This is a genomic window from Hydrogenimonas cancrithermarum, assembly GCF_030296055.1.
Lineage (GTDB): Bacteria > Campylobacterota > Campylobacteria > Campylobacterales > Hydrogenimonadaceae > Hydrogenimonas > Hydrogenimonas cancrithermarum.
On record NZ_AP027370.1, the window covers coordinates 882,501 to 939,532 of the forward strand.

The 57,032-nt window shown below is 50.8% G+C and carries 62 protein-coding genes, 1 rRNA gene and 1 other RNA gene (2 of these 64 cut by a window edge); 12 read left to right on the forward strand and 52 right to left on the reverse strand.

Going from position 1 to position 57,032, the window contains the following annotated elements; all coding sequences use genetic code 11:
* The 8 genes from QUD54_RS04480 to metK form a co-directional block, all read right to left on the reverse strand.
* Window positions 1-1,228, reverse strand: a 16S ribosomal RNA gene (locus tag QUD54_RS04480); it reaches 301 nt to the left of the window's first position.
* A gap of 525 nt (window positions 1,229-1,753) precedes the next feature.
* Window positions 1,754-2,755 (reverse strand): beta-ketoacyl-ACP synthase III, encoded by a 1,002-nt coding sequence (locus QUD54_RS04485; RefSeq protein ID WP_286337760.1) that lies wholly within the window; start codon window positions 2,753-2,755, stop codon window positions 1,754-1,756.
* Between the two features lie 14 nt (window positions 2,756-2,769).
* Window positions 2,770-3,762, reverse strand: coding sequence for a phosphate acyltransferase PlsX (gene plsX, locus QUD54_RS04490; protein ID WP_286337761.1), 993 nt, complete (start codon window positions 3,760-3,762; stop codon window positions 2,770-2,772).
* Window positions 3,763-3,915, reverse strand: coding sequence for a 50S ribosomal protein L32 (gene rpmF, locus QUD54_RS04495; protein WP_286337762.1), 153 nt, complete (start codon window positions 3,913-3,915; stop codon window positions 3,763-3,765). It lies immediately after the preceding gene.
* Between the two features lie 21 nt (window positions 3,916-3,936).
* Window positions 3,937-4,308, reverse strand: a complete 372-nt coding sequence (locus QUD54_RS04500; RefSeq protein WP_286337763.1) for a YceD family protein — start codon at window positions 4,306-4,308, stop codon at window positions 3,937-3,939.
* An 8-nt stretch (window positions 4,309-4,316) separates the two neighbouring features.
* The gene (gene ndk, locus QUD54_RS04505) at window positions 4,317-4,730 is read right to left on the reverse strand and encodes a nucleoside-diphosphate kinase (protein ID WP_286337764.1); all 414 of its coding nucleotides are present in this window, start codon (window positions 4,728-4,730) and stop codon (window positions 4,317-4,319) included.
* A gap of 118 nt (window positions 4,731-4,848) precedes the next feature.
* A complete protein-coding gene (locus QUD54_RS04510) occupies window positions 4,849-5,133 on the reverse strand; it encodes a 4Fe-4S dicluster domain-containing protein (protein ID WP_286337765.1) in 285 nt (94 codons plus the stop codon).
* 73 nt (window positions 5,134-5,206) lie between these two features.
* Entirely contained in the window at window positions 5,207-6,364 is a 1,158-nt protein-coding gene (gene metK, locus QUD54_RS04515) for a methionine adenosyltransferase (protein ID WP_286337766.1), read from the reverse strand.
* A gap of 151 nt (window positions 6,365-6,515) precedes the next feature.
* On the opposite strand from metK, the gene QUD54_RS04520 reads away from it, so the two are divergent.
* Window positions 6,516-7,112: a peroxiredoxin gene (locus QUD54_RS04520; protein ID WP_286337767.1), complete on the forward strand. Its 597-nt coding sequence runs from the start codon at window positions 6,516-6,518 to the stop codon at window positions 7,110-7,112.
* A 53-nt stretch (window positions 7,113-7,165) separates the two neighbouring features.
* On the opposite strand, the gene dxs is transcribed toward QUD54_RS04520, so the two are convergent.
* The 17 genes from dxs to QUD54_RS04605 form a co-directional block, all read right to left on the reverse strand.
* Window positions 7,166-9,004, reverse strand: coding sequence for a 1-deoxy-D-xylulose-5-phosphate synthase (gene dxs, locus QUD54_RS04525; RefSeq protein WP_286338006.1), 1,839 nt, complete (start codon window positions 9,002-9,004; stop codon window positions 7,166-7,168).
* Between the two features lie 16 nt (window positions 9,005-9,020).
* Entirely contained in the window at window positions 9,021-9,821 is an 801-nt protein-coding gene (gene fliH / locus QUD54_RS04530; protein ID WP_286337768.1) for a flagellar assembly protein FliH, read from the reverse strand.
* Between the two features lies 1 nt (window position 9,822).
* Window positions 9,823-10,803, reverse strand: coding sequence for a flagellar motor switch protein FliG (fliG, locus tag QUD54_RS04535; protein ID WP_406600585.1), 981 nt, complete (start codon window positions 10,801-10,803; stop codon window positions 9,823-9,825).
* Between the two features lie 47 nt (window positions 10,804-10,850).
* Window positions 10,851-12,560, reverse strand: coding sequence for a flagellar basal-body MS-ring/collar protein FliF (gene fliF, locus QUD54_RS04540; protein ID WP_286337770.1), 1,710 nt, complete (start codon window positions 12,558-12,560; stop codon window positions 10,851-10,853).
* Complete coding sequence (hisC, locus tag QUD54_RS04545; RefSeq protein WP_286337771.1) at window positions 12,557-13,669, reverse strand: histidinol-phosphate transaminase; 1,113 nt, start codon at window positions 13,667-13,669, stop codon at window positions 12,557-12,559. Before hisC ends, fliF begins: the two co-directional genes overlap by 4 nt.
* Window positions 13,670-13,678: 9 nt before the next feature.
* Complete coding sequence (gene pheA / locus QUD54_RS04550; RefSeq protein ID WP_286337772.1) at window positions 13,679-14,740, reverse strand: prephenate dehydratase; 1,062 nt, start codon at window positions 14,738-14,740, stop codon at window positions 13,679-13,681.
* Window positions 14,737-15,516: an HAD-IIA family hydrolase gene (locus QUD54_RS04555; protein WP_286337773.1), complete on the reverse strand. Its 780-nt coding sequence runs from the start codon at window positions 15,514-15,516 to the stop codon at window positions 14,737-14,739. Before QUD54_RS04555 ends, pheA begins: the two co-directional genes overlap by 4 nt.
* A gap of 8 nt (window positions 15,517-15,524) precedes the next feature.
* Entirely contained in the window at window positions 15,525-16,727 is a 1,203-nt protein-coding gene (gene lysA / locus QUD54_RS04560) for a diaminopimelate decarboxylase (RefSeq protein WP_406600576.1), read from the reverse strand.
* A 74-nt stretch (window positions 16,728-16,801) separates the two neighbouring features.
* Window positions 16,802-17,863, reverse strand: coding sequence for an LptF/LptG family permease (locus QUD54_RS04565; RefSeq protein WP_286337774.1), 1,062 nt, complete (start codon window positions 17,861-17,863; stop codon window positions 16,802-16,804).
* Window positions 17,860-18,429, reverse strand: coding sequence for an aminoacyl-tRNA hydrolase (gene pth, locus QUD54_RS04570; protein ID WP_286337775.1), 570 nt, complete (start codon window positions 18,427-18,429; stop codon window positions 17,860-17,862). Before pth ends, QUD54_RS04565 begins: the two co-directional genes overlap by 4 nt.
* A gap of 5 nt (window positions 18,430-18,434) precedes the next feature.
* A complete protein-coding gene (locus QUD54_RS04575; protein ID WP_286337776.1) occupies window positions 18,435-18,971 on the reverse strand; it encodes a 50S ribosomal protein L25/general stress protein Ctc in 537 nt (178 codons plus the stop codon).
* Window positions 18,972-19,037: 66 nt separating this feature from the next.
* Window positions 19,038-20,231 (reverse strand): type IV pilus twitching motility protein PilT, encoded by a 1,194-nt coding sequence (locus QUD54_RS04580; protein ID WP_286337777.1) that lies wholly within the window; start codon window positions 20,229-20,231, stop codon window positions 19,038-19,040.
* Between the two features lie 6 nt (window positions 20,232-20,237).
* Complete coding sequence (locus QUD54_RS04585) at window positions 20,238-21,236, reverse strand: transaldolase (protein ID WP_286337778.1); 999 nt, start codon at window positions 21,234-21,236, stop codon at window positions 20,238-20,240.
* Window positions 21,230-21,955: a leucyl/phenylalanyl-tRNA--protein transferase gene (gene aat / locus QUD54_RS04590; RefSeq protein WP_286337779.1), complete on the reverse strand. Its 726-nt coding sequence runs from the start codon at window positions 21,953-21,955 to the stop codon at window positions 21,230-21,232. The genes QUD54_RS04585 and aat overlap by 7 nt, the downstream gene beginning before the upstream one ends.
* Window positions 21,948-24,134, reverse strand: coding sequence for an ATP-dependent Clp protease ATP-binding subunit ClpA (gene clpA, locus QUD54_RS04595; protein ID WP_286337780.1), 2,187 nt, complete (start codon window positions 24,132-24,134; stop codon window positions 21,948-21,950). Before clpA ends, aat begins: the two co-directional genes overlap by 8 nt.
* A gap of 152 nt (window positions 24,135-24,286) precedes the next feature.
* Window positions 24,287-24,586: an ATP-dependent Clp protease adaptor ClpS gene (locus tag QUD54_RS04600; protein ID WP_286337781.1), complete on the reverse strand. Its 300-nt coding sequence runs from the start codon at window positions 24,584-24,586 to the stop codon at window positions 24,287-24,289.
* A gap of 155 nt (window positions 24,587-24,741) precedes the next feature.
* Window positions 24,742-25,986, reverse strand: a complete 1,245-nt coding sequence (locus tag QUD54_RS04605; RefSeq protein WP_286337782.1) for a PLP-dependent transferase — start codon at window positions 25,984-25,986, stop codon at window positions 24,742-24,744.
* A 171-nt stretch (window positions 25,987-26,157) separates the two neighbouring features.
* On the opposite strand from QUD54_RS04605, the gene bioD reads away from it, so the two are divergent.
* A complete protein-coding gene (bioD, locus tag QUD54_RS04610; protein ID WP_286337783.1) occupies window positions 26,158-26,808 on the forward strand; it encodes a dethiobiotin synthase in 651 nt (216 codons plus the stop codon).
* On the opposite strand, the gene QUD54_RS04615 is transcribed toward bioD, so the two are convergent.
* From QUD54_RS04615 to QUD54_RS04645, 7 genes are all read right to left on the reverse strand, one after another.
* Window positions 26,792-27,283 carry a glycine zipper 2TM domain-containing protein gene (locus QUD54_RS04615; RefSeq protein ID WP_286337784.1) on the reverse strand — a complete coding sequence of 164 codons (492 nt, stop codon included), beginning with the start codon at window positions 27,281-27,283 and terminating at the stop codon, window positions 26,792-26,794. The genes bioD and QUD54_RS04615 overlap by 17 nt on opposite strands.
* A 79-nt stretch (window positions 27,284-27,362) precedes the next feature.
* Window positions 27,363-28,169, reverse strand: a complete 807-nt coding sequence (locus QUD54_RS04620; protein WP_286337785.1) for a porin family protein — start codon at window positions 28,167-28,169, stop codon at window positions 27,363-27,365.
* A gap of 55 nt (window positions 28,170-28,224) precedes the next feature.
* Entirely contained in the window at window positions 28,225-28,821 is a 597-nt protein-coding gene (locus tag QUD54_RS04625) for a hypothetical protein (protein WP_286337786.1), read from the reverse strand.
* An 80-nt stretch (window positions 28,822-28,901) separates the two neighbouring features.
* Window positions 28,902-29,963: a sensor histidine kinase gene (locus QUD54_RS04630; protein ID WP_286337787.1), complete on the reverse strand. Its 1,062-nt coding sequence runs from the start codon at window positions 29,961-29,963 to the stop codon at window positions 28,902-28,904.
* Window positions 29,944-30,582: a response regulator transcription factor gene (locus QUD54_RS04635; protein ID WP_286337788.1), complete on the reverse strand. Its 639-nt coding sequence runs from the start codon at window positions 30,580-30,582 to the stop codon at window positions 29,944-29,946. Before QUD54_RS04635 ends, QUD54_RS04630 begins: the two co-directional genes overlap by 20 nt.
* Complete coding sequence (locus QUD54_RS04640; RefSeq protein ID WP_286337789.1) at window positions 30,579-31,766, reverse strand: glutathionylspermidine synthase family protein; 1,188 nt, start codon at window positions 31,764-31,766, stop codon at window positions 30,579-30,581. The genes QUD54_RS04635 and QUD54_RS04640 overlap by 4 nt, the downstream gene beginning before the upstream one ends.
* 1 nt (window position 31,767) lies before the next feature.
* On the reverse strand, window positions 31,768-32,385 hold the full coding sequence (locus tag QUD54_RS04645; protein WP_286337790.1) for a UPF0323 family lipoprotein: 618 nt from the start codon (window positions 32,383-32,385) through the stop codon (window positions 31,768-31,770).
* Window positions 32,386-32,685: 300 nt separating this feature from the next.
* Between QUD54_RS04645 and QUD54_RS04650 the strand changes: the two genes are divergently transcribed.
* The 3 genes from QUD54_RS04650 (at window position 32,686) to QUD54_RS04660 (ending at window position 35,972) form a co-directional block, all read left to right on the forward strand.
* A complete protein-coding gene (locus QUD54_RS04650) occupies window positions 32,686-33,948 on the forward strand; it encodes a hypothetical protein (RefSeq protein WP_286337791.1) in 1,263 nt (420 codons plus the stop codon).
* Between the two features lie 217 nt (window positions 33,949-34,165).
* On the forward strand, window positions 34,166-35,047 hold the full coding sequence (locus QUD54_RS04655) for an aspartate carbamoyltransferase catalytic subunit (protein WP_286337792.1): 882 nt from the start codon (window positions 34,166-34,168) through the stop codon (window positions 35,045-35,047).
* A complete protein-coding gene (locus QUD54_RS04660) occupies window positions 35,040-35,972 on the forward strand; it encodes an aminodeoxychorismate synthase component I (RefSeq protein ID WP_286337793.1) in 933 nt (310 codons plus the stop codon). The genes QUD54_RS04655 and QUD54_RS04660 overlap by 8 nt, the downstream gene beginning before the upstream one ends.
* Before the next feature lie 175 nt (window positions 35,973-36,147).
* On the opposite strand, the gene upp is transcribed toward QUD54_RS04660, so the two are convergent.
* From upp to QUD54_RS04720, 12 genes are all read right to left on the reverse strand, one after another.
* On the reverse strand, window positions 36,148-36,771 hold the full coding sequence (gene upp, locus QUD54_RS04665) for a uracil phosphoribosyltransferase (protein ID WP_286337794.1): 624 nt from the start codon (window positions 36,769-36,771) through the stop codon (window positions 36,148-36,150).
* A 71-nt stretch (window positions 36,772-36,842) separates the two neighbouring features.
* Window positions 36,843-37,766 carry a DUF302 domain-containing protein gene (locus tag QUD54_RS04670; RefSeq protein ID WP_286337795.1) on the reverse strand — a complete coding sequence of 308 codons (924 nt, stop codon included), beginning with the start codon at window positions 37,764-37,766 and terminating at the stop codon, window positions 36,843-36,845.
* A 15-nt stretch (window positions 37,767-37,781) separates the two neighbouring features.
* On the reverse strand, window positions 37,782-38,213 hold the full coding sequence (locus tag QUD54_RS04675; RefSeq protein ID WP_286337796.1) for a DsrE family protein: 432 nt from the start codon (window positions 38,211-38,213) through the stop codon (window positions 37,782-37,784).
* Complete coding sequence (locus QUD54_RS04680) at window positions 38,210-38,986, reverse strand: thioredoxin fold domain-containing protein (RefSeq protein WP_286337797.1); 777 nt, start codon at window positions 38,984-38,986, stop codon at window positions 38,210-38,212. The genes QUD54_RS04675 and QUD54_RS04680 overlap by 4 nt, the downstream gene beginning before the upstream one ends.
* Window positions 38,983-39,891 (reverse strand): MBL fold metallo-hydrolase, encoded by a 909-nt coding sequence (locus QUD54_RS04685; RefSeq protein ID WP_286337798.1) that lies wholly within the window; start codon window positions 39,889-39,891, stop codon window positions 38,983-38,985. The genes QUD54_RS04680 and QUD54_RS04685 overlap by 4 nt, the downstream gene beginning before the upstream one ends.
* 12 nt (window positions 39,892-39,903) lie before the next feature.
* A complete protein-coding gene (locus tag QUD54_RS04690) occupies window positions 39,904-41,370 on the reverse strand; it encodes an OprD family outer membrane porin (RefSeq protein WP_286337799.1) in 1,467 nt (488 codons plus the stop codon).
* A 143-nt stretch (window positions 41,371-41,513) separates the two neighbouring features.
* Complete coding sequence (soxB, locus tag QUD54_RS04695; RefSeq protein WP_286337800.1) at window positions 41,514-43,274, reverse strand: thiosulfohydrolase SoxB; 1,761 nt, start codon at window positions 43,272-43,274, stop codon at window positions 41,514-41,516.
* A 9-nt stretch (window positions 43,275-43,283) separates the two neighbouring features.
* Entirely contained in the window at window positions 43,284-44,054 is a 771-nt protein-coding gene (soxA, locus tag QUD54_RS04700; protein ID WP_286337801.1) for a sulfur oxidation c-type cytochrome SoxA, read from the reverse strand.
* Between the two features lie 3 nt (window positions 44,055-44,057).
* Window positions 44,058-44,396 (reverse strand): thiosulfate oxidation carrier complex protein SoxZ, encoded by a 339-nt coding sequence (gene soxZ, locus QUD54_RS04705; RefSeq protein WP_286337802.1) that lies wholly within the window; start codon window positions 44,394-44,396, stop codon window positions 44,058-44,060.
* Window positions 44,397-44,416: 20 nt separating this feature from the next.
* The gene (gene soxY / locus QUD54_RS04710) at window positions 44,417-44,887 is read right to left on the reverse strand and encodes a thiosulfate oxidation carrier protein SoxY (protein WP_286337803.1); all 471 of its coding nucleotides are present in this window, start codon (window positions 44,885-44,887) and stop codon (window positions 44,417-44,419) included.
* Between the two features lie 11 nt (window positions 44,888-44,898).
* Window positions 44,899-45,459: a sulfur oxidation c-type cytochrome SoxX gene (soxX, locus tag QUD54_RS04715; RefSeq protein WP_286337804.1), complete on the reverse strand. Its 561-nt coding sequence runs from the start codon at window positions 45,457-45,459 to the stop codon at window positions 44,899-44,901.
* Window positions 45,460-45,661: 202 nt separating this feature from the next.
* A complete protein-coding gene (locus tag QUD54_RS04720) occupies window positions 45,662-45,901 on the reverse strand; it encodes a phospholipase A (RefSeq protein ID WP_286337805.1) in 240 nt (79 codons plus the stop codon).
* Between the two features lie 9 nt (window positions 45,902-45,910).
* Here QUD54_RS04720 and QUD54_RS04725 point away from each other — a divergent pair, with 9 nt between their 5' ends.
* The 3 genes from QUD54_RS04725 (at window position 45,911) to QUD54_RS04735 (ending at window position 48,105) form a co-directional block, all read left to right on the forward strand.
* Entirely contained in the window at window positions 45,911-46,180 is a 270-nt protein-coding gene (locus QUD54_RS04725; RefSeq protein WP_286337806.1) for an integrase core domain-containing protein, read from the forward strand.
* A gap of 180 nt (window positions 46,181-46,360) precedes the next feature.
* Complete coding sequence (locus QUD54_RS04730; RefSeq protein ID WP_286337807.1) at window positions 46,361-47,338, forward strand: hypothetical protein; 978 nt, start codon at window positions 46,361-46,363, stop codon at window positions 47,336-47,338.
* The gene (locus QUD54_RS04735; protein WP_286337808.1) at window positions 47,335-48,105 is read left to right on the forward strand and encodes a V-type ATP synthase subunit E family protein; all 771 of its coding nucleotides are present in this window, start codon (window positions 47,335-47,337) and stop codon (window positions 48,103-48,105) included. Before QUD54_RS04730 ends, QUD54_RS04735 begins: the two co-directional genes overlap by 4 nt.
* Window positions 48,106-48,467: 362 nt before the next feature.
* Here the strand turns inward: QUD54_RS04735 and QUD54_RS04740 are convergent, their stop codons facing one another.
* The 8 genes from QUD54_RS04740 to QUD54_RS04775 form a co-directional block, all read right to left on the reverse strand.
* Entirely contained in the window at window positions 48,468-49,619 is a 1,152-nt protein-coding gene (locus tag QUD54_RS04740; RefSeq protein WP_286337809.1) for a sensor histidine kinase, read from the reverse strand.
* The gene (locus tag QUD54_RS04745; RefSeq protein ID WP_286337810.1) at window positions 49,609-50,265 is read right to left on the reverse strand and encodes a response regulator transcription factor; all 657 of its coding nucleotides are present in this window, start codon (window positions 50,263-50,265) and stop codon (window positions 49,609-49,611) included. Before QUD54_RS04745 ends, QUD54_RS04740 begins: the two co-directional genes overlap by 11 nt.
* Window positions 50,262-51,374, reverse strand: coding sequence for a cache domain-containing protein (locus QUD54_RS04750; RefSeq protein ID WP_286337811.1), 1,113 nt, complete (start codon window positions 51,372-51,374; stop codon window positions 50,262-50,264). Before QUD54_RS04750 ends, QUD54_RS04745 begins: the two co-directional genes overlap by 4 nt.
* Before the next feature lie 57 nt (window positions 51,375-51,431).
* Window positions 51,432-51,833: a rhodanese-like domain-containing protein gene (locus QUD54_RS04755; RefSeq protein ID WP_286337812.1), complete on the reverse strand. Its 402-nt coding sequence runs from the start codon at window positions 51,831-51,833 to the stop codon at window positions 51,432-51,434.
* The gene (locus tag QUD54_RS04760; protein WP_286337813.1) at window positions 51,830-52,198 is read right to left on the reverse strand and encodes a VanZ family protein; all 369 of its coding nucleotides are present in this window, start codon (window positions 52,196-52,198) and stop codon (window positions 51,830-51,832) included. The genes QUD54_RS04755 and QUD54_RS04760 overlap by 4 nt, the downstream gene beginning before the upstream one ends.
* 28 nt (window positions 52,199-52,226) lie before the next feature.
* Window positions 52,227-52,597: a transfer-messenger RNA gene (gene ssrA, locus QUD54_RS04765) on the reverse strand.
* A 37-nt stretch (window positions 52,598-52,634) separates the two neighbouring features.
* Window positions 52,635-53,375 carry a tryptophan synthase subunit alpha gene (gene trpA / locus QUD54_RS04770; RefSeq protein WP_286337814.1) on the reverse strand — a complete coding sequence of 247 codons (741 nt, stop codon included), beginning with the start codon at window positions 53,373-53,375 and terminating at the stop codon, window positions 52,635-52,637.
* A gap of 6 nt (window positions 53,376-53,381) precedes the next feature.
* Window positions 53,382-53,774, reverse strand: a complete 393-nt coding sequence (locus tag QUD54_RS04775) for an Hpt domain-containing protein (RefSeq protein ID WP_286337815.1) — start codon at window positions 53,772-53,774, stop codon at window positions 53,382-53,384.
* 94 nt (window positions 53,775-53,868) lie between these two features.
* On the opposite strand from QUD54_RS04775, the gene panB reads away from it, so the two are divergent.
* The 4 genes from panB to QUD54_RS04795 all read left to right on the forward strand — a co-directional run.
* Window positions 53,869-54,663 carry a 3-methyl-2-oxobutanoate hydroxymethyltransferase gene (gene panB / locus QUD54_RS04780; protein ID WP_286337816.1) on the forward strand — a complete coding sequence of 265 codons (795 nt, stop codon included), beginning with the start codon at window positions 53,869-53,871 and terminating at the stop codon, window positions 54,661-54,663.
* 73 nt (window positions 54,664-54,736) lie between these two features.
* The gene (gene ruvB, locus QUD54_RS04785) at window positions 54,737-55,744 is read left to right on the forward strand and encodes a Holliday junction branch migration DNA helicase RuvB (protein ID WP_286337817.1); all 1,008 of its coding nucleotides are present in this window, start codon (window positions 54,737-54,739) and stop codon (window positions 55,742-55,744) included.
* Window positions 55,741-56,817, forward strand: a complete 1,077-nt coding sequence (locus tag QUD54_RS04790; protein WP_286337818.1) for an AI-2E family transporter — start codon at window positions 55,741-55,743, stop codon at window positions 56,815-56,817. The genes ruvB and QUD54_RS04790 overlap by 4 nt, the downstream gene beginning before the upstream one ends.
* Window positions 56,814-57,032, forward strand: the 5' end (the start) of a protein-coding gene (locus tag QUD54_RS04795; protein WP_286337819.1) for a TlpA family protein disulfide reductase. It continues 309 nt past the right edge of the window; 219 of the gene's 528 nt are visible here — the first part of the coding sequence; it begins with the start codon at window positions 56,814-56,816; its stop codon lies off the right edge, out of view. Before QUD54_RS04790 ends, QUD54_RS04795 begins: the two co-directional genes overlap by 4 nt.

Here is a 57,032-nt window from a genome sequence, read left to right on the forward strand (position 1 = left end):
AGCACGTGTGTCGCCCTGGACATAAGGGCCATGATGACTTGACGTCGTCCTCACCTTCCTCCTGGTTACCCAGGCAGTCTCCTTAGAGTGCCCAGCCGAACTGCTGGCAACTAAGGACGAGGGTTGCGCTCGTTGCGGGACTTAACCCAACATCTCACGACACGAGCTGACGACAGCCGTGCAGCACCTGTCACCGAGCTCTACAAAAGTAGCACTCCCCCATCTCTGAGGGATTCTCGGGATGTCAAGCCCAGGTAAGGTTCTTCGCGTATCTTCGAATTAAACCACATGCTCCACCGCTTGTGCGGGTCCCCGTCTATTCCTTTGAGTTTTAATCTTGCGACCGTACTCCCCAGGCGGAATGCTTATTGCGTTAGCTGCATCACTGGGATGACAAGCATCCCAACGACTAGCATTCATCGTTTAGGGCGTGGACTACCAGGGTATCTAATCCTGTTTGCTCCCCACGCTTTCACGCCTCAGCGTCAGTACTGTTCCAGCAGATCGCCTTCGCCATCGGTATTCCTGGTGATCTCTACGGATTTTACCCCTACACCACCAATTCCATCTGCCTCTCCCAGACTCTAGGTTCACAGTTTCAAGTGCAGTTCCACGGTTGAGCCGTGGGCTTTCACACCTGACTTACGAACCCGCCTACGCGTCCTTTACGCCCAGTGATTCCGAGTAACGCTTGCACCCTCCGTATTACCGCGGCTGCTGGCACGGAGTTAGCCGGTGCTTATTCCTGTCATACCGTCATTATCTTCCGACAGAAAAGGAGTTTACACACCGAAATGCGTCATCCTCCACGCGGCGTTGCTGCATCAGGGTTTCCCCCATTGTGCAATATTCCCCACTGCTGCCTCCCGTAGGAGTCTGGACCGTGTCTCAGTTCCAGTGTGGCTGATCATCCTCTCAGACCAGCTACGCGTCATCGCCTTGGTGGGCCATTACCCCACCAACTAGCTGATACGATACAGGCCAATCCCTTGGCGGAATAAACCGTTTCCCTATACGACTTGACGTCCTATAGGAATATGGGGTATTAGCAGCCGTTTCCAGCTGTTATCCCCCTCCAAGGGGCATGTTACCTATACATTACTCACCCGTGCGCCACTTAGCTGACACTCGAATCCCCCGAAGGTTCATCGAGCCGTTCTCGTTCGACTTGCATGTGTTAGGCACGCCGCCAGCGTTCACTCTGAGCCAGGATCAAACTCTCCATAAATGGACAATTTAAACCTTGTCGACTGTTTGTGTTGACTTTTACTTGAAAGTCACAAAAGCTTAAAAGCTCAAAGGTTCTTACTTATCTCTTACTTGGTTGTCAAAGATCTCGTCTGTCACTCTCGCAAATGACTCACTCACGACCTCTCGAAGTCCCTTACTCAAGGGCTCCATCGTTTGTGGACGGGAATTATAGCACCATACACTCTCCTTGTCAAGGGTTTTTGGAGAAATTTTTGGAAATTTTGGAAATTTTTTATTTCATCTTGATCTCTACCTATATAATAGTGTTCAGTTTGGGGAGGGATCACAACCTATTTTATTCTCCTAATTTTGCAATATATCGATATATCGATTCGCTGTCATGCATAGAATATTCGAAATTGCCCGGGTGGCAATGAAAAGGTAAAAGGTTGAGTTTAAAGAAGGGACGAATGTACAGACTATTTCAGGAATGTATTGAATGAAAATGATTTGGTTTGAAGCCTGCGAAAGGCTTCAATGAAGTAGTGAACGAAAAGTAGATTCAGTTAGCCGACTTGCCGGCGAATGGGAGTAGAGCGCTTCCCCATGTCAATCCACCGCCGAAAGCATCAAGCAGCATCGTATCGCCATGCTGAAGTCTTCCGCTCTCCCAGATATCATTCATCGCCATAGGAATGGATGCAGAGGAGGTATTGCCATATTTTTCGACTGTAAGAACCACCTGTTCCTTGGTGAGCTTCAGTGCATCTCCGACCGCTTTGATAATTCTATAGTTTGCCTGGTGAGGAATGAAATGTTTGATATCTTCCGCCGATACTTCATTGTCATTGAGAATATTGACGACATCGCTCGTGAGTGTGCGAACGGCGATTTTGAAAGTTTCATTCCCTTTCATCTTCATCGTACACAATTTTTCTTCGATTACTTTTTCAGAGCAAGGGTTTTTGACACCGCATCCCGGTGTCATAAGAAGGTCACCATAATTGCCGTCAGCGGAGACATGAATATCCGTGATGGCCTCCGTTTTTTTTCTGGTGGCACTGACGACAGCGGCACCTGCACCATCTCCAAACAGGACACAGGTGGTACGATCGGTATAATCGACAATCGAGCTCAGTTTTTCAGCTCCCACGATAAGAACGTTTTTTTTCATTCCCGACTCTATAAATGCTTTGGCTATGGCAAGAGCATAGATAAATCCGGTACATGCTGCAGATATATCGAATGCGGTCACATTGGTTCGGCCCAGTTTTGAAGCTATGACACAAGCCGTCGAGGGCATACAGAAGTAATCAGGTGAAATAGTGGCGCAGACAATCATATCGATTTCGTTGATTTTGAGCCCCGCTCTGTGGATCGCAACTTTCGCCGCTTCGACACCCATGTCACTGGTCAGTTCATCTTCAGCAGCGATGTGTCTCTCTTTGATACCCGTTCGCTTTGTAATCCACTCATCCGTTGTGTCGACCATCGATTCGAAATCTTTGTTGGTCAAAACTTTTTTGGGAATATAGGCACCAATCGATTTTAATGCAGCATACATTGTGTGTTTACCTTTTAACCGTTCATACTCTCAAGGCGTGTCCGAATCGCTTCGTTAACATCCGACTCCACAAAACGGATGGCTTGAAACATCGCATTCTTGATCGCTTTGGGATTGCTTTTGCCGTGGCTTATTATCGTACATGCTTTTACACCCAGCAGTGGAGCACCACCATACTCGGCATAATCGATCTGTTTTTTGAGTTTGCGGAAAACTCGCTTCATGAGCAGAGCACCTGCAATGGCCACAGGAGAGTGTTTGATCTCAGACTTGAGATAGTGGCTGATCGTCTCGGCCACACCCTCGCTTGTCTTAAGCAGAACATTGCCCACGAATCCGTCACATACCACGACATCGACCGAGCCGTTGAAGATATCCCCGCCTTCTACATTACCGACGAAACTGTCGAGTTGACTGATCAGTGTATAGGCCTCTTTTGTTACCTCGTTCCCTTTCGTCGCTTCCTCGCCATTGGAAAGAAGCCCGACTTTTGCTTTGGTACATCCAAGTACCTTGTTGGCATAGGCATCACCCATTACCGCAAACTGGAAAAGATTATTGGCATCACAATCGACATTGGCTCCCACATCGAGTACGATCGTCTGCTTATCCTTTATGGATGTTGGCATAAATGTCGCAATCGCGGGACGAGAAATACCTTTAATCCGTCCGATCCGCAGCGTTGCCAAACTCATTGTCGCTCCACTGTGTCCAGCGGACACAACCGCATCGGCTTTTCCCTGACGTACGAGATCGACAGCGATATAAATAGAGGAGTCCCTGCGTTTCAAGGCATCGGTGGCATGTTCATCCATCGCGATGACATCGTCACAGTGGACGATTTCTACTTTATCCTTGAATTTTTTGGGGATGAGCGGCGCAATTTTACTCTCGTCGCCTACAAATATAGGAAGGAATTTTTTCTGTTTCAGTGCGAATATCGCACCTTCTACAATAGGGTAGTGGCCGAAGTCACCACCCATTGCGTCAATGGCAATGCGAACCATTTAGGCTTTGTATTCACCTGTAAACTTGTTCATGCGGTGAGGCATGCGCCATGTACCGTCTTTATCTTTTATCGGGCGGGCAAGTGTCAGTTTGTAATGTGTTCTACGTTTTGCTGCACGTGTTTTGCTGTTACGTCTCTTAGGTACTGCCATAATTTTTCTCCTTGGTTTTTATCAAAATTCTATTTCAAACTCATCTTTGTCTCTGCATCCGGGACACAGATGATATTCGCTCTGAATCGAAGCGATTTCACTTTTGCATATTGCGTCGAAGTCGACAATTCCGTCCAGACATTCTATCACATCAAGCGATTCATCCACCTTAAGCGGACGATCGACGATTTCGACATGAAATGGCTCTTCGACATGCTCGACATATTCCTCACCACACCGATCGCAGGAAAGAGGAAGTTCTCCCTCGATTTTTCCTTCGATCTCAGCCCGATGCTTTCCACTGCGCCAAAATTTTCCGAAACAGCGGACACCATTCTCTTCTATTGAAAACGGGCTTTCCGTCTCTCGGATTTTACGCAGAAGTATTTGCATCGGATCCCTTAGTGAATTTCTCTTTGGGCGAAGAAGAATGCTATTTCAATCCTTGCATTTTCCAGGCTGTCGCTGCCATGAACGGCATTGGCATCGATACTTTCGGCGAAGTCCGCACGGATGGTTCCGGGGGCAGCCTCTTTCGGATTGGTGGCACCCATCAGTTCACGGTTTTTCGCAACAGCGTTTTCACCTTCGAGAACCATAACAACCACCGGACCGCTTGTCATAAACTCAACAAGTTCGCCAAAGAAAGGACGGTCTTTGTGCACAGCGTAAAACTCGCCTGCATCCTGCTCGCTGAGCTGCAATTTCTTCATTGCAGCGATACGAAGACCGTTGCTCTCAAAACGATCGATGATCTTGCCGATAACATTTTTTTTGACGGCGTCGGGTTTAATAATAGAAAGCGTTCGCTCCATGGGGATATCTCCAAATAGTAAAATGGGTGGAATTATACAGGAATGTTGTTTAAGATTTTTTAAAAGAAAGAAGTAGTTTGAGTTGAAAGAGGAGAACAGACTCCTCTTTCGATGAAGATTACTCTACAACCGGCTGATGCTCAGTACGTGCTTCTTCGGAAATATCGTCACGGCATGTTGCCCCTTCGGCACAAACATCCCATACGATACATCCCTCCGTCGGACATGCTGTCGCACATGCAGGCTCGTCATGGTAGCCTACACACTCGACACATTTGTCAGGATAGACATAATAGATCTCTTCTCCTGTCGGATTGTCCTCATCGTCTACAATCGCTTCAACCGGGCACTCATCAATACAAGCACCACAGTTAATACACGTATCAGTAATCAATACAGCCATTTCAAGCTCCTTTTCAAGATTTAATCATCCGTACTATAACACAACATTTTTAAAAAGTATTTAAATGGCTCGCCTAGAGACCAAGACTCTTTCTTATCGCTTCGACTTTGTCTGTTTTTTCCCATGTGAACTCGGGAAGTTCTCGTCCGAAATGCCCATAAGTAGCCGTTTTTCGATAGATCGGACGCAATAGATCAAGTGTCTCGATAATGCCTTTCGGCGTCAAATCGAACAGCTCACGGACAGCTGCTTCGATCTTCTCTTCAGGTACTTTTCCGGTACCGTGCGTGTCGACCATAACAGATACAGGTTCAACGACTCCAATCGCATACGCAATTTGAATCGTCGCCTTTTCGCATACTCCGGCGGCAACGAGGTTTTTCGCTACATAGCGTGCGGCATACGCCCCGCTACGATCCACTTTTGTTGGATCTTTGCCACTGAACGCCCCTCCACCATGGGGGCAGCTTCCACCATAGGTATCGACAATGATTTTTCGCCCCGTCAATCCGGCATCACCCTGCGGACCACCGATCACGAATCTTCCGGTTGGATTGATATGATAGACGATATTTTCATCGATCAGCTCTTCGGGAATGACTTTATAGATCAGCTCTTCGATCACCGCATTTTTCAATTTTTCGTGCGGCACATCCGGATCGTGTTGTGTCGAAACGACGATCGTTTTCACTTTGTGCGGTTTATCATCGATATACTCCACCGTTACCTGCGCTTTTCCGTCTGGCCTTAAGAAAGGAAGAGTACCGTCTTTTCTGGCCTGAGCGAGCCCTTCGGTAAGGCGATGTGCCAGATAGATTGGAAGTGGCATCAATGTGGGTGTCTCTTTGCACGCATATCCGAACATCAATCCTTGATCTCCCGCACCGATCTCACCACTGCTCTGGTCTACACCCTGGTTGATATCGGGTGACTGCTCGCCAATGCCATTCAAAACACCGGCCGATCGATAGTCGAAGCCATATAGCGCATCGGTATATCCGATTTGGCGGACTACCTCTCTGGCGATATCCTGCATTGGCGCGTAGGTTGTTGTCTTGAGTTCTCCGGCGATAATGCAAAAACCGTTCGAGAGGAGTGTTTCACACGCGACACGCGCATTGGGATCGCGTTCGATGATATAGTCGAGAATCGCATCACTGATCTGATCGGCCATTTTGTCCGGATGACCTTCCGTCACCGATTCGGAAGTAAAAAGATAGTTTTTAGGCACTCTAAAATCCTTTTAAAATAAGCACTCTGCTCTGATTTTCGGTGGATTATATCGTAATGTATGTAAAAGATTAATCCATTTTCATAATGTAGCTTTGACACCATAGTATGTTATAATTTTTTTGTTTAGAAAACTTATCAAGGGAGAACTCATGCTTGTAACAAAAAAAGCACCTGACTTTACTGCCAATGCAGTCCTCGGAAATAACGAAATCGTCGACAATTTCAACCTTTACGAAAACTTTGGAGAAAAAGGAACCGTCCTTTTCTTTTATCCACTCGACTTCACATTCGTATGCCCGTCCGAAATCATCGCATTCGACCACAGGCTCGATGAATTCACCAGTCGCGGTATCAATGTCATCGGATGTTCCGTCGATTCACACTTCACCCACCTGGCATGGAAAAACACACCGGTGGAAAAAGGTGGTATCGGACAGGTTCGCTATCCGCTCGTAGCCGACCTTACCAAGCAGATCGCAGCCGATTACGATGTGCTTCTTGACGGTGGCATCGCACTCCGAGGGTCATTCCTGATCGATACGGATGGAACCATCCGCCATGCCGTCATCAACGACCTCCCACTCGGACGTAACATCGACGAAATGCTTCGCATGATCGATGCAATGCACTTCACAAACGAGTACGGCGAAGTTTGCCCGGCAGGATGGCACAAAGGAGAGGAAGGTATGAAAGCGGACCCGAACGGTGTTGCAGAATACCTCGCAAAACATGCGGAGGAGCTGTAAGCTCTATCCGGTTCCCGACAGCCGGCTCTCCGCCGGCTGCCTTTTCTTATCTTCTAACCTTTAACAATCGAAACGATCTTCTCTTTGATCTGCTCTGGCAACAGCTCCATCGACTCTTCGACCTTTTTTGTATTGCCATGCGGTATAAATTTGTCATCATACTCAAAAGAGTGGAGGAGAATGCTCTTCAGTGTCTCGGGCATCAGCGATTCTGCTATGGCAGAGGCGACACCGCCCATTTTTGCACCATCACTGAAAACAAACCAATGCTGGAACCGCTTGGCAGCCATTTCAAGTGCCTCGACATCGATCGGTTTGACGAAGCGAAGATCCAATACGGCCGCATTGATACCGGAATTTTTCAAATATTCCCTGACGGCTACGGCACGCCCGACGCCATTGCCGTAACCAATCAGAAGAATCTCTCCCTCTTTTTCGAGATACTCGGCTTTGCCCAGCTCGAACGGCGTAGCCGGATAGCTTCCGTTTTCAAGCATCATGGCGCCGCGTGGATACCTGAAGGCACACGGCGTCGGAAACGATCCTGCATACTCCACCGCGAGCTCCAGCGTCGCATCGTCCCTGGGTGCAAAAAGCGTCATATTTGGAATCGCCCGCAGGTAGCTGATATCAAACGCTCCCTGATGTGTTTCACCGTCTTCTCCGACGATACCGGCTCGGTCGATCGCAAATGCAACCGGCAGATTCATTAAAGCGATATCGTGAATCACCTGGTCGTAACCACGCTGCAGAAAGGTAGAGTAGATTGCGACGAAAGGTTTATACCCTTCTTTGGCCAAAGGCCCCATCGAAGTGACGGCATGCTGTTCGGCGATGCCGACATCCCAGAAGCGTTCCGGAAATTTCTCCATCAGCTGCTTCATACCGGTACCGCTCGGCATCGCTGCCGTGACACCGACGATCTTCTCATCTTTGCATGCCAGTTCGCAAAGTTTGTCACTGAAAACCTGTGTAGCGCTCGGCCTGGAACCTTTTTTCAAACTTTTTCCCGTCACTTTGTCAAACGGTCCCACACCATGCCAATGTTCATAGTACCCTTCGGCAATCTCATACCCCTTTCCCTTGGTGGTCTGGGCATGAACGATGACAGGCTTCTGCAACTCTTTCGCCATCTTGAGTGTTTCGATAAGCTGTTCGATATTGTGTCCGTCAACCGGGCCGATATACTCCAATCCCATCTCTTCGAAAAGTATACCCGGAGTGATCATGCGTATTCCCTCTTCCATGCGCTTGGCCACATAGCGTGCCGATTCGGGTAGATGCTCAAGCATCTTTTCCGTCCGCTCTTTGAATCGCTGATAAAAAGGCCCTGCCATCGCCTGTGAGAGAATACGGCTTATCGCTCCGATTGGTTTGGCGATGCTCATCTCGTTGTCGTTGAGGATGATGACGGCCGGATATTTGCGGTCCCCAAGCTCATTGAGCGCTTCATAAACCATTCCGGCACTCATCGCGCCGTCTCCGATCATTGCAACGGGTATGCGTCTACCCTCTTCTCCGCGAAGTTTGATCGCTTTGGCTGCGCCAACGGCGAGTGAAACAGACGTGGAACTGTGACCCGCCACATAATAGTCATAGGGTGACTCGCTCGGTTTCGTATAACCACTGATGCCCCCAAATTGACGCAGTGTCTCAAAAGCATCCCAACGATCCGTCAAGAGTTTATGCGCATACGCCTGATGGCTGACATCGAAAATAAAAGGATCCTTCTCCACGTCGAAAACGTAGTGCATCGCGACAATCAGATCGGTCGCACCGAGCGTACTACTCAAGTGGCCACCATGACGGCTTACCACATCGAGAATCCGTTCCCTTATTTTCGCTGCGAGTTCCTCGAGTTGCGGCACACTCATCTGCTTGATCTCTTTCATAAACATCACTCTCCCCCTACTTGACGGTTCCGAAAACCGCCTCTTTGATTCTTTCAAAACGGTGCATGATCTCACCGTCGATATTTCCAATGTCGCTTAAAATGATAACGCCTCCCATACCGACGACAGGATCGGGAACGATCTCGATATTTTGGGACGCTTCGAGATGTTCTTTGATATAGTCATAATCGTTCGGGTTGACTTTGAGTGTGATTTTTGCGGCATCTTTGACTTCTGCGAGCAGCAGTCTGGCAAGACGGAGCGCGACCTCTTTGGAGTCGTTCTGTATCTCTTTCGCCACTACCTGTTTCGCCAGGTCCAATGCCGTTTCTATCAACTCTTCTTCGATCGTATCGACCTTTTTCATAAACATTTGCCGGCTTGTTTCAAGTGCTTCAATGGTTGCCACCAACCTTGTCCGAAGCTCTTCAACCTGATGTTCCATCTCCCGTGAGCACGCGTCACGGCCAGCTTTTTCCCCCTCTTCAAACGCTCTTGTGCGCTCTTCTTCCAGACGTCTTTCAAACTCTTCTTGCTGTTTCTCAAGCTGCATCTGCATCTTGACGAGGTTACCGGAAAGCTCATCCGCCTTTTTCAGCATCTGCTCTACGACCGCATCACGTTCGGGCTCCGCATTTCCATGTGCCGGCATTGTATCATGAGAATCTACGGAACCCTTTTGAATCGGTTCTACATCTTCCCGCTCCCGATCGCAAGAGGTCTCTTCTCTCTCTTCTTTTTCCTCGGCAAGCACTTTGAAGTGATATTTCTGTATGACATGGCCACTTATTTTATCAGGCGGAATAACGGTTTCCATACTACTCTACCATCTCCTCGGCTTCTCCGATACTTACAACACCCTCTTCTGCAAGTTTCTGGACGACTTCGACAATTTTACGCTGCGCCCCTTCGACCTCTTTAACCTTCACCGCACCCATAAACTGCATCTCCTCTTCGAACGCTTCACGTGCACGCTGCGACATGTTCGACAAGAAACGTTCTTTAAGCTCTTCAGGTGCGCTTTTGAGTGCCAGCATCAAATCTTTTTTATCGACGGCTTTGAGAATCTCCCTGATCGCGTTGTTGTCAAGATTGACGATATCTTCGAACGTGAACATCATCTCTTTGATCGAACTTGCAAGCTTCTCGTCGAGCTGCTCGATCTGTACCAGTGTCGATTTTGCAGCTTTCTGCCCCAATCGGTTGAAAATATCGGCGACGGCCCTTGGTCCGCCCACTTCCACCTTGTAGCTCGCGAGCGATTCGAGTTTACTCTCCAAAACCGTCGAAACGCGCTTGATGATTTGAGGAGAAATGTCACCGAGATTGGCCATTCGCATCGCGATAACCGCACGAAGGTCGTCTTCGAAAAAACTCAATACGTTCGCTGCGTCGCCGGGATCCATATGGGCCAGAATGAGAGCGATCGTCTGAGGATGTTCATTGACGATAAAGTCGGCCAATTGCTGAGGCTTGATTTTGGAAAGAAAACTGAAACTCTGCGTACTCTGCATCGACTTGGAGAGACGATCGATAATCTTTTTTGCCTCTTCGGGCCCAAGGGCTTTATAGAGAATTTCTTTGGCGTAGTCGAGCCCGCCGGTACTGAGGTATTGGTTGGACTGCATGATGGCATGGAACTCTTCCAAAATCGCCATCGCTACAGGTCTGTCGATCGTTTTGGCCATCGCGATATATTTGGAAATTTCCGTAATGGCTTCGATATCGAGATGTGCGAATACGCTGGTTGTAATCTCTTCTCCAAGCTGAATCAACAAGATGGCGATTTTTTCCGCCATCGAAAGCTCTTCGAGCTGTGCCTGCTGTTGTGGTGTCAATTGTACACTCACGATGTTTCCTTTTTGATATTACTGGCGGTATTCTGTTCCAGTTCGCTTTCATCGCGAATCAGCGCATTGATGAGTGCTGCAAATTCATCGGTTCTCTCTTCGGCCATCTCTTTGACCTTTTCGAGCAATATATCATATTTAAGCTCATCTTCACTGAACTCTTCTCCCAATCCAAGCTGCTCTTCGACCTTTTTCCGCATTTCGGTAAACTTCTCCGTAAGCGATTCATGCTCCTCTTCGTCAAGATGGAGGACAGTCTCACCCTCCGGTGCCTCCTCGACGGGAACTTCGAGCATCTTCTCACTGAAAGGAACGATGACTTTTTTATAGAAGAGAAAGAGAATCAAGAAAAGAATCAGATATTTGAGAATCGGAACGACAGGCTCGATGTAAGCATAGAAGGTCGAGACCGCTGACTTGTAAGGAGTGGATACGAGACTCTGGGCCGTGCTTTCAAATTTGAAGTTGGAAACCGTCACCTGATCGCCGCGTCTGGGATCAAAACCGATGGCTTGCTTGACAAGAGAGCTGATCCTCTCGATCTCTTCGGAACTTCGCGGCTCGTATTTGAGAACACCATCTTCGCCCGGCACATATTTTCCATCGACAACCACGGCCGCCGTCACCCTCTCTATAGAAGCGAAAGGACCTTTGATATTGGAAACGGTTTTGGAGATCTCATAGTTGGTTGTCGTCGTCGACTTTTGATATTTCTGTTTCGATTTTTCTGACTCGATACCCTGAACGGGGCCGATATTGCTTACAGCACCGGGAACACCTCCAACCTGTTCGGGTGCGACCCCTTCTCGCTTCTCTTCCATGCTCTGTTCGCTTCGTACGACATTTTCAGGGTCATACCGCTCTTCTACACTGTTTCGTCTCGCGAAATCGAAATCGATCGTCACCTTGGCGACGACCCGGTCTTTTCCACCGATAAAAGGTGCCAGAACGTCGACGACTTTCTCTTCATACACTTTTTCGTAGCGATTTTTATACTGCATCTGAAGCTTAGCCAGCTCCCCTTCGCTCCCATCTTCCCCCGCCTCGCTCAGAGGCTCTCCGAATTCGTTGACGATTTTGACGTTTTCAGGTTTGAGATTGGGGACGGCTGCCGCTACAAGATTTTTGATACCCAGGATCTGTTTGCGTGAAAGCCGCATACCGTCGGCACTCTTAACGACCACCGAAGCACTCGGTGCTGTCTGTTTGGAGACGAACACACTCTCTTTCGGCAGTGCCAGATGTACCGAAGCGCGTTCGATAGGCTGCAGACTCTGAATCGTTCTCGCCAACTCCCCTTCGAGTGCGCGCAAAAATTTCACCTTCTGATCGAAGTCGGTCGAACCGAACTGCTGCTGATCGAAAAGTTCGAAACCGACATGGCTCTCTTTCGGAAAGCCTTTGGACGCGATATTGATACGAACTTTGTAGACTCTCTCTCTGGGGACCTCGATGACACCATCTTGCGGTATTTTGTAAGGGATCCCCTCCTTTTCCAGCTCCTGAATAATCAGCCCTGCATCCTTGGAAGAGAGATGGTCGAACAAGACGGCATAGTTGTTGCTGCGCGCGGAAGATGTATAGAGAATCAGAAAGACGATAAAACCGATAACGGCGAACAGTGTTCCTACGATGACAAGTTTTTGGGCTCTGTTCAGTTTTTCATAGAGGCGTGTGAGTTGTGCCGCCAGATCTTTGAAATTCATCGGTTCCCACTATTTATTATCAACTTTTGCATCGCATCGAAAAACCGGCTGTTTTCATCCGCTTTCCCAATCGTGATCCGAATGGCATTGAGACCATATCCTTTGAGATCTCTCACGATGATACCCTGCCGCAGCAGCGCATCGGCGATATGTGTCGAGTCGCTGACTCCATCCAGAAGGTAGGTGATGAAATTGGTGTAGCTCTCTATCGTCTCGATTCCGTGTGCTGTTGCAAACTCTCTATACCGTGCCATCTGTTCAAAACAGTCTGCCAGGCTCGTTTCGACGAACGCCTGATCCTCGAGCGCAGCTTCAGCCGCTATCAGCGAAAGCGTCGTTACATTGAACGGAGGTCTCAACTTATAGAGCGAACGAACAATCTCAACCGAGCCGATCCCGTAGCCTACCCGCATACCACCCAATCCGTACGCTTTCGAAAAAGTTCCAAGGTAGAGTACATGCGGAAATTTTTCGATCAGCCTGGCTGGGTCGAGCGCTTTGTCCGGATTTTTGAATGCCGCATACTCCTGATACGCTCCATCGACGATGACCAGCGTGTCATGGTCGATCCGTTCGATGAAGTTTTCGATGTCGACCCGATTGAGGCAGTCTCCAGTCGGGTTGTTGGGTGCGCAGATGAAGATGATCTCAGGCTCGTGCTCTTTGTAAAGTTGGTACATCGCATCGAGATCGTGAGCGATCCCCGGTGCTTTGATGACACCGGCCCCGCACTGCGCGGCGTAGATCTGATACATCGCGAAGGTGATTTCGCTCTGCAGAATCTTCGCGCCGCCGTAGAGTTTGGCATGACAGGCGAATTCTATGATCTGATCGCTTCCCGCACCGACGATCAGATTCTCCGAGCCGATGCCAAAACGGTCGCAAAGGCCCGTTTTGAGAGCCGTCATCGTGTCGTCGGGATAGCGGTACATCAAATGTGCTGCGTTTCGCACTGCATCGGCTGCTTTCCGACTGCAGCCGTGAGGGTTTTCATTGGACGCCAGTTTGACGATATCTTTGGGGTCGATGCCAAACTCCCTGACGACCAGTTCGATCGGTTTGCCCGGTTCGTAAACCTTGAGATGTTCGATGACAGGATTGAATTTCATACTAGCCCTTTAGCCGTTTTGGACATAACTGCCCAGATACTTGATCTCGTCTTTGTGTTTTTCGAAAAGTTTTCGAATATGCGGCTCGTCTTTGTGCCCTTCGAAGTCGATATAGAACCAGTAGTCGAAACCCGCCTCTTCACCGGCCGGCCGGCTCTCGATCTTTTTGAGATTCACGTTCGCATCGTGAAAGCTTTGCAGAAACTCGTAAAGGCTTCCCGGTTTGTCGGAAAGCTTTGCCAAGATCGACGTCTTATCGGCTCCGCTCGGCGCGTTTTCAAAATCGCTCAAAATGATAAAACGTGTCTTGTTCTTGTGGTTGTCTTCGATATTTTCGAACATGATCGGCACATGGTAGAGCTTCGCGGCGATATGGGAGCATATCGCCGCGCTTTCGGGATCGTTCGCGGCCATCTTCGCCGCTTTGGCCGTCGATTCTACGGGAATATACTCAACCGCATCGAGTTCGTGCTCCAGTAGAAAACTACGGCACTGATTGAATGCGATATCTTTGGAGTAGATCCGCTTGATCAGGTGCAGATGTTGCGCTTTGGTTACAAAAGAGTGATGTATCGGCATATAAAGCTCGGCGACGATTTTCAGGTCGGTCTTCGCCAGCTCGTCAAGCGTTTCACCTACGAAACCGTTGGTATTGTTTTCGATCGGCACGACGGCGAAGCGGGCCCGGTCCGCATGGACCGCTTTGAAGACCGCGGGGATGGAGTGAAGCGGAATATATTCACTCATCGCGCCGAAACGGTTCTCCGCCGCCTGGTGCGTGAAGCTTCCCTCCGGCCCCAAATAGGCGACCCGCTGCGGCTGTTCGAAGTTTCTGGCGACGGCGAAAATTTCCAGAAAGATCGCCTCGATCGCCGTTTCGGTAAGCGGACCTCGATTTTGTTGGACCAGGCGCTCGATGATCGCCTTTTCACGTTCGGGCCGATAGATGGCGCCTCCGGTTCTGTGTTTGAGTTCTCCCACTTTCTGGACCACTTCGATCCGCTCGTTCAGCAGTTCCAGCAGCTTGTCGTCGATCGCATCGATTTGTCGGCGCAGCTCTTCGAGTTTCATGCCGTCCTCCCTATTCGTACATTGAATAACACAGCGATATCGCTGGCAACCCTGTCGGCACTTTTTGCAAGCGGGGGCTTCACTTCGTCGACAGACGAGATTTTGCCGCTAAGCACCAGTGCAGTCCGCATCCCGAGCCGTTTGGCACCCATCAGATCTCCAATAAGATCGTCACTGACAATCTCCACATCGGCAAAGGTGATCGATGCATCCTGCCGCTGAAGCAGCTGAAGCGCCTTTTTGAAAAAGGGCTCGCTCGGTTTACCGACGACATCGTAATCGGCACCGGTTGCAAAAGAGATCATCTTCAAAATCGCGCCGACGCCCGGATAGCGGCGGCCATTTTTGGCATATATCGATGTTTCATGCATTCCGATCAGCCGGGCACCTTTTAGCACCAACTCGATCATCTGTGCATATTCATCGTTCGTGAAATCCTCTTTGATCGCGATCAGAACCGCATCCGGATGCTCAAAATCGAGCCTATAGCCGCGTTTTTGCAATAGTTCCAGGAATTTCGACGAACCGTAGGCCGCTACGGCTGTCGGCGGAAGCATCTCTTCGAGCACCATCAGCGGATCGAGGTAGTTCCCGTCACCAAACGAAAAACCGAGATCTCGAAGAAAAGCCTTGAAATTCTCGCTCTCTTGCTTTGTATTGTTGGTTACAAGCACAAAAGGTATGCCGTTTCGGTTGATGGTTTCGAGCGCTTCGAGAGCCCCCGGAATCGGAAGCTTATGTCTGTCGTCGATCAGCGTGCCCTGCACATCGATCATCAACCCTTTTATAGACACATCGTCTCCAGCTTGATCAAATCTTCGAAGGTTTCGCGCTGGCGGATACAACGGTCTTTTCCATCGACGATCGCCACTTCGGCCGGACGAGGACGGGTATTGTAGTTGCTCGCCATCACGAAACCATAGGCACCGGCACTGTAAACGACAACGAGATCGTTATGCTCAGTCGGCGGCAGCAGTCGGTTTTTGGCGAAAAAATCACCGCTTTCGCAAACCGGGCCGACAATATCGGCTTCACTCTCATCACCCGCTTTGCCGACCACTTCGACTTTATGATAGGCATTGTAGAGACTGGGGCGAAGCAGATCGTTCATCGCACCGTCCACGATGACGAAGCGTTTCCCCTCATTGACCTTTTCATAAAGGACACGGGTCAGGAAGTAACCGCAGTTGCCGACCATAAAGCGTCCCGGTTCACAGATGATCGTAACATCGAGGCCATACAGGGTCGAAAAGATCGCCTGTGCATATTCATAGGGTTCGATCGTCGTCTCGTTGTCGTAAACGATCCCCAGGCCTCCACCCACATCGAAAAACTTGATCTCTATTTTGATCGCTTTGAGACTTCGAACCAGGTCGGCGACAATCGCGGAAGCCTCCCTGATCGGTTCGAGCTCCGTCAGCTGCGAACCGATATGAAAGTGAATGCCGACCGGATCTAGATGTTTGGAATTGTTGGCGTATATATACATCCGCTTCGCCGTCTCGAGATCGACACCGAACTTGTTCTCGTGCAGTCCCGTCGAGATATAAGGATGTGTCTTGGGGTCGATGTTCGGATTGACACGGATACTGATACGCGCCTCTTTGCCGAGCTTCGCCGCAATCGCCTCGACACGCTCCATCTCCGCTTCACTCTCGAGATTCAACAGCAAAATATCGTCTTCGAGTGCCTCTTCGATCTCGTCGTCACCCTTTCCGACCCCGCTGAAAATAATCTGATACTTCGGAATTCCCGCCATCAGTGCCCGTTTCACTTCACCGATCGAAACACAGTCTGCACCGGAGCCGAGTCCCGCAAGATGTGAAACGACCGAAAGATTCGAGTTCGCCTTGACGGCATAACTGATGAGCGACTTTCGGCCGGAAAACGCCTTTTTCAGCTTTTGGTACTGCTCGGTGATGTGGTTGAAATCGTAAACATACAAAGGGGTATCGTATTTGTCTGCAAGCGCTCTGAAATCGATCAACAGAAGACCTTTTGATGAAATTTTTTCTATTTTATCAAAAAAAGGTTGAAGTGTGGATGATGGATAAGATATCGCTATCGGTTCGTTCTGAAAAGGTAACTGTAGAGTGCACCCAGGCCCAGCAGTGCGACCGTTGCGACCATACCAAGCTCCGGGAGCACCACACCGCTGAGACTGATGCGGTAAAGAAGATAGATGACACCCCAGACAAAGAGTGTAATCCCCGTCAAAACGAACGATACCCAAAGAAGATTTGTACTTCTGGCATGCGGGGGGATGGAAAGAAAGAAGATGACGACAAGAAACATTGCAAAGAAGGGTGATACGACCATATAGTAAAAGATGGACCGTACTTTCGAGGTCTCCAGTCTCTGCGTCAGAAGCAGGTTCAGTGCTTCGTAGGCATCCTGGATCGTGTAGTAGCGTTTTCCTTCGAAAACGGAGGTCAGGATTTTTGGTTTGAATCCCTGCAGCGTTTTGATCTCGTCTTTGTACTCGATGGCGAGCCCTTCGCCCCCCAGCCCTTTGGGTGAGGGCTTTTTAACGATTTTCGCATGTCTGATGATCCAGCTTTCACCGTCGAAATGTGCTGTTTTGCCGTAGATCATTTCGGCCGCCCCGTTCTCCTGTGTCGTATAGACACGTATATCTTTGGCCTCTTTGCTGGCAGGAATCAGCTGGGCGATATAGATGAAGCTGTCGTTATATTTCACGAAAAGATTGCGGGTGACATTTTCACTTTTTTTACCCTGCAATAGACGCTTCGCGGAGAGTTCCGCATCGACGAAAGGGGTAAAATGCATGACGATATACAGAAGTGTCAAAAAGAATGCAACCCAGAAAAACGGCCGTAAAACCGCCTTTTTCGAATATCCGAGCGCATAGAAGCTCACCAATGCATTGGAGCGAATAAGCGCCATCTTCGCCACGATCATCGAAAGTACCAGTGCGATGGGAAACAGAAGGTTCAGCGCATAGGAGCCTTTGTAAAACAGATAGAGAATCTTGATGTTGAAGCCATTCAGCTTCGAAGCGTTTTGCATATAGTCGAGTCCGGCGAAAAAGAAGGCGAGTGCGAACGCTATGATGAAAAAGTGTTTCAGATAGAGCTGTGCCACATATCTAAACATCCTCATGATACGCCCCACACCGGTTTTTTGACCGTATAGTGCGATGCGACATAATCGATGGGATGGCGTATCAACTCGAGTGACGCCTTTGCGGCGTATTCGATCCACTCGGGCAACAGACGCTGCTCTTCGGGTGAAAAGTCGCTCAAAACATAATCGGCCACCTGCGATTTGTAGACTGGCTTTCCGATCCCCATCCGAACACGGATATAGCCGTTTCCTACCATCGCATCGATCGACTTGAGGCCGTTATGACCACCGCTGCCGCCGCCTTGCTTGAAACGCAGCGCTCCAAACGGCAGATCGAGATCGTCATGAATGACGATGATATGGTCCGTTTCGATTTTGTAAAATTGTTTGACAGCCTGCACCGAAAGACCGGATCGGTTCATATAGGTGGTTGGTTTGAGAAAAAGGAGATTCGATTTTTTGAAAAGTTCGCCGTGAAACGACGAGGAGGCGGAATGGGCTCCCGACATCCCGACCAGAGAGTCGAGTGTCATGAAGCCGATATTGTGGCGTGTTTTTTCGTACTCCGCGCCCGGGTTTCCCAGGCCGACTACGAGCCACATGCAGATTACTTCGCTTTGATGATCCCGACAACCGGAACGCGACCGGCAACCATGATTTTATATTTGTCGGATTCGGGAATATCACGAATCAAAATCGCATCGCCGACATCGAGGTCGGATACGTCGAGAACGAACGCTTCGGGAATGTTTTCGATCGTTCCCTTGACTTTGATACGGCGCTTGGAGATTGCCAAAACACCCTTGTTTTTGAGACCCTTCGGTGTTCCGACCGTTTTGACCGGTACCATGTAGTGTGTTTCGACACCCGGTTGCGCAACCATCAGGTCGACATGCAGGATCTGGTCGGTAACGGGGTGAAGCTGGTACTCCTGGATAACGACATCCATCTCTTTGTCGCCCACTTTGACCGGGAATGCCAGTTTCTCTTTGTGGCGCACGGTTCGGATAAATTCACCCATCTTGAATGCGGCATGCGTGTTTTCAAGCCCTTTTCCATAGATGTTGGCGATTAGATAACCATCTCGGCGCAGTTTTTTTGCATCGCTCTTGCCGATACTCTCTCTAACGATTCCTTCCAACATTGTGTTGTCCTTACAAAAAATTTAGTGCCTCGGCACTTTAAGAGGCGAATTATACTCAACTTCTGTTTAATCTTCTTTTAATCCAAAAATGTCACTGTCATGTTCGGAGATGAAGACCCCTTCACGCGACTGGCCGTGTTCAACGTCGCTCTGCATTCCTTCGATACGCAGTTTGAGATCATTCGGGCTCGAAGCGTTGCGCAGCGCCTCCTCCATCGTGATTTTCCCCTTCTTGTAGAGCTTCAAAAGTGCCGTATCGAAACTCTGCGTTCCATAAATCTGCGTTCCTTCGTCAAGCGCATCCTTGATCTCGAGGTCACGCCCTTCAAGAATCAGCTTCTGGATGTATGAGGTGTTGAAGAGAATCTCGACAGCTGCCGTCTTGTTGCCATCGACCGTTTTGACGAGCCGCTGCGACAGGACACCTTCAAGAACGGAGGCGAGTGTATTTCGAACGCGGTTTTGATCTTCCGCCGGAAAGACACTGATCACACGATTGATCGTCTCTTTCGCATCGAGCGTATGCAGTGTAGAAAAGACGAGATGGCCGGTCTCGGCCGCATGAAGCGCCGTATCGATCGTTTCGACGTCGCGCATCTCACCGACCAGGATGATATCGGGGTCTTCACGCAGTGCGGAGCGCAGCGCGTTGGCGAAGCTGAGCGAATCCTGGCCGACACTTCGCTGGTTGATAAGGCACTTTCGGTCCTTATGGACGAACTCGATAGGATCTTCGATTGTGATGATATGTTTGCGGTGCTTTTTGTTGATTTCGTCGATCAATGCAGCGAGTGTCGTCGATTTACCCGAACCCGTGACACCCGTTACCAGCACAAGGCCGCGGGAGATATCGGTAAGTTTGTGCAGTGCGGAAGGTAGTTCCAGCTCGTCGATCGTCATGATGTCCACCGGAATGATCCTGAAGACCGCGGATACCCCATCCATCTGAAAAAACATGTTGCCGCGGAAGCGTGTCTTCTCGTCATAAACGTACAAAAAGTCGATCTCTTTGTTTTCCACGAACTCTCTGAAGCGCCCCCTCAGCATCTCTTTGGCCAGCGTCAGCGACTCCTCTTTCGTCATCTTCTCTTTCGTAACCGTTACAATCTCGCCATTGATACGGGCACGGACAGGAGCGTTGGCCTTGATATGGAGATCACTTCCTTCATGCTCGATAAGCCCTTTCATATAGCGACGTACTTTGTTGGTGACGTCGAAGGTCAACTCCTTGATATCGACGTCGTATTCCGAATATTCCATGTTCCACTACTCCAAATTGGCCAGGAGGTTTGCAAATGCTTCCTTGAACGACGCAAGCCCATCCCTCAAAAGTGTTTCGTAAACCTTTTGCATGTCTATCCCCGCACGATTCACCGCTTCGAAAAACGATTCGATCTTCGCCTCTTCAATCGGAAGCTTCGGATGATGTTCGGGGGCTTCCAGAAAAGCCTCGATCGTGGCGAGCGGCGCCGTATTGACACTGTGTGGTGCCATCAACTCCTTGATGTAATAATCGGCAGGGTAGGCATCCCCTTTAACGCCTGTACTCGCAAAGAGCGTACGGATCGCTTTGTCGCCGTGCGTTTCCACGATATTGTAGATTTTCGCCGCATTCATGATGCCGACATATCCGGGCTGCAACCCTTTTTCCTCGAGCTCCTCATCGAGCATCCGGTCGAACCGACTGACAAAGACGCTGAGGACGCCCTGCACATCTTTTTCATTCCCTGTCGCACGCCAGATCTTGAGCCCCTCGGCCATCGCATCGAGACACCGCAAGGCCTGCATCGGCGAAAAAATCAGCGTCGCATTGACATGGATTCCTTCGCTCATCAACCGCTTCATCGCACCATAGCCCGCTTCGGTGGCCGGCACTTTGATCATGACATTCTCCATCCCTATCTCACGATAGAGCCGGCGCCCCTCATCCACGGTACCTTCGGTGTCATCGCATAAAAATGGATCGACTTCGATACTGACGAATCCGTCTCTGCCCTTCTCGTAAAGAGGTTTCAGGGCAGCGGCAGCCATTTCGATATCGGTTTTGGCGAGTGCTTCGTACTTCGCTTTGGGCGAATGATTCTGCAATTCGTCCAGCTGCGACGTGTAGGCGGGCGACATCTCGATCGAAGAGGCGAAAATCGCCGGATTGCTCGTCGCACCGTTGATGACACTATCGTCAATCAGCCGTTTGAACGATTTTTGCAGATAGTCGCGTTCGATAAAATCCAGCCAAAGCGAAAAACCTATTTCTTCGTTTACCATCGTATCTCCTGTAAAATCGGTTCATGCGCCTGCCAGCTGCCCGGTATGCCTAAATCTTGCTGCGTCTGCGAGAGCTCGTCCAGAAACCTGTCGCGTTCGACCCGTACCGCGCCGAGGCGAATCAGATGCTCGGAGGGAATCTGACAGTCGATAAACGCGAAGTTCCACCGTTTGGCCAGCTCCACCAGGTACGCCAAGGCGATTTTGGATGCATCGGTCTCGAGCGAAAACATCGATTCGCCGAAAAAGGCACTGCCGGTGCTGATACCGTAAAGCCCGCCGACGAGCTCGTCCATTTCGTCGTAGATTTCGACCGAATGGGCGAACCCCCGGCTGTGAAGCGCACAATAGCACTCGATCACTTCGGGCAGAATCCAGCTTCCCTCTTGGCCGTGGCGGGGTACATGGGCACAGTGGCGCATCACCGTTTCGAAATTTCGGTCCAATTTTACCGTAAACCGTTTTTGTCTAAGTTTTTTTCGAAGACTGCGGTGGATTTTGAAGTCGTTTGGGTAAAGAAGCAGTCGTGGATCGGGCGACCACCAGAGAATCGGGTCACCTTCGTTGTACCAGGGGAAAATCCCCTGTCGGTAGGCCATCAGTACACGGTCGGGATTGAGGTCGCCGCCGTAGGCTAGCAACCCCTCCTTCATCGCGTAACGGGGATTTGGGAAGATATAGTCAAACCCCAGCCGGGGAATGGCCGGCGCGTTATGCACGCGATTTGACCTTGAAGTCGAGCTTTCCGCCTTTCATGCCAAAGGTGACTTCGCCACCGTGTTTGAGCGAGCCGAAAAGGATCTCTTCGGTCAGCGGCGCCTTGATCTTCTCGGCGATCACGCGGCTGAGCGGTCGTGCGCCCATCGCCTCGTCATACCCCTCTTTGGCCAGATGCTCTTTGGCCGCCTCAGAGAGCTTGATGACGATCTTTTTGTCCGCCATCTGAACATTGAGCTCGTCGATGAATTTGTCGACGATCTTCTTGACATGCTCCGGTCCAAGATGGTCGAAGCGGACCACCGCGTCGAGGCGGTTTCTGAATTCGGGTGAAAAAGCAGACTTGATCGCCGTATCGTGCTTCGCCTCGCTCTTGGCACCGAAGCCCATCACATTCGCTTCACTCGCCCCGACGTTGGAGGTCATGATGATGATGACATTCTTGAAATCAGCACGGTTGCCGGTATTATCGGTAAGCATCGCGTTGTCCATCACTTGCAGCAACACCTGGATCAGATCCGGATGCGCCTTTTCGATCTCATCGAGCAGCAGCACCGTATGAGGATGCTTGCGAATCGCTTCGGTCAGCTGACCACCCTGCTCGTAGCCGACATAGCCCGGGGGCGCACCGATGAGGCGGCTTACCGCGTGTTTCTCCATATATTCGCTCATGTCGAAACGCTCGAAGTGGACCCCAAGCGCTTCGGAAAGCTCGATCGCCAGCGCCGTTTTACCGACACCCGTCGGCCCGGCGAAGAGAAAGGATCCGACCGGCTTGTTCGGAGCGCCGAGGCCGGCACGTGCACGTTTGATCGCGGCCGCCACCTCTTCGACGGCACGGTCTTGGCCGATGACCCGGCTTTTGAGGATCGTTTCGAGATTCTGCAATGTCGCCAAATCGTCGCTCGTGACACGGGCTGGCGGCAGGTTCAACATGCGGCTGACCGCATCTTCGATATCCTTTTCGCTCACGTTACGGCGTTTGCGCGCCTTGAGACGGAAAGACGCACCGACCTCATCGATGATGTCGATCGCCTTGTCGGGCAGGAAACGCTCGTGCATATACTTGACCGACAGATCGATCGCCGTTTTGAGCGCTTTTTCGCTGAAACGGACGCTATGGTGCGTCTCGTACTTGTGCTTGAGCCCTTTGAGGATCTTCAACGTATCGTCGAAACTCGGTTCACTCACGTCGACTTTGGCGAACCGGCGGCTGAGCGCGCGGTCTTTTTCGAAAAAGTTGCGATACTCATCGAATGTCGTGGCACCGATACACTTGAGTCCGCCGCTGGCGAGTGCGGGCTTGAGCAGGTTGGAAGCATCCATGCTGCCGCCGTTGGTGGCACCGGCACCGACGAGGTTGTGAATCTCGTCGATGAAAAGAACCGCATCCTCACGCTGTTCGAGCTCGTGCAGTACCCCCTTGAGGCGCTTTTCGAAGTCACCCCGGTACTTTGTCCCGGCAATGAGCGATCCGATGTCAAGGGCGAACACTTCGGTCTTCTTGAGCATCTCGGGAACATTGCCCTGAGCGATCTCGAGTGCCAACCCTTCGGCAATCGCCGTTTTACCAACACCCGGTTCTCCAACGAGGACCGGATTGTTCTTTTTTCGGCGGCAGAGGATCTGCATCACCCGCTCGATTTCGTTTTCACGGCCGATGACCGGATCGATTTTCCCGGCTTTGGCGCGATCGACGAGGTTGACCGTGAACTGGTCGAGATACTCGCTCTCCGCTTCTTTCGGTTTGGTGTCGTTCTGCGGTTCGGTGATGATTTCGAGAATACTCAAACGGTTGATTCCCTGTGAATTCATCAGCGCCACCGCGAACGAATGCTCTTCATTGAAGATCGATGCGAGCAGATCACCCACGCTCGCCTCTTTCTTGTCGGCACTCTGCGCATGGCGAATCATCTGCTCGATGACGCGGGAAAGCGCCACCGTCTCGAACGGTTCACGCGCCACCCCATCGGGCAGCGGGCGAAGCGACGAGACGAGGTGCTGGTTGATCCGTGCCTTCATCTGCTCCACATCCGCTCCCGCCGCCTGCAGGATCTGCGCGCCCTGTGGCGAGAGCAGGACGGCAAGGAAAATATGTTCGACCGTCAGGTACTCGTGACGGTGCATTTTGGCGTATTTGACCGCCTCTTTGAAAATGTCGTTTAAATCTTTGCTGATCATAATTAAATCTTTCCTCCGAAAAATACGCACATCGGGCAAAGTCCCCTGTGCTTCGCTAACGCTGAGCTCTCCTCAGCAGAGGGTTCACGCGCAGATGAACCGCGCTTGTTCAACCCTCTCATCTTGTTTTGTGTGTGGCAAAAAAACAGAATTCATTCCTTTTCCATCGTAACCCGCAAGGGAAATTCATTGGCTCGGGCTCGCTTGAGTGTCTGCTGGACCTTCGTCTCCGCGATCTCGTAAGTGTAGGTCCCACAGACCCCTTTGCCCTTTTCGTGGATATCGAGCATTATCGCCACCGCCTCGTCATAGTTCTTGTGAAATATATCGGCCAGAACTTCGACGACGAAATCCATCGTCGTATAATCGTCGTTCCACATGATCACGTTGTAAAGCTCCGGCTCTTCGAGGTCGACCTGACTCTCGCTCTCTACCCACTCTTTTTGCGCCAATTCCTCTCCTTTGCGTCTCTTTACGTTTTATATTCTTTTAAGTATACCACAATTTCAGAGAAAATCAAGCTTGCTTTCAGGCAGCTTCCGGAAGCCCCGATAGAAAGCGGGCAGAACCCATTTGGGCCATGCCATATGGATTTTTAGAGGTTTTCTCAAGAGAGTGCGCTTTTCCACGCGGCGAGCATATCCTCCGCAAGGGCCACCGGGCTCTCCAGCCCGATCGAAAGTCGAACCAGACCGGGGGTGATGCCGAGCCGCTTTTTTCCCTCCTCGTCAAAATCCCGATAGATCGTGCTCGCCATATGCAGCCCCAGCGTTCTGTTGTCGCCGATGTTGGCCGTCTGGATCATCAGTTTCGAGCCATTCAAAAAAGCGAACGCCCTCTCCCGTGTCCCGCATTCGATCGTTACGACCGGCCCACAGCCATCGGGGAATAGCGCTTCATAGCGCAGATGGTGTTCATGGTTTTCAAGACTTGGATGGCGTACTTCGAGACCCGCATCATACAGAAGCGCTACAAGCTTTTCGACACTTTCGTTGACACGTTTGGTCCGAAGCGGCAGCGTTTCGAGCCCCAACAGCGTCAAAAAGGAGGCGAAGGCGTTGGCACTCATACCGAAATCCCGCATCACGCGCTTCTTCAAGACCGCCATTAGAGCGCCTTTCCCCTTTTTCAACAAAGGATGGAGTGCGGAAAATTTCGGATCGAGTAGTTTCTCCCCCTCCGCTTTGAGACCCCTGAAGACAACCGCGCCACCAAGTGCCGCCGAATGGCCGCAAATGATTTTCGTCGTCGAATAGACCACCAGATCGGCCCCCATCTTCAAAGGCTGCACGATCAGCGGCGTCGCCGTATTGTCGACGACGAAAAGGGCGTTGTAACGGTCGCACAACAGTGCGATACGTCTGATGTCCGGCAGTTTCAGGTTGGGGTTCCCGACACTTTCACACAGCACCATCTTCACACCTCGTTGCAACACTCGCTCCATTGTCTCGAAGTCGTCGACATCGCAAAAGATCCCCTCGATACCGAAGCGCGGCATCGTCTCGTTCATCAGAGCATACGTTCCGCCGAAAAAACCACCGACACAGAGCACCTCGTCACCGCTTTCAAGCAACCCCGTCAGCACCATCGCGATCGCCGCCATCCCCGAAGAGGTCGCCACGGCCCCAAAGCCACCTTCCATTTTGGCGAGCACCGTTTCGAGCTTCGCGCCGGTAGGGTTTCCCATGCGCGCATAGAGCGGTTTCGCCGCTTCACCGGCGAAAATCGCTTCCGCCTCCTGTGCCGATGCATACCCAAAGGCAGCCGATGGAGTGATCTGTGGAGCGATCGCACCCTCTTTTTCACCGATAAGCTGCGGAAGCAATGTGTTAAAATATTCGTAATGTTTCATTTGAATCCTTTGCACAAAAGAAGCGAAGCTCCTTTTACTACGTTATCACTGGGATTGTTACAGCAGCAGGCTCACGCATAGCTGAAACGTGCTGAAATTAGCCACGTTCGCTATGGACATAAACCGAAACTGCTGAAATTATTTGAAATAATTATAGCGAAAGAATACTAGATGGCCATAAAGATTTTCGTCACCGCCACCAACACCAATGTGGGCAAAACCCATACGACCCTCTCCATGATGGAAGAAGCGGCAAGACAAGGGCTTCGGCCAGCGGCCTTCAAGCCAATCGAAACGGGAGTAACGGACGAAAAACCGGCCGACGGAACCGCACTGCTCAAGGCGATGCATCGGCTCAATCCCGTAACGGAAAAGCTCACGACGAATGATGTCGTCCCGCTCCAATTTAAACTGCCGGCTGCGCCTTATGTGGCCAAAGGCGATCAGACCATCGTGCTTGGACCGGTTATCGAAAAGTCAAAACAGATCGAGGCATTGTGTGACATACTCTTTATCGAAGGGGCAGGAGGCGTGATGGTTCCTATTGACGAGGGTCTCTTCATGATCGACCTTCCGAAGCTTTTCGATGCCCATACGCTTCTCATAAGCCCAAGTCGGCTGGGTTCGATCAATGATACACTTTTGAGTATGGAGGCACTGAATCACAGGGGCATCGGTTTCGACCTGGCGATCAATCTTTTCGAAGATATGGAGAGTTTTGAATACATTACACTTCCCTATTATGAAAGAACGGGGATCAGCCACTCTCTGCTGCCCCGCGATCTGAGCGCCCTTGTCAGGCGCTTCAATAGGTTACGGTAACGGTCACATCGATGCGTTTGAGCGGTTCGTCGCTGAATTTTACGATCTCACGCCCTTTGTAGCGGGCGTAGTTTTTGTATCCGACGAAACGGTTTTCCGTTCGCTCTTTGTAACGGGTTTTGCAGCGGCGCTCGATACGGTAGGAGGGGCTGCTGCTTCCCTGCTCTGAAAGATTTTTTCCGACCAGCGTCCCGATGATCGCACCGCCGACGGTCGCAGCGGTCTTTCCGCTTCCGCCTCCCACCTGATGGCCGAGAATCCCGCCTGCGGCACCACCGATAATGGCACCCAGTGTTCCATCGTCGTTTCTCGAAACCGGAACCTCTTCATCCCAACACTCTTCAATCGGAGTTCTGACCGTCACGGTGCGATAAATCGGTTCACTCCGGATCACCCGGACAGAGTCGTGCCAAGAGAACGATTCGGCGAAGAGAGCCGAAGCGGCGAGTGCCGCGATCAAAATGACCTTTTTCATTTTTGACTCCTTTTTTCGTTTTTATTTAAAAGGGTAGCGAAAGAGTGTGAATCTTTTGTGAACAGTTGGAAAATTAACGTCAAAAATAGTAGCCGATCCGCAGTGCGACATAATCGTCACTGGTCGAATCGCTGAGTCCTTTGGCGAAATTGGCCGTGACAAACCAGTTGGCATCGATACTGTAAAAAGTGTAAATCGAAACATTCTCGATATCTTCGACGCTTTTGTAGATGGAATCCGCCCGGTAATAGGAGAGGCTTGCGTAGAGTTTCGGTGTAAAATAGTATCCCGCTCCGACGCTGAATGCATTGGTGTTCTGATATTGGACCGTGTCGACATCATCGTCTCCGACCAGCGTGAAATTGTACCCTGCAAAAATGTTGCTGTTGTTTATGGCGTAGCTGAAATTGACAGATGCGGTGTAGTCGGTATTGTTGTTACCCAATTCGGCATCGTAGGTAGGGAAGATGACACCGGCCCCGGCATTGATCGTAAGGTTTGGCAATGGTTTGAATCGGTAATAGGCCGCCACCGTCGTGTCGTTCAGGCCGCTGTCGTCGTAACTGGAACTGTCGCTTCTGAAATAGGAGGTCGACAGTTGCAAAGAGAAGGCATCTTTGTAATAATCGATCTGCACCGTCGAAGTATAGGTATCGGTCCGTTCGTTGTAGCGGTAATTCAAGTCGCTGTAGCTGACACCGAAAATGATGTCGAAATGCTGTTCGCTTATGACCGACTTGATGGAACAGCCATTGGCGTCGACCAGATCGGTGATCGGCGTATTCGGGCATTTGTCGACGCTGTCGTCGACACCATCGAGATCCATATCGGTATAGGCAAAGAGCATCATACTGCTCAAAAACAGCACGGTCAAGATTTTTTTCATCGATTCTTCTCCTTTTTACAGGCCCCGTAGAGGGGAGCCCGTGATGGATTGTACATTATCGCTGCTGAAAAGGCATCGATACCGGAGGCTGTTGTGCGCCGCCATTTCCACCGATGTTTCCACCGACACTTCCACCCGCCTGTCCATGCATGAACTGGTCGAGTGCCTGTTTCTGGTTCATCTGCTCCATCGCACCGGTATGCTGCATCTGCATCGCCTGCTGCGTCTGTGCCATGCCTTTCATCTTCGCCTCCATGGTCGCCATACCCTCTCCGGTATGTGCCATCGCCTCGTTTTGATTCGTCGTCATCTTTTCACGCAATAGAGAGATCGCCTCCATACGCTCTTCCTGGTTCATCGTCGCAAGCTGTTCCTTGAACTGGTTCATCAATTCGCGGCGCTCCTCCGGATTTGCATTTTGGATACGCTCGATCTGTGCATCGACATCCGTTTGCGTGGAGGCTTCCGTATCTGCCGAGGCACTCTCCGTACTCTCCGCCGGAACATCGCTTTGAACGGAGGTGTCAGTCTGCGTCTGCACCTCGGTATCGGTAGTGGCTGTAGCCGTATTGTCCGTTGCGGTATCCGCTGCAAAGAGAGACATACTGGCACCCAGAAGAAGTGCCGCCGTGATTTTACTGATCTTGTTCATAAGATCCTCCTTGTTGAAGTGTTGTATCTTTTACAGGCATAATTGTGACACAGAAGCGTTAGTCCAACGTTACCCGAGTATTAGCGGAGTGTTACCTTCCTCAAATCGAGCGTAACGACCGTCCCTTTGCCTTTTTGGCTTGTCAGAGAAACACCGATACCCATCTCGTCACACAGTTTTTTGACGATATGGAGTCCCAGCCCGACCCCGCGTGCATGCTCTTTGTAAAAACGCTCGAAAACCCTGTCGGGATGCTCGATACCGATCCCCGTATCCTCGATGACGAGTTTCGACGCTTCCCGAAGCAAAGAGACAACGACCCGGCCCTCTTTTTTGTTGTATTTGGCAGCGTTGCTCAAAAGATTGTCGACGATGCGTATCATCGCGTCTTTGTTCGCCGCCACCCGCATCGGTGCCGTTTGAAGATCGAACGTCAAATGGGGAAATGCTTTTTCGATAAGCCGGACACGCTCTTCGAGGACCTGGTCCAGGGCAAAAAGCTCTTTTTGTGATGCATGCCCGCCGAGATAGCTTCGAAGATTGCTTTGGAGTCTAAGAAGCGTTTCGACCGCCTGCTCCACCCGCTCGATTTTCGCATTTTCCGTCCACTCTTTTTTCAGCATTCTGACATTCAGACGTACAATGGAAAGCGGTGTGTTGAAATCGTGGAGGATGTCCCGGACGAACTCTTCGGTCAGTTTGAGGGCTTCACGAAGCGGATGCAGGGCATAAAGTGAAAAAAGTGCCGAAAGTATCACGAGAATGAAAAAGATAACGAGAAATTCGACCAGCAGCTCTTTTCGTATAGAAGAAATCTCTTTCATATACTCTTTCATGGGATGGATGATCTTCATGACATACCGACTGCTCCCCGGTACAGGAAAATAGGCATAGAGCTCTTCGCCGTTTCGCTTTAGAAGATAGAGCTCTTTCTCTTTTGCATCCACAAAGTCGAGTTCGAACTTTTCGCACTTGAGATCGAAGCTGCACAGACGCATCTGGGAGAAGAGCGTATTGTCGAGGTTGATCCGCTCTTTGGTATAGAGGTTGTAAAACAGGAGTCCCATCAACAGGGTCAAAGAACCTAAAAAGAGAAGAAAGCTTTTGAGAAAAGCCTCGCGTTCAACATCTCTCAAGCGCATAGCCGACCCCACGGATATTTTTAAATTCGAGCCCCGTCTTCTCTTTGAGCTTGTTGATCGCCACGCGAAGCGCCGCCGGACTCGGATGTTCCAGACACTCCATCAGAATCTCCCGGTCGAGTACCTGTCCAGGATTTTGCAAAAAATGTTTCAACAGACATATCTGTACCTCTCCAAGTGCGACGATGGAACCCTCTTTTTTCACGGTGCCCGTGGCAGGGTCGAACTCCAATTCTCCGCATCGCACGGTCGAAGGGAGTTTTGAGAGTTTGGCATTGACACGAATCAGAAGCTCTTCGGGGAAAAAAGGTTTTTTGATGTAATCGTCCGCCCCCAGTTCGAACCCTTTGGCGATCGTTTTCAAGTCGACGAGCGCACTGATGAAGATGGCCGGCGTAGCGTCGTCGGCATTTCGGAGGCTCTCCAGAAGATCGAACCCGTCGATCTCGGGAACGTTGATATCGAAAATATAGAGATCGTACGTTTCATCGAACGTTTTGTCGGCGGCTTCGCCGCCCTCTTGCACCCAATCGACATCGTAGCCGCTCTCCTCCAGCAGCTCCTGAAGCGTTTCGCCGAGAGCGCGATCGTCTTCGAGCAGCAAAATCTTTCGGCTCACGACATCCCCGGCTCGATAATATGACTGACGAACTTGCTCATATTGTCCAGAATCTCGCCGCCGCGGCGATAGCCGAGCCCGCACCCCTCATAGGCAAAGAAGACCCCTGCCTGGTAACTTCTGCCGTTTTCATCTTTCGGCAGTTCGGTATAGGCCTGATAGACGCTCGGCTGATCGCCGTAGGTATCCTCTGCCGCCGTGATGACATTCCCATCGGCATCCAAAATCTTTACACTGCCCCCTTCACGTCCGAAAAAGGGCTTTTGCACCTGCTTTTTCCCAAGCGGTTCGAACGAGGTTTCCAGAAGCAACGGATGATTGGGATAAAGATCCCACAAAATCTTCAGCATCGCTTTCGACTGGAACATCAGCGTATAAGCGGGGTTGAGAATGATCGCCTTCTGATTCTCCATGATCTTCGTCAAAATTCTTGCCAGGTCGCTCTCTTCGACCGCGATCGCCTCCCATGGAATCAGTTTGAACCAGTACTCGTACTGCTCCTCTTTGAAAAATATGCCCTCTTCGTCACCGAACTCCACCTCGTCGACATAGGCGAATGCCGTATGGAAACCGGCATCGTCGGCCATCTTCTGCAGCAACTTCGTCGTGTTTTCATCTTCGATATTTCCGCGAATCGAGCTGAAGAGAATCTTCCAGCCCCGATAGTAGCGCTCGAAATCGTTCAGATCGCCATCCAGGACGATGAGACGTTTGAAGTTCTCACGAATCGCTTCGTAGACGCTGTTGAACTGCGCCACTTCGTCCAGTCCGTTGGCTTTGAGCAGCGCCCACTGCACGATCGCCGTTTCGAAAAGGGCCGTCGGGGTGTCGGCGTTGAACTCCAGCAGTTTGATCGGCACACCCCCGATACCCCCTGCAAGGTCGAAACGGCCGTAGATATGCCAATGCACATCGTTCTCCCAGCTTTTTTTGACCGCGTCGACAAGGTTGAACGGAATACCGATCTCGTGAAAAAGGTTGTTCTCCACGACATACTCTCCCGCCTCGACATACATATTATAGAGTTCATTGACCGCTTCGTAGTAAGCTTCCGCTTCGGCCTCCGTGACGACAACCGCTTCGTCGGCGATGTAAGGTGTTTCGTCGCGGTCGGTATGCCAGTGAAAACCGATCGAGTCGAGAAACTCGGGTGTAAGCGCACGAAGTTTTTTCAGTGCGACCACGTCACCCTCCGAAACTTCCGAAGCTCGAACGGGACGAACCGCTGCCCCCGCCGAAAAAGCCAGAACGTGTCGAACGGGTACTCCGGGCGCTGCTTCGTGTCTGTTTGGCTTTGTTGAAGCTGTTGACGCTGCGCTGGTAGGCCGAGGGTGATTTGTAGCTGCGCTGGCGCGTCTTCTGATAGTTGGGGTTGTTGAAAAGTTTGCTGCCGATCCAGCTGCCGATAATCGCCCCCGCCGCCGACGCGAGAAGCGCTTCCCCGAGACTCAGGCCGCCGCCGCTCATCTGTGGCTGCGTCAATGCCGATTCGCCCCGGTCGATCCGCTTCGCCTCTTCGGCAACCAGGGCGTCGAGTTCCTCTTTGCTCAAAATCTTTTCGGTTCCGTCCAGCTTGCGAAGAATGACCCGTGTCGTCTTGGCGGGATACTCCTCCGCGATTTTGTACTGGTTGGGCGCCACTTCGTCGATGACGACGAACGCCCCCTGTTTCTGGCTCGCCCGTGTGAAAGCGTCTCCACCCTCTTGAGGTTTCTGCTCGCATCCGCTCATCGCGATCATCGCCACAGCTCCGAGCGAACCGACCATCGCATAGGTCGAAATCTTTTTGATATAGTGTTTCAAATCTTCTTCTCCATCTTTTGAAAAATCGATCTCATTTTAGCAAATTCCTGTGACAGATGTGCATAAAAACAGGACAATGTAAAAAAGTTGTGGCGTGGCAATTATACCTTTTATTTAAGAAAACTTTCGATACTATAACCGAAGCTTAACTCAATCATCATATTTCTTGACATAAATCAAGAAATTATCTGAAAGATGGTTGTAAGATTGAGTGATAGCAATTGTTCCGGTCAGTTTTGTATATAAAATCTTATACAAAACTGACCGGAACGGTTAATCCAAACATACAAGGGAGTACGTATGAACAAAATCAAGATGAGTCTTGTCGCAGCGATCGCAGCGGCTGCAGCGACCACAGGTGCCAACGCAGGTGCCCTCGACAGCATCCTCAGCAATCCTAAGCTCGACATCGAGCTTCGACCGAGATACGAAGCGGTGGATGACAGTGTCCATAAAGATGCGAGTGCATTGACCGTCCGAACGGCGATCGGCGTGCAGGCGGGACTGTTCGGCGTCGATGGCCTGAACACACAACTGCAGGCGATGAGTGTCGATACTTTCGGCCTGGTTACTGATTACAACCCGGTTGATTCTGATTACGCGACGGTCGCCGATGGCCCTCAAACACGCATGACACAGGCGAACATCTCTTATGCATCGAACGGATTCGTCGGTATCGTCGGCCGCAAGATGGTCGTACTGGATAACGCCCGTTTCATCGGTAACGTCGGCTGGAGACAGATGCCACAGACCTACGACCTGGCGGCCGCGATCTACAATGGTGTCGAAAATCTGAGCCTGCTCGGTGCGTACGTGACACGTGTCAACAGGATTTTCAATACCCCTGGTAATGGCGCTTTAAAGGATCACTTCGATACGGGTAGCGTTCTCCTGCACGCAACCTATAAAGCGATGCCTGAGTTGACACTGACCGCCTACGACTATATGATCCAAAACTTCGCAGACCATATCGGTATCCGTGCGACAGGCAAGATTCCGGTTGGCGATGTAAAACTCGGCTACGAAGCGGAGTATACGACACAGAACGATCCAAGCTTGACCGACGAAGACGATGCAGCACGCACTGGTGTTGGAAGCGCGGATATCAAGCAAGACGCGAGCTACTACAAAGTGGGCTTGAACGCTGCGATGAACGGTTTCACGGTTGGTGCCGCCTATGAATTCCTGAGCGACAAAGGCGACGGAGACCTGGCTTTCAGCACACCTCTGGCGACGCTTCACGCGATGAACGGTTGGGCTGACGTTTTCCTCAACACTCCAGATGAAGGTCTGGTCGACATGAGTGTCAAACTCGCCTACAATGCGGGTGAGTACGGAAAGCTGGTCGGTATCTATCACAACTTCAGCAGCGACTCGAAAAATGCATCAGGTGACGACGATCTCGGTTCCGAAGTCGACGTAGCCTACAACTACAAAATCAACAAACAGCTTGGCATGCTCCTCAAGGGTGCATGGTACAGCGAAGGTGACGATTCGTTCGGTATGAACGATGTCACGAAATACTGGGTCCAGTTCGACTACAAATTCCACGCCGAACTCTAATTCGGCTCTTCCAAACCGCCTTCGGGCGGTTTGCTTCAGCAGTACGCCGTCTGTTCATTCCCCTCCTACTCCTACAAAAGCGTACTGTTGAAGCAAGCGGCCTAGCCAATAGCCTGATAGTTCGATAGCCAATAATTTTTCACTTTACATCTTCGATGCTCACAACCTTCTACTTCTCTTCATTTTGCTATAATACCCTCTAAAAAGAGGAGTACGCATGCGGCATCTCATCACCACCGACGACCTCACTATCGAAGAGATCGAAACACTTTTCAAGGATGCCGAAGCCTACCTCAAAGCGCCGCCGCCCAAACTCCTTCAAAATCGGCTTATTATCACCCTCTTTTTCGAAAACTCGACCCGTACGCGCAGCAGTTTCGAGATTGCAGCGAAAAAACTGGGTGCCGACGTCGTTCACCTGGATGTCGCCAAAAGTTCGACGAAAAAAGGCGAAACCCTCTACGACACGGCAGCCAACCTCAATGCGATGGGCCCCGACGCCATTATCGTCCGCCACGCCCAAAGCGGCACGCCCTATCAGATTTCACGCCACGTGGACTGTGCCATCTTCAATGCCGGCGACGGCGCACACGCCCACCCGAGCCAGGCGCTGTTGGATCTTTTCACGATCCGTCAGCACTTCGGTGGCGATATCGAAGGCAAACACATCGCGATCGTCGGCGACATCAAAAACTCCCGTGTCGCCAACTCTAACATACGGCTTCTGTCCCGTTTCGGACTCCACATCACCCTGGTCGCACCACCGCATTTCCTGCCAAAAACCGATCTTCCGACGACGACAAAACTGGAAGAGGTACTCGACGAAGTCGATATCGTCATGAGTCTGCGCACCCAGACCGAGCGTCATGCCCACCCGATCTACGCCAGTCTCAAAGATTACGCCAGCGACTACTGCATCACCAAAGAGCGCATCGGCGAGCGCGACATTCTGCTGTTACATCCGGGGCCGGTACATCGCAACATCGACATCGACGACGCGATGCTGGCCGACCCGCGCTGCAAAGTGCTCGAACAGGTCAGGAACGGTGTCGCCGTACGGATGGCTGCACTGAAAAAATTGATCCTCGCCAATGGATAGACTCTCCCGGCTCGCCTCTGCCGGAATCCCATTTCTTTTCATTATCTCTTACGACAAGTCGGAGGTGATCGTCCGGCCCCTCGATGCACTCGGCAATATCCGGGTGGCACTGCACCAGACGCCCGCGATCAAACCCGAAACACCACCGGCGCCAAAAAAGCAGCCTGTCCCCTTTATGAAGTATAAAGAGGCGTTTGACCAGGTCATCGAAGAGATAAAAGCCGGAAATACCTACCTACTCAATCTCACCTTCTCCACACCCATTCACTGTAGCCATTCACTCGAAGAGATTTTCGAAATGGCCAACGCCCCCTACAAGCTTCTCTACAAAGATCGTTTCGTCTGTTTTTCGCCCGAACCCTTCATCAAAATCGAAAACGACGTCATCTCCACCTATCCGATGAAAGGGACGATCGACGCATCGATCCCCGATGCCGAAGCGAAAATTCTGGCCAACGAAAAGGAGATGGCGGAACATGTGATGGTCGTCGATCTACTCAGGAACGATCTTGGTATCGTCGGCCGTGAAGTACGCGTCGAAACGTTCCGCTATATCGACAGGATCGTCACAGCCGACAAAACCCTGCTGCAGGTCAGCTCCAGAATCGTAGCGAAACTCTCCCCCGACTGGCCGGCACGCCTTGGAGAGATTCTGGATGAGATGCTGCCCGCCGGCTCCATCACCGGGACACCGAAAAGAAGAACGTGTGAAATCATCGAAACGGTGGAGTCGCACAAGCGGGGATTCTTTACGGGGGTCTTCGGCGTGTTTGACGGCAAAAATCTCGAGAGTGCCGTCATGATCCGCTTTATCGAAAAAACCGAAAAGGGCCTGGTCTACAAAAGCGGCGGAGGCATCACGATCGACAGTGACGCGGAAGCGGAATACGAAGAGATGCTCGATAAAGTCTATCTTCCGATATAAATAGAGAGTGGGAAGTGAGACGCTTCGCTTAGTGGGAAGTGAGAAGTATTATCAAGGATGGTCGCTACGCGACTTTTATTTTAAACGATGTCTGTGCCAAACACAGTTCACGGAAAAGTACTACTCACTTCTCACTTCTCACTACTCACTACTCACTCCCACTAAGCGCAGCGCCTCATTCCGGCGTGTTGAACGCTCTGTCCCCCGCATCGCCGAGCCCGGGAACGATGTAGGCGTCTTTGTTGAGCACCGGATCGATCTGTGCGATATGAACCGTAACGTCGGGAAATGCCGCGGCGATCTTTTCGACGCCCTCTTTGGCGCCAATGACATTGAGAGTAACGATCTTTTCCGGCTCTCTCGCCAAAAGCAGCTCGAGTGCATCGTGCAGCGAACCGCCCGTGGCGACCATCGGGTCGACGAGCAGCACCGTCTTGCCTTTCGGGTCGGGGATGCGGTCGTAGTAAAGCCTGCTTTCGTGCGTCTCCTCGTCCCGTTTCATCGCCAAAAACCCGCCTTCGATCTCACCGAGCGTCTCCATGACACCCTCTTGCATCGGAAGTGCGGCACGCAAAATCGAAACACAGACGATTTTCGACTCGTCGACGAACGATCCGACGTAGTTTCCCTGCCATGTCGGTACCTTTCGCTCGGACATCGGCAAAGCCTCGGCACACTCGGTCAAAAGCTGCTTCGCCGTCTCCTTGAGCAGCCAGCGAAACGTGAACGCGTCGCAGTGCGCATCGCGCAGACGGTTGACGAGATGTTTGACGATGGGGGATTTGCTTTCCATAATCATAAATCACTCCTTTTGGTGATTATAACGCAGGAGAGTTTCCGGTTCCATAAGAACCGGAAAAGAGGCGGGAATCACTCGGCGGTTTTTTTCAGCAGTTCGACGATGTCCGCCTGGGCCTTTTCGAGCTCTTTGAGCGAAGTGGGGTCCTCGATGGCGAGTGTCGCCATCCAGTTGTAGACATTGGGGTAGACCATCTTCATCCTGTCGGAATCTTTTTTCTGATAGATCGCCATCGTACAGGGTGCGAAGACACCCGCTTCGGGTCGAATCTGAGATACCGTATAGATCACCTTCAATTTGCAGAGCGAATAGGTGTCGTAAAAGATGTAGGTATCGATCCCCGCCTCTTTCAGGAAGTAGTTGTAGTCGAGGAAGTTCGCCATGACGAATCCGATGGGTTTGAGGCCGTCTTCGATCACCATTTCGACCTCCTCTTTGAGGTCTTCCGCTTCCTCCGGATCCGATTCGATCTCGAAACGTGTCAGAGGGTCTTTGGCCAGTGGCTTGGGCGTGTAGTCGAACTTCACCCGTTTGGCACCCGGCATCGCTTTCAAAAGCGTCTCGATGTTACGTGCCTCCAGATCCTGCAACACTTTATTGTCGTACGGCAACCCCATGATCTTCGCTTTGGCGAAGGCACTCAAGACCCCCGCATAGACCGTATCGTCACCCTTCTTCTGGTAGATGACGATCGAAAACGGTGCGAAAACCCCGCTCTCCTCGTATTGGCTTACAAGCGCTTTGGTGTTATCGGGATGATAGACCGTCATCAGGTTGTAGATGGAAAAGCGCGTCTTTCCAAACTGTTTGGTGAAGGGGCCGTTCATATCCCGGTTACCCTCCACTTTGTACCCGGCCAGCGTAAAGGCCTCCTCGATCGACTTCGTCGTCACCTTGTCGGTTTTTTTGACACCGAACATGATGATCTCTTTGTTGTCGGCATAGGCACCTGTCACAATCGTCAGTGCCAACAGCAGTTTCATCACGGTTTTCATATCTTTCTCCTTCTGTTACGGGCGGATATAGATCCACCCTTTCAAATCTCTTTCGACCAGTTCGACGATGCCGGCCGTCACGATCTCGACATCTTCGATCAAATCTTCGGGTTTTATCTTCAGTGTACGCATCGTGTTGCCGCAGGCGATGAACTCGACATCGTAAGTCTGCAGCGAGCGGACGCGTACGGCGATCTTCTTCTCTTTTTTGAGCAGCGTGCGAATCCCTTTGGAGTAACAGATAATCGCGATCTGCACATTCTCCGGGCCGTAGAATTTCATGACGTTGTTCGCGGAACTGAGCACATGGTTGATCGACTCGTCATCACCTTGAGTGATCGGGAAGACGATCAGACGTGGATTGTCGATGGAGGGCTTCGGTTCGGCGAATTCGGTATCGGCAAACAGCAGGCCCCATAGCGTCAACAGGATCAACAGTTTTTTCATCGTTTCACTCCTTTGGCTTCGACAACCTCTTCGAGAATCGACAGAAAATCCTCTTTCATCCAGGCACCGGGAACCGTTTTGAGAACTTTGCCGTCACAATCGAGGAAAAAGAAGGTGGGCGTCATGCTCCACTTCAGCCCATCCGGAAGCTTTTGACGACTCACATCGACACGCACCGGAATGAAATCGCGATGAATGGCACGGATCACTTCCGGATCTTTCAACGTCGTCTTCTCCATTTTGACGCAGTAGTGGCATGTCGGGCTGGTCACTTCGATCATGATGACTTTTCCGGTACGCTTCGCCACTCTCTTGGCCTCACCGAAATCGACGAAGGTCAGTACTTTCGCCTCTTTTTGTGGCGGAAGATAGAAATAGATCCACTCGGCGACCGCTTCGATCTCCTCATCGGTAACTTTGCCTCTCATGGAGGGCATCGTCTCGAAGTGGGAAAGTACCTCGGGCATGCAGACACTCTTTTGGCGGTCCGGATAGAGCAGATAATCCTGAACGAACGACTGCACCTCCATCAACTGCATATCCTTGTCCCCTTTCGGGTCGCCGATGCGCTGTTTGAGGCGGTAGGCGAGCTGGTTGACGGTAGGTGCTTTCAGATGCAGCAACGTGTTGTTGTGTTCCATGAAATTTTTCATCAGCGTTTCAACGGGAATATAGCGCTGGTGGCACGAAGCACACTTCCGCTCGTACACCCTCTCCCCTTCCACGGCGGACAACGACAAAGGAAGCAGGATCCACCATAAAAAACGTTTCATTCGCTCTCCCATTCCAGCTCTTCATACGCTTTGATCACGTTTTTTCCATGTAGAACATCGTAAAGCGCCATGTCGCGAAACTCCGGCATTCCAACGCTTTGTACGATCTCTCCCATCTCGACATCCTCCTCCATCGCCGCTTTGACCTGGCTGTGAAGGCCGCCCAGATAGGCTTCGATGAAGACCATCGCATCCTCTCCTGTTTTGTATCCGTGCCCGCCGACCAGTACGTCCCATCGCATTTTTTTGAGTCGTTCCAACGCGTCGAGCCAGCCGCTCAACGATCCGTCACGCAGCGACGGCAGCCGGTCGTTGAAAACCAGATCGCCCGCCAGCAGCAGCCTCTCGTCCGAAACAAAAAGTGCCATGTCACAGGAGGTATGAGCGGGACGCCCGAATACGAGAAGCCAAAGCGTCAAATCGCCGATCTTCATCGTTGTAGGCGCGGAAACGAGACGATCCGGCGCAACGGGAACCGTCCCTTTGTAAAAGGAGGGTTTCACTGTCGTTTCTATGCGAGTCGGCGTGGCGAGATGCTCTGCGGAAAAGTTCTTGGGGCCGTAGATGGTCACACCAAGCGCATGGTAGAAACCGTTCCCGAGCCAATGATCGTCATGCACATGCGAGTTGAATACGGCAAGAATCGGCTGAGGCTTGACATTGTGCATTGTCTCGTAAGCCTCTTTGGCATAGCGGTAGGTCGGCCCACTGTCGAAAACGATCCAGCCACTGCCGGCATCGATATAGCAGGTATTGACCATATTGCCGTTGTTTTCGGCATTCGGAACCTGGACAGCACCGAAAAAACAGTAGAGTTTCGGTGCCACCTGTTTGGGACTCAAGCCATACCCCTGCGCCCAAAGCGTCATACAACTTACAAACAGCAGAAGCAGGCTCTTTTTCATTACATTTTCCGGTTAGAAGAGGTAGTTCATCTCGAAGCGGTATTCGTTGTACGATGGGTCGCCTTTCGTGACGGCACCTGTCTGGGGATCGCCATCGACAATTCCTATACGCACACGTGCTTCAAGCCCCGGAAACGATTTGAATTTCTGGATCGCATCGAGGTGAAGAACGTTTGTATCCGCCTGGACACCCGGTTTGGTATCGTCGAAATCCTGAATCGCATAGCGGAACATCGCCGTCAGCCCCGAAACCAGGCCCGCTTTGTCGAAGCTGTAATCGCCGCGGACCATGTAGGTCTTGGTGTTGGCGTACCAGTTGTACTGTGCCATCGCACGGGTGAACCCACCTGTCGGGAATCCACGCCACGGTGCGACGATGTCGGCTTCGTCCGCGATCTGCGAGTAACCGAGACGGAATTTCCAGGGTGCGCCACTCTTGATATCGACACGTGCGGCGAAGAGCCAGCTGTCGAGGCTGTTCGGATCGTCGTAGCCGGCTGCATTCGCCTTGAGGTTGGCGACGGCACCGAGTTTCCCGTCGAGACTGTCGAACTGTTTCATGTAACGGATGCCGGGAACGACTTTGAAGCCACCGACGGGAATGGTGTAGTGCGCTTCGATCGTCGCGGAAGAGACGACATCGGGAACCGCCGTATAGTTTGCCTTCAATTTGAGATTTTTGATCGATTTGTTCGCCGCTTCCAAAACCACCAGATCGTGTTCGGGATCGAGGCCGGCCGCGACGAAAGCACTATAGTTCAACGCTTTGTTGATGGCCGAATCGTCGTTGTTCGCCCAGCTCTCGCCGGCAGCGTCCTTGAATGTGATGACATCGTGGAACCGTGTATGGTCACGCAGTTTCTGACGCCCGAAATAGGCCGCTTTCAGTGTCGTTTTCGAGAGGTCTTTCGAAACGACGGACACACCTTCGAATGTGTTCGGGATCATCTTCGTATCGTTGCTTTTGGTCAGAAAGCTCTCGAAGATCTGGCGTCCGACACGGACTTTCGTTTTGCTGAAGCGGTACTGCAGATAGGCCTGTGCCAGAACCGTCATGCCCCAGTCACCTGTCGTCTTGACGTTGTAGCGGCTGGTCGTGTCCTTGCCGGCCTTGATATATTTTACATCTTCGCTATCCATATGCCACGGACTTTGAGAGGTGTAGAGCCCTGCCATGCCGCTGAAACCTCTATATTCCGCCGATTTGTAGAGCAGGCTGCCGCCGAAACCCGCCGCCCAGTTGTCTTGATTTCTGGAGGTCTCCTCTTTCCAGTCCCATCGAAACGTATTCATACGCAGACGTCCGTAGAACATCCCCTCGGTGAGCATCTCTTTGAGGCTGTCGACTTTCGGGGGAACTTCGTTGAACACCAGTGTGCGGTTCGCTTTCAGTGTCACCTTCGGCTTGTCCGCCGCATTCAATCCCATGCCTGCGCCTGCCGCCATCAGTGCTGCGATACTCAGTTTGATCGTTTTCATTTTTTCCCTTTCAATATGCATATGTTACAATTTCTTGTAAGTCTTCTTAATCTTACGGTCGAGTGTGCCCCGGCTTTCGGTTCGTTTTTATTTAGGAGTAGGAATGAACTTTACCAAAAAAGCCGGGGCACGGCAACCATCGATCAACAGATGCTTCCCGCTTTCGGACAGCCGCATCCCACATCCAGAACGTTGACGTTCGATTTGCGAGAAACGTCGACCGTCCCTTTTTTCCCGATATAGTCCGCCGTGATGTCGTAAACCGGGCGAATCTTGCTTTCACGCAGGTTTTTTCCCGCACTCTGAAGATTTCCGCCCCATGCCGAGACGACGTAATCTCTGTCGAGGTCGAGCGGCTTGCCGTTCACTTTCAGATTGGAGATACGCTTGCCTCCCGGCGCGCCGATCTTGATGTCGTACGTCACACCCGTCAGACGGCTCATGTCGCCGCCTTGCTGATAGAGCGGGTTGGCGTTGAAGACATTGTCGGCGATATCTTCGAGAAGTTGCGCGATCTTCGCCCCCTGCAGCTCGAAGGTGTAAACCTCCGGATAGGTGATCGCCGTCATCTCGTAGACATTGTCGAGCAGGATGTCGTCACCCGGCAGCAGCGTCGTTCCCCAACGGTATCCCGGTGTAAAGGTGATCTCGTTGTCCATCTCCTCATGGATCGCCTCGCCGATCAGCGCGTCGAACGTGGAGTAGAAGGTGTCACGCTTGTAGAGCAACCCCTTCGTCTTGCCGAGCACCCGGTTCAGCTCTTCGTCGTAGGGCCGATAGAGCGCGTCGACCAGTTCGATCCCCTTTTTGTCCGGTGCGATCAGGTTGGACGCGACCGGGATCAGTTTATAGTTGTAATCGACGACCCTTTTGTTCTTGATATCCAGATCGAGACGGCCGACATATTTGCCGTGGCTTCCCGCGATGATGATGACGGTGCCGTTGATCGTGATCGGTTTCGGTCCCGGATCGTGCGTATGGCCGCTCAGGATGAAGTCGATGCCGTGCACTTTGCGCGCGACCTCCTGGTCGACGCTGAAACCGTCGTGGCTCAGCAGGACGACGCAGTCGACTCTCTTCTCTTTGCGAAGCTCGTCGACATACTCCTGCAGCGTATCGAGCCGCAGTCCGAAACTCCACCCTTCGGTAAAGCGTTTCGGATTGGCCGTCGAGGTGAATGGGAACGACTGGCCGATAATACCGATCTTCGCACCGCCGACCTCTTTGATCGTGTAGGGTTTGAAGACCAGCTCTTCGAAGTCGTCGCTGAACGGGTCGTTGTCGACGATATTTTGCGAAATGAACTCCGCGTCGAGCATATCGATCAACTCGCGGACCCGCTCTTTTCCGTAGGTGAACTCCCAGTGTCCGACCATGACGTCGACACCCAGATAGTTCTGTGCCTTGACGATCGCCTCACCGCCCGTTTTGAGTGCCACGGCGGTTCCTTGCCATGTATCGCCCGAATCGAGCAACAGCACGTTGTCTCTGCCACGGTCGCGGCGCACCTCGTCGACGACCGTTTTGATATGGGCGATGCCGCCCATCTTCCCGAACTTCTTCGCGAGCGCTTCGAAGTTCAGGTAGGTGTCGAAGTACCCCTCCAGCGTGCCTGGTTTGACACCGTAGAACTCCGCGAAACTCTTCCCGCATAGAAAGCCCGGCGTACCCGTCAGGTTCGGTGCCGAAATGAGGGTAGAGGGCTCGCGCCAGTAGAGCGGTTTGATGTGCGCGTGCAGGTCACAGATGTGCAGTAGCGACACCTTGCCCACCGGCTTGAAGTCCATGATGTCGGTCGCAGTGATCTCGTCGGCCCGCTTGTGTCCCGCCATCAGGTTCGATCCTGCACCCAAAAGCCCCATGGCTGCGGCGATCTGTAAAAAATCTCTTCTGCTGATATCCATAATGTTTCCTTAACGCTTCAGGCCCGGAATGGCGATTTTCTTGCCCTTCTCTTTGGCCAGGTTGGTCACGTACACTTCCAGCGCCACCATCTCTTTGCTTCCGATCGGAATCACGGCCAAAAGCGCATTTTTCATACACCCCTGGAAGCGTCGCTGAAGCGTTCTTAGCGATGATTTCGTCATACGATACGCCGGCCATGTTCCACCCGCATCCACTTCGCCGAGATCCGGCAGCGGCTGCGTCCGAAGAATCAGGCCGACCACCTCTTTGGAGTGGCAGCTGTTACAAGAGAGGCCGCGGCCGCCCCGTTTGGTCATGAACACTTCCGTTCCCAGTCGATACGCCTCTTTCATCTTCTTGTTCGCGTTGACGTCGATGCTGATCGGCTCATCGTTTGCCAAAGATTTGGCATAGGCGAGCATCGCGAACATTTTTGCGCTTTTGAGTTTGAACGGTTTGTGCCCGTTGAGATACATCACCGCCTGCATCACCTGATCGAGCCCCAGCACCTCATCCACTTGCGGAATGTAGCGTGGAAAGCCTGCGATTGTCTTGGGAAGGTCGTCGACTTCGACACCAAGAAACTTCGCCAGCGCCTCTTCGGTCACCAGCTCGTCGAAATATTCGCTCCCCTCCTCGACAAAGATGTCGGCCGGGTTGTTTTCAAGCATCTCCTGGTAGAGGGCGCGGTCGGCATCCGACATGCTGAACTGTTCAGCCGCCGTCGCCAGAGAAACCGTCAGTGCAGAAGCGGCTATGAGTGATATGATCTTTTTCATCGCTTATCCTTTTTTGGGCTTGACCTTTTTGGTCTTTTCGTTCACTTCACCCTGATTGTCTTTGTAGACCACCTTGATTTTCCCTGGACCCGTGATCTTCATGTTGATGGAAAAATAGGGGTTGGTCGAGACCGATTCCCAAACCACCATCTTCGTGACCAGTTTGTCGTTGTAGAAGAACTGCACATCGTTGATGTAGTGCGCCGGAATGATTTTGCCCGTCTTTTTGTCTTTGCGCATCCCCGTATCCATCGGATGGATGACGATGAAGTCGACCTTGACGATATCGCCTACCTTATATTTTTTCGGTTTGATTTTAATGAGTGATTTTCGTTTTGCCATGATTTATCCTTTGATTCTTATCAACCGCATCCGCCGATGGTTACTTTGACACTTTTGTGCGCCTTGACGAACGTTCCATCCCCGAGTTCGGCGACCGCCACCACTTCCTGCGTCCCGCCGAGTTTGATGCGCGTCGCGAAGTAGGCTTTTCCGTTGGCCGGCGTCAAAAAGACATCCGCACAGCGGGCGTTGGAGTTCTTCGTCGCCAGAACGTGGATCGACTTGACGTAGTTGCCCTCTTCCATCGGATGGTCGACCGTCACTTTGACGGGAACGACTGCACCGTTTTCCGCGATTTCCGGAACGACGAGATGCACTTTCGACGAATCTTTGGCTCCTTTGCCTTTCGTGATGATATTCAGTGCCTTTTTGTAGGGCATCTCGTTGGGACTTTTCGGTTTCTTGTTCGCCCCGAAAGAGATACTCGGTGCTCCTACGGCAGTCAGTGCGCATGCACCCGCCAATCCTTTCAAAAATCCTCTTCGTTCCATTCTTTCCTCCTTCATTGTTTCTTTTCGCTTACGACATAGGATGTAATGTCACAGATTTCATGCGGTGTGAACAGACCCGTCGTGAGGTTGACCGTCATATGGGTCTTTTCGTTGTGAATACGCGGATCCGCGATCTGCTGGTAGACGTATTGATACGTTCTCGCCCCCGTATCGATGAAGTGTTTCTTGTAGTTGTGCAGGTCGGGACCGATGTTGCCACCGCCCTTCGCACCCTCGATATTGTGGCACGCCACGCAGTTGCCGTACTGTTTGGGCTTCTTCTTGCCGCCTACCATCACGAACTTCGCCAGTCCCTTCGGTGGCTTCTTCTTCGCTTTTTTGCCGTTGAGGTTATGGAAAATGTACTCTCCCCGGGCGATAGCGAGTGGATCGGTCGTAATGCAGCCTTTGGGCATCGTATACCTTTTCGGTGGTGCAAGCCTATCTTTTTTCAAGATCTTGCTTGCATCCGGCATTTCGATGACGCTTTTGAGGTCGGCTGCATGAACCGCTTCAGAAAGGCAAAAGGCCAGCAATCCGATGCCGAGCATCAAGCTTCTGTTTCGATGCATATTCAACTCCTAATATTAAGTTCATCGGCATCGTAACACTGCTTTGTAAAATTTGTGTAAATTTTCTTTACGTTTGAAAGAAGTTTTTTTGAATAGGACGGATACCGCCTCCGTATCACTTCAGAAGAGGGAAAAGTACATTTTCAATCCAACATTTTTGAGATCAAAGACCAGATTGTAAAGCAAAACAACTTCTCGGATATCAAAAAACCCCGCGCGAAAAAGAGAAACCGAACGACGCTTTGGTGATATTTCGGTTGTAGTCGATCAAGCTTTCTCCGTAGCCGTTAAAAAACTTGAGGTACCAGAAAGTCGTTTCCGAGCCGAAAAAGGGGTAGGACCAATCAAACTGCACGGCGCCGCGCTGGTGGCCGCCTTTGCCGAAGTTGTAACCCAGAAGGTATCGAACTGGGGATCTCTCCAGGGGTACAGATAGCCCCATTTCCTCGCTTTGAGGCCATATTTCTCATCGACGGCCTGTGACGTCGGAAAAGCGATCATACTCAGAAGCGACGATGGCCTGGTCTTTACCAGCCGATCCTTTGCAAAAACCGTCAAAGACTACAAATTCAAGCAGGAGTGCATCTGGCACTATAACTTCACGTCACTCAAGGAGACCAACAACATTATCGGAAACTGGATCAGGTTTTACAATGAAGAGAGAAGGCATTTGGCGCTGAAGTACAGAACGCCGGCTGAAGCCTATCGCTTAGCGGCTTGAGGTGTGCAGAAATGAGGGGTCATTACAACATGTTCGACAAGGTCTCTTAGGTATTTTAAGATATTCTGTGACAATAGATCTGAAGTATCGATAAATCAACATAAAACTTAAATTTACATTAATACTACATTAGTTACAAAATAATGTAATTAATGCAATTAATATGCTACAATGGTAATTATGGATAAAAAACAGACCTTATTTACTTATATAAAAAGAGTAACTGACTGGAAAGTCGAAGTAAAAAACAAAGAAGTTTCCCTTCCTCTGTACTTACGGACAGGCTATACATTCTGGTATGTAACGATTGCCAATATGGATCTTGTTTTTGCTTATACAAAAGAGGATACTCATGATATGCGTCGCTATGCACAGGCATATAAAACATTGAGAGAGAAGCTTGATTCTCAGGTAGTATTTGTGTTTGACTACCTCGATACACGTCAGATAAACAGCTTGATTCAAAAACATATTCCTTTTGTCGTACTGGAAAAATATCTGTATCTTCCTTTCGCTCTGATGCAGATTGGGACTGCGAAGCAAAGCAAGAATCAGCTTTATAAAAATGAACGATTAACTCCCGATGCTGACTTGATACTGATAGGTTATCTTGATGGTCGTATTCGCAATGGTATGATGGTAAAAGAGGTAGCCGCAGCGATTGAAAGAGAAATACGATCTACATCAGAAGCACTAAGTTTATTAGATGAGCTTGAGTATGCCAGTGTAAAAAAAGAGGGAAGAAGCAAAAAAGTACACTTTGAAACAAAGTCAGAGGTGTATGAAAGGTTATTGAGAAAAGGCTTGTCCCCATTAAAAAAGAGCTTCTTTACCTCTTCGGAAATATTTGGGAATAAAGCAGTGAAAAGCGGCTATAGTGCTTTGGCACACTACTCTGCACTTATGGATACAGGTATCACTACAGTTGCCATCAGTAAAAAAGCAAAAAATCTCCTTCTGGATTTAGATACCTGTGAAGAAGATGAAGCGCTTTATAGAGTAGAGGTTTGGGATCGTGATCCTCATACATTTGCACAGCGTAATGTCATCAATCCACTTTATGTGTTGCGGCAATTTAAAAATGATGACGATGAGCGTGTACAGTATGCTCTCAAAGAAATAGAAGAAAAAATAAAACAGAAGTGGAATAACAGATGAAAATGACAGACCTGGCGGGCTTGAGCCATTTCGAAGAACATTTTAGGGAGCTGAAAGATCAGTATGTGATCGTTGGAGGCTTTGCGACTTTGATGCTTCTGGACAGGGAACTCCCGAATCATGGTAAGGCAACCCATGATATAGATTTGGTGTTATTGACATCAACATCGGTAGAGATGGCAGCTAAGATCAAAACATATATCAAAGAAGGTGGTCACACTATTCAGAAAGGTCAACAGGACAGATACCAATATTACAGGTTTGTTGAACCCAAGGCAGAGGGATATCCTAAAGAGATTGAGTTATTTTCTTCAGAAGAGTACGGTATAGAGTTGGATGAGGGACAGCGCATTATTCCTATCGATCCGGAAGAGGGGCTCTATTCATTATCTGCCATTATGCTGGATCGTGAATACTTTGATATGATCAAAAGCAATATAGAGGAAATAGATAGTATTCCCTACAGCAATACGCTGGCAACGATGCTGCTGAAAATGTCAGCAGTATATGATTTGTACCACAGAGATGATGACAAATGGAAAAAACATCGCCGAGATATATTGAAACTGACACTTCTGTTAACAGGTGAAGAGCGACTGGTTTTAAAGGGGAGAATGATCGATGACGTCAAATTTTTCAAAGAACTGGTAGAAGAATTGACACCTAAAATGATAAAGCAGATTGTTGGTAAAGGTGTAGTGGTTGACAAAGATACCGTTATACGCTCCATCGAACAGGTGTTTGTAACAGAAAAGGTACAAGAATGAGCAAACATAAAGAGATCACATTCGAAACGGAGATTGTCGAATACTTGAGCCAACATGACTGGGTGGAAGGCACTTCAGAAGGTATGCCAAAGCTTTGGCACTCTACCCAGAAGACCTCATAGCCTATGTAAAAGACACCCAGCCCGAAGCATACGAGAAATTTGCCAAGCGTCATCCCAAAGAGAGGGAATATTCAAGATTTTGTGCATCAAGTTTGCCAAAGTAATGTAAAGTTTTTGGCTTTGTGTTTGACAATTTGATGACAATTGAGAAAAGTGGGTCAAGCCAATTCCCCCTCTTTTTTCAAGGTGCGATTGATGCCAAACGGCAGTCGAAATTGCTTTGCCTACCTTTTGATACCGCTATTTAAATATATAGGTGAAAGTACTTCCTTTGCCGAACTCGGAATCGACCCGAATCGTGATTCCCTCCTGGTCGACGATATTTTTGACGATGTTCAGCCCGATGCCGAATCCGCCTTTGAAGCTATCTTCACGATAGTAGCGTTCGAACACCTTTTCGGGCTGTTTCATGCCGACGCCTTCGTCTTCTACCGTGAAAATCACACCTTCGTCCCTCTTCATCAGTGTCACGCGAACAAGCCCCCGCTCGTGACTGTACTTGATGGCGTTGGAGAGCGTATTGTCGACGATTCGCTGCAGTTTGGTCGAATTGAAAGTGATCGTGATCCCCTCTTCGATATCTGTCTCGATCTCGATCTCCCGCAGCGACGCCACCTCTTTGAAGTAGTCGACGCGATCGTCCAGAAACTCCGAAAAATCGATACACTCTTTCGGATAAGCCATCGTCTCTTTCTTGATCAGGTAGTCCATGTCGTTATAGATCGTCGCCAACGTCTTGGCTGCCGCTTTGATACGCGGAAGATATTTGTTGGTGCCGAATTTGCGTGCAAAGAGGTCCGCATTGAGCTGAATGATGCTGAGCGGTGTATTGATTTCGTGCATCGAGTCCTTGATGAAGTTGTCGAGCTGTGCATTGATCGTTTCAAAGGGCCTCGCAAAATTTCTAAAGACCATCCAAGTCAGCAGAAAGAGCATCGCGACGATACCGACGATAACGAGCAGCACCGTCATATAGATTTCTGCGCTGTTCTGCTTTTTCGAGACAATCAGATAGTTGGCCCCGAAATAGCGTCCTCCGGGAAGCTGCATCACATAATAGCGGTAGTCGTCGTACCGGTGGTAGCCGGGTGTGAAACTCGGAGGCGTATACTCCAACAGGGTGAAGATGCTTCGCATATTGTCGTCGTAGAGTCCCGCCTCGTAGCTCGAATAACGCGGAAAACGGAACGCTTCACCGCCTGCGGGGTTGTAGCTCTCCATCTGCAGGATGATATTGCGTGCCTCCCGGAGCAGTTCGTTTTGCGTCTTCGCCTCATTGACTCCCAGCATCAGCTGCGTATAGACAAAAAGGGGAACCAGCATGATGGCGGCGATGAGCGAAGCGTAAAAAAGCGCATACTTGAGTGCAAACTTTTTTCTGTCAAAGATCAATGCGGTACCCCAGGCCCCGGACATTGGTGATAAGCCCGGCAGAGAGCTTCTTGCGCAGTTTGTTGATCTGCACCCGGATATTGGCAGGATCGACCGCCTCGCCCCAGACAAACTCCTGAAACTGCTCGGGCGTCACGACGTTGCCCCTGTTTTGAATGAGAAGTTCGAGCATCCTCTTTTCGGTCTTTGTCAGGGCGATCTCTTCACCTTCATGGCACAGAACGAACTTTTTCGTATCGTAGGTGTAGCCATTGGGAAGTTCGATGGCCTTCTCCTGTGTTTTGAAGCATTCCGATTTGAGCGCCTGCTCCACGCGAAGCTGCAGTTCGATCAGATCGAACGGCTTTTTGATATAGTCGCAGCATCCACTCCTGTACCCTTTCGCCAACGCATCCACATCGGTCAAAGAGGTAATGAAGATCGCCGGTAACGTTTTTCCGTGCTCGCGGGCTGTCTGAAGCAGCTCGAACCCGTTGATCCCGGGCACCTTCACATCCAGAAGAATCAAATCGTACGATCTTTCGAACAGCGCATCGAGTGCATCGTCTCCCGAAGCGTAATCGTCGACGGTGAACCCGAGTTCCTCCAGAAACTCGACCATACTGATACGCAACGTATATTCGTCTTCGAGCAGCAAAATTCTCATTCGATCACTCCGGTTATCTTGCGTCTTCGGTTCTGATAGAGGATAATGTCTATCAGCTCCTCTTTGCTGTACTCCTTCAACACTTCGTAAATCTCCTGTTCCACCAGCATCCGGTCTTCTCCCTGAAACGTGTTGAGAAGTTTGAAGAGATTCCTGTCATAGATGCTTCGGTAACCGCCTGTCGGATCTTCCCAGCGGTTGACGATCTGATAGAGGTCCTTCTGGGTGAAGTTGAGAAAAAAGGAGAGCGGTTTGTCGCCGTTCATCAATTGGTCGAGATCCTCTTTGCTCAAAGCCATCAAAAAGAGTCCGATCTGGTCCCCACGGCCGTCGAGCATCTCCTCGACGATAAAAAAGTGACCGCGATGATAAAGATAACGTTGACGCAGCAGTTTCGGCATATCGACACGCTCCACGATCTTGAGGAGATTCGTGTTGTAATTTTTGTTGCTGACCACATAGTTTTGCACGGTCGGATTTTCACGCATCAGCGTCGCGATACTCAGCAGTTTCTCGTTCATCAGCACCAGCAGTTCGATGCGGTTCCGGCGAAGATCGTCGGTGATTTTGTCGAAAAACTGCAAAATTTCCAGATAGCCGATCGCCTTGGCGCCATGCATGATCGGTGTCGTCGCCTTGATCGAAAGGAGCCGCCCCGGTTCGATCGCCACTTTCGGTTTTTTGAGCGTCGTGATCGCTTTGAGGTCTTCGCGGAAAATATCGAGCGGCATACCCGCATAGGTGTTGTCCCAGCTTCTCGCGAAGATGGTGAGATCGGTCGTGATCACCTGGGCACGTACATCCCTCATCAACGTATATTCGCGCAGCCGTGCGAGAGATTTGGAGAGTATCTCGTATCCCCTGTCTTCGTCGTCGTCCCAAAGCGCCTCTTTGAGTGCCTTGTTCTCCGCCAACGCGATGGCGAGCGAAAGCGCCTGGGACTTCTGAGAATTGAGCCCGTTCCTGAAATAGTTGCGAAGCGTATCGCTGAACTGGACATAGCGGTTCTCTTCCACTTTTTTGGAAAGATACCAGACACTTCCTCCCATCGTCACGACCAGGAAAAGTGCGATAACGATGACGAATTTTTTAGTGAACCATTCCTGCAAGCGGTTTTACTCTCTTTTTTTTCGTCTATAATAATGCAAATCTATAAAAAAATCAAATCAATTTGCAAGCGGCAACCCCTCATTTTTCCATGCGTTGATACCGCCTTTGAGATTATAGGGTTTGAAGCCGTTGGCGGCGAGTTTGCGCGATGCCATGACACTGCGAATCCCACTTCTGCAGTAGACCAGAATCGTTTTGTGTTTGAGCATCTCCAGATCTGCGAGACGTCGGTCCAGCTCCTGCACCGGAATCAATCTGGCACCTTCCAGATGGCCTTCCCTATACTCTTCCGGCCTCCTGACATCGAGTATGACGACATCGGGATCGTTTTGGATCATTTCATACGCACGCTTCGGCGTTACACTCTCGAAATTGGCGAAGATAATCCCTTTCGCATACAGAAAATAGAGCAAAACCGCGGCACCGGCAACAAGAGCGATCATCATTGTACGTTTCATGATTTCCCTTCGATGGATATATGATAAATCGTGACACCTGCCATTATACCCACGATATCGGCAAAAACATCAAAGACAGACGCCTCCCTGTAAGGAAGAAAATATTGCACCGCCTCGATAAATATACCCACCATCAGCATCCATCCGGCAATCCGTGTATAGCGGTTTCCATATCCCCATGCATAGAGCAATGCCAAAACACAAAAAGCTACAGCATGTTTGACCTTGTCGGCGAACTGAAAATCTGGCCCGATATCCGCACCAGGAGAAAAGGCAAGAAAAAAGACAGCAAAAAGCGTGACCCAAAAAAGACGTTTAGCCCATACAACAGCCGTTGGATGATAAAAAAGGGATTGGAAATTCATTGAATGACTTTGAGAAGAAAAATTCATTTGGTGGAGTTGAGGGGAATCGAACCCCTGTCCAGAAACAAGCAACTCCTGACGTCTACATGCTTAGACGACATCGCTATGTTTAACACGGCTTCGCGCAATGTCCAAAGCTACGCCGTGCGAGCCTCGAAGGTTCGCTTGCAGGTGAGGCAGCCTGCAAGTATAGCCATAGAAGTGTGATACTCTCGAAATCCGCCTATATGGCGTTAGCGGAGAGAGCAGCCCCTGTAAGGGTTAACTTACGCAGCGTATGCGTAAGCGGGGCGGTAATTTGTGTTGTTTGCGTTTATTGCATTGTGGGCAGCTTAACGATATGCCCAAACCGGCATGCAGCCAGGAATCACCTGCTCCTGTCGAAGCCAAGTCAACCCCGTCTAAAAAGTGTTGTAAACACTCAAACAAACAACGCTTACTCGTTGATCATCTCCTTGATCGAACGCGCAAGTGTAGATATTTTATCGATTTTCTGTGTGCTTGTCAAGTTCTCTTTAAGCAAGATCTTCACGAAGGCGCTTCCGACAATGACGCCGTCGACCCCTTTGGCCTTCTTTTTCGCCGTCTTTTCGTTGACGCCGAAGCCGATGTAAAGCGGTGTATCGGTATGTTCGCGTACGCTCGCGATGATCGGTTCGAGCGATTCGCTCTTTTCGGCACCCGTAATACCGGCATAAGCGACCATATAGATGAATTTTCTGGCATCTTTGACGATTTCCGCGATCCGTTCTTTCGAATCGGTCGGTGCGACAAACTCGATGAGCGCCACCCCCTTTTCGTCAAACTTCGGACGATAGAGCGCACCCTCTTCATGCGGGAGGTCCGGGATGATGAAACCGCTGACCCCAAACGCTTTCGCTTTGTCAAGGAAAAAATCGATCCCTCGATGATAGAAAGGGTTGAAATAGCCCATCCAGAGCATATCGATATGCGGAGCGATCTTTTCACTCACCTCGAGCAGATCCGCAATTTTGAACCCCTTTTGAAGGGCGAAAAGATTTGCCGCTTCGATCACGGGGCCATCGGCGACCGGATCGGAAAACGGAATACCGAGCTCCAGCGAATCGGCACCCGCCTCTTTCAGCGCAAGCGCCAGATCGACGGTAAATGCTTTATCCGGATATCCGGTGGTGATATAAGCTACCAGTTTTTTCAAAATGTTCTACTCCGGTACATTCAAGATTTCGGGATTGATGTTTCCAAGTTCACCGTCGTCGGCCATCTGCACATACCACGTGCGAAACTGGTCGCTGACCAGCAAAAGCCAGTCGACCATCGCTTCGCCTATATGCGAAGGATCGTTGCGAAGCCTCTGCATCGTCTCTTCCGCCAACTCCGCCAACAGATAGACCCGTTCGATTTTCAGAAAGGAGGACGCCGACTTTATGTTATGGAAAATGCGGAACAGCTCATCGATCCTCTCTCTGCGTCCTTCCTCTTTTTCAAGTGCGACGATCAGAGGTTCCATCGCTTCCGTCATTACGTCGAGATGATCGAGGAACTCATCTACGATATCATAGTCGAACTGCTCTTCCAGCCGTTTCCGGATGCCCATACATGCCTCTTTCCGGGGCTTTCTTGCTTCCCGTTTGATTGCAATTATACCATTTTTTGGATAGAATCTTACCACTTTCGAAGAAGGGTGGTATATGCCAAAAAAAGAGACGATCACTTCCTTGCAGCAGGCGAAAGGCGAGCGTAAAATCACGATGATCACGGCGTATGACGCACTCTTTGCCTCTTTGTTTCGCGAGTCAGCCGACATGATCCTCGTCGGCGACAGTCTCAACATGAGTTTCAAAGGCGAACCCGATACTCTCTCGATTACACTCGAACAGATGATCTACCATACCCAGGCGGTCTGCAACGGCGCTCCGGACACCTTTGTCGTCTGCGACATGCCGTTCGGTTCGACCAACACCAAAGAAGAAGCGCTCGCCAACGCGGTAAAAGTTTTCCAGCAGACAAGAGCCGATGCCGTAAAAATCGAAGGGGGATGCGAACGGGCCGATCTGGTTGAACATCTCACCGACAATGCCATCGCCGTCATAGGCCATGTCGGACTGCTGCCTCAGTCAGTCCGCTCAGAAGGGGGCTACAAGGTCAAAGGGCGCGACGAAGAGAGCTTCAAGCAGGTGATGGCTGATGCCAAAGCGATCGAAGAATCCGGTGCCTTTGCACTCGTGATCGAAGGCGTCACACCCGCGCTCGGAAAAGCGGTCACCGAAGCCGTCAAAATCCCCGTCATCGGAATCGGTGCCGGCAAAGAGACCGACGGACAGGTACTGGTCTGGTCCGATATGCTCGGTTTTTTCGAGGCTTTCAAACCCAAATTCGTCAAACGCTACCTCGAGGGAGCGAAACTGGTCAAAGAGGCAGTCGGAGAGTATGCCAAAGAGGTTCGATCGGGCATCTTTCCGGCTGAAGAGCACACTTATAAGTGAGAAGTGAGAAGTGAGAAGTGAGAAGTTAATGGCCGCAGGCCATCCATCCATCATCGTTTGCGGAGCTGGCTAAGTGGAAAGAATGGTGGAGATCGAAAAGTTCGATTACGAGAATAGCTACGAAGCGTCGCTTCGGCCAAGCCGGTGGGACGAATACATCGGGCAGGAGAAGATCAAAAAGAATCTTCGTGTTTTCATACAGGCGAGCAAAAAGCGTGACGAAGCACTCGACCATGTCCTCTTTTTCGGCCCTCCCGGTCTCGGAAAGACGACACTCGCCTACCTCATCGCTACGGAGATGGAAAGCAGTATCAAAGTCACGGCTGCCCCGATGATCGAAAAGAGCGGTGACCTGGCAGCCATTCTCACAAATCTCGAAGAGGGAGACATCCTCTTCATCGACGAGATCCACCGCCTCTCACCGGCGATCGAAGAGATCCTCTATCCGGCCATGGAAGATTACCGCCTCGACATCATCATCGGCAGCGGCCCGGCGGCGCAGACGATCAAACTCGACCTTCCACGCTTCACCCTCATCGGTGCCACGACCCGTGCGGGAATGATCTCAAATCCGCTGAGAGAGCGCTTCGGAATGCACTTTCGAATGCAGTTTTACGAAAGCAAAGAGCTGGCGAAGATCGTACAGCAGGCGGCACAGAAACTCGACAAGCCGTGCGATGCCGACGCGGCGCTCGAAATCGCCAGGCGGAGCCGTGGCACCCCTCGAATCGCCCTGCGTCTGCTTCGACGCGTGCGCGACTTCGCCGAAGTGGAGAACGAGGCTCTGATTCATCTCGATCGCACGAAATTCGCCCTCGACCAGCTCGGCGTCAACGAAGAGGGCTTCGACGAACTCGACATCAAACTGCTGCAGCTGCTCATCGAAGCGCGCGGAAAACCGCTCGGGCTCAGTACGATCGGAGCGGCGCTCAGCGAAGACGAGGGAACCATCGAAGATGTCATCGAACCCTACCTGCTCGCCAACGGCTACATCGAGCGGACGGCCCGTGGACGCATCGCGACACCAAAAACCTACGAGCATTTCAAACTCACTCCCCGATTGCAGGGCGGTCTGTTGTGAAACCCCAGCATTTCATCGTCCTGCTGCTCGCCATCTCCGGCTGGTTCGTCTACCTCGTCTATAAACCCTTCATGCAGGATATCGCCATCGCGATTCTCTTGATGTTCGCCACACTCGGCATCTCCAAGCATCTGGAAAAGACGATCAAGAAACGGTGGCAGATCAGTGCCGTGATGAGCCTGCTGCTTGGACTGATGTTCTTCGCACCGCTTGTCTACTTTATCAACGCCATCGCGGTCATGGTAACGCACATCGACCCCATCGCCATCCAGGAACTCGTCGAAAAGGTCGCCGGCTACCTGCAGTCGATCTCCCTTCCCGAACAGTTGCTAAGTCGCTTCAATATCGACCAGGAGACGATCCACACGACGATCGAAAACGTTTTCGGCGTCGAAAGCATCAACAACTACCTCAAAAACATGTTCGCTTTCCTCGGCTCCCTGGCTGCCCACAGCGCCGTTTTCTTCAAAGATATGGTACTGATTCTGATCTTCTACTTCTTCAGCTACCTCTACGGCGAGGAGACCGGCCACTTCATCAAACGAATCCTCCCGCTCGATACGGCACAGACACAGCTTCTTTTCAACGAACTTTCCAACTCGATGGGGGTCGTCTTCTTCTCGATCCTGGCCACTGCCATCTTCGAAGGCACCCTTTTCGCCGTCATCGTCCTCTTTTTCGGCCTCGATGCCATTTTGTTCGGAATCCTCTACGGTTTCGCTTCTCTTGTCCCAGTCGTCGGCGGAGCGTTGATGTGGGTGCCTGTTTCGCTCTACCTCTGGGCGACACAGGGTGCGACGCCGGCGATCATCGTGGCGCTCTACTCGATTATCGTTATCTCGATTATCGCCGATACCTTCATCAAACCGCTCATCATCAAAGAGATCGACTACAAACTTCTCAAAGAGACCCAAGCCGTCAATGAGATTCTGGTCTTTTTCTCGATCATCGCAGGCTTGACGACGATCGGCTTCTGGGGCATGATCATCGGTCCGGCAATCACGACGATCTTCATCGCCATACTCAAGCTTTACGATCAGCTTCAATCATCACTCAAAAAGGATTATGCATGAAACGACTCTTCGCAACCCTCTTGACACTCGCGGCCCTCTTTTTCCAAACCGCTTCGGCCGAAGATGTAACACTTACCTTCGAGCTCAAGGAGAACGGTGCTCCGACGCTTCACATCAAAGAGACGAAAAACGGCATCGTCATCGACGAATACAAAGGCAAAGTGCTGTTGCTCAATTTTTTCGGGAAACATTGCAAATGGTGTATGAAAGAGATC

Bases quoted from the DNA above. Each gene is read 5' to 3' on its own strand.
- QUD54_RS04485 (WP_286337760.1), bottom strand. From the start codon at position 2,755: ATGTATGCTGCATTAAAATCGATTGGTGCCTATATTCCCAAAAAAGTT.
- plsX (WP_286337761.1), bottom strand. From the start codon at position 3,762: ATGGTTCGCATTGCCATTGACGCAATGGGTGGTGACTTCGGCCACTAC.
- rpmF (WP_286337762.1), bottom strand. From the start codon at position 3,915: ATGGCAGTACCTAAGAGACGTAACAGCAAAACACGTGCAGCAAAACGT.
- QUD54_RS04500 (WP_286337763.1), bottom strand. From the start codon at position 4,308: ATGCAAATACTTCTGCGTAAAATCCGAGAGACGGAAAGCCCGTTTTCA.
- ndk (WP_286337764.1), bottom strand. From the start codon at position 4,730: ATGGAGCGAACGCTTTCTATTATTAAACCCGACGCCGTCAAAAAAAAT.
- QUD54_RS04510 (WP_286337765.1), bottom strand. From the start codon at position 5,133: ATGGCTGTATTGATTACTGATACGTGTATTAACTGTGGTGCTTGTATT.
- QUD54_RS04520 (WP_286337767.1), top strand. From the start codon at position 6,516: ATGCTTGTAACAAAAAAAGCACCTGACTTTACTGCCAATGCAGTCCTC.
- dxs (WP_286338006.1), bottom strand. From the start codon at position 9,004: ATGAAAGAGATCAAGCAGATGAGTGTGCCGCAACTCGAGGAACTCGCA.
- fliH (WP_286337768.1), bottom strand. From the start codon at position 9,821: ATGGAAACCGTTATTCCGCCTGATAAAATAAGTGGCCATGTCATACAG.
- fliG (WP_406600585.1), bottom strand. From the start codon at position 10,803: ATGGCGGAAAAAATCGCCATCTTGTTGATTCAGCTTGGAGAAGAGATT.
- fliF (WP_286337770.1), bottom strand. From the start codon at position 12,560: ATGAATTTCAAAGATCTGGCGGCACAACTCACACGCCTCTATGAAAAA.
- hisC (WP_286337771.1), bottom strand. From the start codon at position 13,669: ATGAAATTCAATCCTGTCATCGAACATCTCAAGGTTTACGAACCGGGC.
- pheA (WP_286337772.1), bottom strand. From the start codon at position 14,740: ATGAAACTCGAAGAGCTGCGCCGACAAATCGATGCGATCGACGACAAG.
- QUD54_RS04555 (WP_286337773.1), bottom strand. From the start codon at position 15,516: ATGATCGATGTGCAGGGCACGCTGATCGACGACAGACATAAGCTTCCG.
- QUD54_RS04565 (WP_286337774.1), bottom strand. From the start codon at position 17,863: ATGAGGATGTTTAGATATGTGGCACAGCTCTATCTGAAACACTTTTTC.
- pth (WP_286337775.1), bottom strand. From the start codon at position 18,429: ATGTGGCTCGTAGTCGGCCTGGGAAACCCGGGCGCGGAGTACGAAAAA.
- QUD54_RS04575 (WP_286337776.1), bottom strand. From the start codon at position 18,971: ATGTTGGAAGGAATCGTTAGAGAGAGTATCGGCAAGAGCGATGCAAAA.
- QUD54_RS04580 (WP_286337777.1), bottom strand. From the start codon at position 20,231: ATGGAATATTCGGAATACGACGTCGATATCAAGGAGTTGACCTTCGAC.
- QUD54_RS04585 (WP_286337778.1), bottom strand. From the start codon at position 21,236: ATGGTAAACGAAGAAATAGGTTTTTCGCTTTGGCTGGATTTTATCGAA.
- clpA (WP_286337780.1), bottom strand. From the start codon at position 24,134: ATGATCAGCAAAGATTTAAACGACATTTTCAAAGAGGCGGTCAAATAC.
- QUD54_RS04605 (WP_286337782.1), bottom strand. From the start codon at position 25,986: ATGAAACATTACGAATATTTTAACACATTGCTTCCGCAGCTTATCGGT.
- bioD (WP_286337783.1), top strand. From the start codon at position 26,158: ATGGCCATAAAGATTTTCGTCACCGCCACCAACACCAATGTGGGCAAA.
- QUD54_RS04615 (WP_286337784.1), bottom strand. From the start codon at position 27,283: ATGAAAAAGGTCATTTTGATCGCGGCACTCGCCGCTTCGGCTCTCTTC.
- QUD54_RS04620 (WP_286337785.1), bottom strand. From the start codon at position 28,169: ATGAAAAAAATCTTGACCGTGCTGTTTTTGAGCAGTATGATGCTCTTT.
- QUD54_RS04625 (WP_286337786.1), bottom strand. From the start codon at position 28,821: ATGAACAAGATCAGTAAAATCACGGCGGCACTTCTTCTGGGTGCCAGT.
- QUD54_RS04630 (WP_286337787.1), bottom strand. From the start codon at position 29,963: ATGCGCTTGAGAGATGTTGAACGCGAGGCTTTTCTCAAAAGCTTTCTT.
- QUD54_RS04650 (WP_286337791.1), top strand. From the start codon at position 32,686: ATGAACAAAATCAAGATGAGTCTTGTCGCAGCGATCGCAGCGGCTGCA.
- QUD54_RS04655 (WP_286337792.1), top strand. From the start codon at position 34,166: ATGCGGCATCTCATCACCACCGACGACCTCACTATCGAAGAGATCGAA.
- QUD54_RS04660 (WP_286337793.1), top strand. From the start codon at position 35,040: ATGGATAGACTCTCCCGGCTCGCCTCTGCCGGAATCCCATTTCTTTTC.
- upp (WP_286337794.1), bottom strand. From the start codon at position 36,771: ATGATTATGGAAAGCAAATCCCCCATCGTCAAACATCTCGTCAACCGT.
- QUD54_RS04670 (WP_286337795.1), bottom strand. From the start codon at position 37,766: ATGAAAACCGTGATGAAACTGCTGTTGGCACTGACGATTGTGACAGGT.
- QUD54_RS04675 (WP_286337796.1), bottom strand. From the start codon at position 38,213: ATGAAAAAACTGTTGATCCTGTTGACGCTATGGGGCCTGCTGTTTGCC.
- QUD54_RS04680 (WP_286337797.1), bottom strand. From the start codon at position 38,986: ATGAAACGTTTTTTATGGTGGATCCTGCTTCCTTTGTCGTTGTCCGCC.
- QUD54_RS04685 (WP_286337798.1), bottom strand. From the start codon at position 39,891: ATGAAAAAGAGCCTGCTTCTGCTGTTTGTAAGTTGTATGACGCTTTGG.
- QUD54_RS04690 (WP_286337799.1), bottom strand. From the start codon at position 41,370: ATGAAAACGATCAAACTGAGTATCGCAGCACTGATGGCGGCAGGCGCA.
- soxB (WP_286337800.1), bottom strand. From the start codon at position 43,274: ATGGATATCAGCAGAAGAGATTTTTTACAGATCGCCGCAGCCATGGGG.
- soxA (WP_286337801.1), bottom strand. From the start codon at position 44,054: ATGAAAAAGATCATATCACTCATAGCCGCTTCTGCACTGACGGTTTCT.
- soxZ (WP_286337802.1), bottom strand. From the start codon at position 44,396: ATGGCAAAACGAAAATCACTCATTAAAATCAAACCGAAAAAATATAAG.
- soxY (WP_286337803.1), bottom strand. From the start codon at position 44,887: ATGGAACGAAGAGGATTTTTGAAAGGATTGGCGGGTGCATGCGCACTG.
- soxX (WP_286337804.1), bottom strand. From the start codon at position 45,459: ATGCATCGAAACAGAAGCTTGATGCTCGGCATCGGATTGCTGGCCTTT.
- QUD54_RS04720 (WP_286337805.1), bottom strand. From the start codon at position 45,901: ATGGGGCTATCTGTACCCCTGGAGAGATCCCCAGTTCGATACCTTCTG.
- QUD54_RS04730 (WP_286337807.1), top strand. From the start codon at position 46,361: ATGGATAAAAAACAGACCTTATTTACTTATATAAAAAGAGTAACTGAC.
- QUD54_RS04735 (WP_286337808.1), top strand. From the start codon at position 47,335: ATGAAAATGACAGACCTGGCGGGCTTGAGCCATTTCGAAGAACATTTT.
- QUD54_RS04745 (WP_286337810.1), bottom strand. From the start codon at position 50,265: ATGAGAATTTTGCTGCTCGAAGACGAATATACGTTGCGTATCAGTATG.
- QUD54_RS04755 (WP_286337812.1), bottom strand. From the start codon at position 51,833: ATGAAACGTACAATGATGATCGCTCTTGTTGCCGGTGCCGCGGTTTTG.
- QUD54_RS04760 (WP_286337813.1), bottom strand. From the start codon at position 52,198: ATGAATTTCCAATCCCTTTTTTATCATCCAACGGCTGTTGTATGGGCT.
- QUD54_RS04775 (WP_286337815.1), bottom strand. From the start codon at position 53,774: ATGGGCATCCGGAAACGGCTGGAAGAGCAGTTCGACTATGATATCGTA.
- panB (WP_286337816.1), top strand. From the start codon at position 53,869: ATGCCAAAAAAAGAGACGATCACTTCCTTGCAGCAGGCGAAAGGCGAG.